Consider the following 48403-nt stretch of genomic DNA (forward strand, 5'->3'; position numbering starts at 1 on the left):
CAGGAGTTTCCCCGAAAATTCCGGTAAAATCTTTATAGTATAGTATGTTTCATAGGGTTAACATTTTCAATAAGTGGAAATCATAGTTTTTGAAAAAACGGGGAAACTCCTGATCATTATAACCTTGACATAATTGGCTTGCTAACCTAAAATGCCTTCAAAAAAAGGAGTAATGATTGGATAAACTATTTACATTATTATTATTGCCGGATGTAGTAGCCGGAAAGAGAATTACAGACCTTATAGTCGAATCATCGGTATTTGCGAAAATAGTATTATTAGTGCTTGTTCTATTTTCGATAATATCATGGGCTATTCTCATTTACAAATACTTTGAATACAAAGCGGTGTTTTCCGAATCCAAATCTTTTCTCAAGGAATTCAGGCGCCGCAAGAGCCTTGAAAAGAGCTTTTCGAGTTTGAGCCGAATGAAGAAATCACCAATGGCAGTCATGTATGGGGCTGCATTTATCGAATTGGAATCGCTTGCCGGAATAAAAAATAAAGACGGAAAAATACTTATTGATGATGATAGCTTAGACCAGTTAGCCGAAGCTATTGACCGAGCCGGAAACACTGAACTTATGCGGCTTGAAAAATACGTTATATTTTTGGCAACCACAGCTAATGCCTCGCCATTTTTAGGCCTTCTTGGGACGGTCTGGGGCATAATGGAGTCGTTTGCAAATATCGGGGTAAGCGGAACCGCAACGCTTGCCGTTGTTGCGCCCGGTATAGCGGAGGCGTTAATTGCCACTGTAGCCGGCTTAGCGGCGGCTATCCCTGCCCTAATCGCTTATAACTTTTTTGTTAATAAGCTAAGACGAGTTGCCGGCGAGGTCGATAATTTCAAGTCGGAGCTATTTTCTGCTATCAAAAAGGAGTTGAATACAGTTGCGTAAGTTTAAACGAGAATATAATGCAATGGCTGAGATTAATGTTACCAATCTCGTGGATGTCGTGCTGGTATTATTGATTATATTCATGATTACTGCGCCCATGATGCAGTCTGGTGTCGATATAAAACTGCCCAAGTCCAGCGAATCTCCCCGTGATGTATCAGCCAGCATCGTAGTTTCAATCTCCAAAGACCAGCAGATATATATCGATAATTATAAAATACCGATAAAGCAATTCGAAAAGCGGCTAAAGACAATTAGGGAAGTTAAAAAATTCAGACCGGTTTATATCCGCGCCGATGAAAGCGTGCCGTATGGTGTTGTCATGAAAATAATGAGTAAAATTAAAAAAATCGGCATCCAGAATGTAGGGCTTATAACCGAACCGGAGAGCAAACTTTGACCTATGCTATTGTAATCTCCGTGATTCTGCATCTGCTGGTATTTATATATATTATATTTGGCGGAAAAGCGATTCAGAAGGATGCTTACCCTCGCATAATGACTGTCGACCTTGTTTCGATGCCGCCTATCTCAAAAGGCAAACCGGCCGGCACAGAAACACCCGGCAAAACGGAAGCTAAAGCCATCAAGCCAAAAGCCGAAACAAAAGTTGAACAAAAACCCGATGCACCCCGTTTAGCTGAAATCGAAAAGAAGAAAAGACAGCCTCGAAAAAAACCAAAACAGAAACCCAAAACTCAGGCAGAGACATCTAAAAACAATACATCAAAAAATGCGGAAAAATCCGGTATTGATGAGGATAGACTGGGACTTCCGGAGGGCGTCGAATTTGGCAGTGAATTCGGCACGGTTCGACTTGAGGGGGCAAGTTTCGAGACGCCGACATATCTTAATATCCTGTTTGCCAAAATTAAATATAGATGGGATAATCCCTTTCAGGGAATGGATACGATATCCTGTTTTGTTTATTTTACAATCCTCCGCAATGGCGATCTTGCGGATGCCACTGTCGAAACATCCTCCGGCATTGCGGCTTTCGACCAATCGGCTTTGCGAGCCGTCTTGTCCTCCAAGCCGCCGCCATTACCACTTGAATATACCGGCAATCAGCTGGGCGTACATCTGCAATTCAAGTTTGTCCCCTGATTATATGCAATATTATGCATATTTATTAATCTGTAAATACTAATATCTTCCCTCACCATTTATAATAATTGCCTTTATCATAAAAGTATTTCTAATCCTATCTGTTCAATTGAAACCTATATTACAATATACTCACAATAACGCCAATGTTTCTGGCATCATGTTTGCGTTATTGGCATATCGAATGACATAAAAAACGCCGGTTTAATAGCCATGTAGTTATTAACTGTAGGTGTCTTAATAAATTAGATGATGAAAGATATTTCACACAAAGATTAAAAGAAGAAAAATAATGATAAGAAATACTAAAAGAAGAAGCAATAAAAACGATACGATAATTATGGTAGTCGCCCTGTTTGTCATGCTCTTAGCGGGCGGCATATCAATGTCTACAATAAACACCGATCAAAATGTGAAATCGATGCAAGTTGCAGCCATCGAGCCGCTTAATCCCCTGAATCTGGCAGAACAGGCGGCTATGGCGGGCATTAAGGCGGCTAAAGGTCATATTGAATGCCATAGTATAAAAAAACCGGGTAGTTTGCCTCGTCAGTTTTATGTCAATGGCGGCCGCTTTGAGGTGGAATGGGATGACATTAATATTGCCGATTCGACTGTTAATATAGTATCAACCGGCTATTATGAATCAGACAGTAAAAAAACATATACATCTCGGCTCGAATCGGTTATCGATCTCAGCTTTATGCCATCACATAACCAGCAAATATTATCAGATTATTATATGAGCCACCCCAAAAATCACGCAATCAAGCAAACAGGGAATTAACCGGGGATTCTGCAGTTGATTTTTTAGCAATATAAACCCAACTATATGTACATCAGCACGTAGGGACGTCTGCCTAAGGCGAACACTTCAAGCGGACAACATCCTGAGGCGACTGATTGCTTGAAAATTATCTACTGAATTGCCCTATAGAACCTGCTGTTCTTTAAGCTTTTCAACCAACTTATCGATAATCTCATCCTTTTCGCCGGTAAGAATCTCGCCGGAGGGACGGGCTGGCGGCTTAGTGACTGATTTTAGTTCTAAGGAACCGGTTAATTCAATGCCGAGGTCGGCGGGCGACCAAGCGGTAATTTTCGCTTTCTTGGCTTTCATCTTGCCCCTTAGCGATGGTAAGCGCGGTTCGTTAATCTCCTTGACCACCGAAAACACAGCCGGTAAAGGCGTTTCCACCTTATCATAGCCTTCATCGGTTGTTCTAAAACAGACTACTTTATCGGGGGCGACAGAATCGAATTTTTTAACAAAGCTGGTCTGCGGCCAATCGAGATGACCGGCAATAGAGGGTGCCATCAATGCCGAGTCGTCATCGGTAGCCTGTTTGCCGGTAAGAACCATCTGTATATCGCCGATTTTCTCAACCGCTTTAGCCAGCACTTTCGAAGCTTTCTGCGGGTCGAGATATGTATAACTGTCATCCGCGATAAGGTAGGCTTCATCAATACCTAAGGCCAACGCTGCGCGAAGGGCGGCTGCGGCATTTTCTGTTCCATAGGAAATAGCGATTGTTTTGCCGTCGTGAGCTTCTTTAATCCGCAATGCCTCCTCAAGAGCATACTCATCGAAAGGGTTGACAATAACTTCATCATCCGGCCACTCGGCTTTATCGACTACTTCAACCTCGGAAATCTGCGGTGTTTGTTTAATTAGAATTGCGATGTTCATTTATATCTACTCCTCTTCCGTTTTCCCCTTGTCGTTGCCTTTATCTTTATTCTTTTTTAAGCCTTTAAATTTATCCAATACGCTGGGGATAGCCTCGACCAACCCCTCGAACTTGCCTGGCTTAGTGGGTAAAAATGACACATTGTCGCCATCGATAACAATAAAACCAACCGGTTCGACTCGCGCGCCGCCTCCGCCGCCTCCGCCAAAGCCCTCACCCTGCTTTTCAGATGAACCCTCGCCGCCTCCTACGCCAAAACCTACCATTATGCGTGATACGGGAACAACTGTTTTCCCGCCTATGGTTACTTCCTTGCCGATAATCGTTTCGGTTGCGGCAATATGCTTAAGTTCAACCATTATTGATGACAGTAGTTCTTGAAGTTTGTTGGGCATTTCAGCCTCCTTTTCTTAGTTTTCTTATTATTCTTATTATCCCTAATTTGGGCAATTTCCAGGTAAAAATCAACATCTCTTTTATAAGGCAGCTAACTCTTGTTTCCATTCCGGCGATAATACTGGCGCTAAGCGAACCGCTCAAAAAATCCGGCTGATAGGCAATGGAAACCGATTCGCCAAGCATCGGCTTGATAGATTCTATCACGCCGTATGCTTCGCCGGTCATATCCGGCGAGCCTAAGCTGCCCTGCACCGATATATTCAAAAAATATCGGTCGGGAAATTTTAACAACCTGCCAATAAATTTACAAACTTCAAGCAGAACGTGCTTGATTATCTCAAATTCATTAATCGCTATCTGCAGGTATGATATTTTCTTTCGTCTTTTTATCGGTTTTGCAGTTTTTTCTCTTTGGGCAATCTCCTTTATTTCTTTTTTGGTTTCGGTTTTCTTCTTGCTGAAAACATACTTATATTCGAAAGGAGCAAATCTTACGGCAACGGCACCCGAGAATGTGTCCCGTATGATAAAATTAAATGATAATATTAAAGGATTAAACAGTAGATATAAGCAGATAATAAAAAGAAAAATTACTATGCCGATTATAATTGCCATTATTATTGTTTGTTGTTAATCGTTTTAAGCGCATGGCAAGCGGCATGTTGTTCAGCTTCCTTTTTGGATTTGCCTTGTCCTTCACCGTACGTGTCATTATTGATGATTACGCTTACTTTGAATATTTTATCGTGGTCAGGACCGATTTCATCTACCACTTTATAATAGGGCATGCTTTTCCCTCTTGCTTGAAGATATTCTAAGAGTTCGCCTTTATAGTTATGAAGTTTTTCATCATCGATGGTTTTCAGATAATCATTTAGAAGATACTTTTTTATAAGATTTTCAGCCGCTTTAATATCGCCATCAAGGAAAACCGCGCCAATCAGCGCCTCCATGGCATCCGCAGTTATCGAGAGTTTGGTTCTGCCGCCGGATTTATCTTCCTCGACGCTTAAATACAAATAATCACCAAGATTAAACGACAACGCCGCTCTCGATAGAATCACCTCATTGACAAGAGCGGCTTTCATGCGTGTTAGGTCGCCCTCATAAAGATTTCGATTTTTTTTATAAAGGAAGTTTGAGACTATCATACCCAATACGGCATCGCCTAAAAATTCAAGCCGTTCGTTTGAGACTAAGCCCGTATCTTTCAAGGAAGATCTATGTCTTAATGCCGTTTCTATCAACTCTCGATCCTTGAACCGGTAGCTTATCTCCTCCTCTAATTTACTTATAGAGTCAACTTTCTTACCAAATAATCGCTTTAGAAACCTCAAATTCAAATGCCATTAGCTATATTTTTTAATAAAAGCGATATGTTATGTCCTCCGAAGCCAAAGGAATTGGACAACATATATTCAATTTCATAGTCAATCGGACCATCATGAACAAAATACAAATCGCACTGCTCTTCCGGGTTTTCATGATTTGTAGTAGGATGCAGCTTCTTGTTTTTCATCTGAAGTAAGCTGGCAATTACCTCTACGGCTCCGGTAGCGCCCAGCAGATGGCCAGTCATAGACTTGGTTGAATTACACGGGATTTTTTTAGCTCTATCGCCAAAGACTTTTTGAATAGCCAGACATTCGGCAATATCGCCAAGTCCGGTGGATGTGCCATGTGTATTAATATAGTTAATATCATCTTTGCTGATACCGGCATCAGCAATAGCGGCCTGCATGCTTCTGGCGGCGCCGTCTCCATCAGGAGAGGGGGCTGTCATATGAAAAGCATCAGCGGACATACCCAAGCCTACCATTTCACCGTAGATTTTAGCGCCGCGCTTGCGGGCATGTTCCTCATTTTCGAGGACAATAATACCGGAGCCTTCGCTAATAATAAAACCATCTCTATCTTTATCGAATGGTCGCGAGGCTTTTTCGGGAGCGTCATTTCTTGTTGATAAAGCCTTAGCGTTGCAGAATCCGGCTATGGCGGTTACGGTAATTGCCGCCTCTGTGCCGCCAGTAATCATGATATCGGCGCTGCCGCGCTGAATAATCTGGAAAGCATCCCCGATTGCATTTGAACCGGAGGCGCAGGCGGATACTGCCGCATAATTTGGCCCTTTAAATCCAAGCCGAATCGATACCATTCCGGCTGACATGTCGGCAATCATCATAGGGATAAAAAATGGAGAAATCCTATTAGCTTTGCCTTCAACTACAAGTGAATGCTGGTTTTCAAATGTTATAATTCCCCCGATACCAGAACCAATAACAACGCCAGCGCGATTGGAATCATAATTGCCCTGACCTAATCCGGAATCATCATAAGCCATGTGCGCCGCGGCAATTGCGTACTGCTGCGACAAATCTACGCGTCGGCTTTCTTTCTTGGTCATGAAATCAAGCGGGTCGAATCCTTTGACCTCACCCGATATTTTGGAAGTCAGCTCAGAGCAATCGCACTTGGTGGTTAATCCTATTCCGGACTTGCCGTTTAAAAGGCTGTCCCGGAATTCATCAAGCGTATTGCCAATCGGAGACACCAACCCCATGCCGGTTATAACTACTTGGTTTCTCATAAGCTGTATCTTGCTTTAAATTAAAGATTTTTATTTAAATATTCGATAGCTTCGCCAACATTGGTAATCTTTGCCGCTTCATCCTCAGGAATCTGACAATCGAATTCCTCTTCGAGAGCCAAAATCAATTCAACCTGATCAAGTGAATCAGCATCAAGATCATCAACAAAACTGGCATTAGGGGTAACTTTCTCAGCGTCGACATTTAAACTATCAACAATAATATTCTTTACTCTTTCTTCGATAGAAGCCATTATTTCCTCCTTAACATATGTTCAAATTACTACAATTTACATAACCATTCCGCCATCGACATTTATCACCTGACCGGTAATATACGAGGCGGCATCCGAAATCAAAAATAAAACAAGACTGGCAATATCCTTAGGAACGCCGGGTTTCTTTAAGGGAATAACATTCAAGAAAGCGTCTTTAACATCTTGGGAGAGATTTTCGGTCATTTCGGTTTGAATATAACCCGGAGCGATTGCATTTACAGTGATGCCTCTGGCGCCCAACTCCTTGGCGGCAGATTTGGTCAGCGCTATCAAGCCTGCTTTCGAAGCGGCATAGTTAGCCTGACCGGCATTGCCAATCAGCCCAACAATCGATGAGATATTTACGATTCGCCCGTATCTTTTTTTCATCATTGCCCGCGCGGCGGCTTTAATGCATAAAAACGAGCCTTTCAAGTTAACATTCATCACCGAATCCCAGGCTTTCTCATCCAAACGAACAAGCAGATTATCGCGGGTAATCCCGGCATTATTGACAAGAATATCGATTCCGCCAAATGAGTCTGCTGCCGTTTTAAAAAGCCTGTTTACATCCTCAGGGTTTGAAATATCGCCGGCAACTGAAACGGCATTGATGCCCTGCTCTTTTAATTTGCTCGCCGCTTCATTTGCTTCCTGCTCCAAAATATCAGACACTATAATGTTTGCGCCGAGTTGTCCGATTCTTTCGGCTATAGCAAGCCCTATGCCTCTTGCCGAACCGGTAATCAAAGCGGTTTTGCCCGAAATTCCCTCAAAGCCTGTTAAATTACTCAACTTTTACTCCAGTAATATTTTCAAGATGCTTTATGCTATCAACGCCAATCCCTGTATATTGTTTCCCTTTTGATGATCTTTTTAGCAGCCCTAACAGAACTTTACCGGGACCAATCTCATAGAAATCTTCAACCCCCATATCATACATCTTCTCGATAGTAGGGTGCCATAATACCGGCGATGTTATTTGCTCGCACAGCAGTTGTTTCATTGTAGCGGGGTCATCTACAGGTTGGGCAGAAACATTAGCGATAACCGGGAAAGCAAACTTATTAAACTTAAGCGTTTCGATGAAATCGGTCATCTCGTCCTTTGCATGCTTCATCAAAGGCGAATGGTAAGCGCCGCCGACAGCCAGCATAATAGTCTTTTTAGCGCCGTTTTCTTTTAATCTGCCGCAAGCAGTCTCAACTGCCTTTTTTACGCCTGAAATAGCTGTCTGGGCGGGCGAATTGAAATTTGCCGGCACAACATCATCAATATCTTTTATTACTTCATTAACCTGATCTAATGTTAAGCCAATAATCGCCGCCATTGTGCCGGGGTTGTCATCACAGCATTTCTGCATCAAACGGGAACGCAAACCCACGGCTTTCAGCCCCTCCTCGAAAGAAAATACGCCGGCGGAAACCAAAGCCGAATATTCCCCAAGACTATGACCAGCGGCAATATCAGGTTTTATACCAGCCTTTTTCAGCAAAACGTCAATTATAACAGAATGCGTAAAAATTGCCGGTTGAGTATATTCTGTACGCACTAATTTTTCATCAGGCCCGTTAAAGCAGGCATTTTTGAGGTCGAGCTGAAGTATATCATCCGCTTTATCGAAATATTCTTGAGCTATAGGGAAATTATTGTATAAATCACTGCCCATTCCGACATACTGCGATGCCTGTCCGGGAAATAAAAACGATTTCATTTAAAGCTCCACAATAATCAATTCCCAAGTAAAGCTAATTTTGAAAAATATTGTCAATATTTCATCCTCAGAGTTATTAAATCGTATCTTTCATGATACTGTTTTTGGAATATCAGTATTAGTCTTATCTTTATTAAGATTATTAGCATTTAATTTTTCTTGAATAACATTATTAACATCTTTGCGCACTATATCCACTGCTACCAAGATAGCATTTTTTATCGCCTTGGGAGATGAATTGCCGTGGCCGATAATGCAAACGCCGTTTATTCCCAGAAGTACCGCCCCGCCATGGTCTGCCGAATCCAATGACTGCTTGAAGCTTCTGAAAGCGCCTTTCATTAAAAGCGCACCCAAAGCAGCAATCGGATTGCCGTGAATCTTCTGCTTGATTCGATTGCTCATGAAACTGCTGGTAGATTCGGCGAATTTCAGCACAACATTGCCGACAAAACCATCGCACACAACAACATCGGCGGTGCCTTTAAGGATATCGCGTCCCTCGACATTGCCGCAAAAATTCAAGCCTGAATTATCAAGCATTTTATGTGAAGCAATAGTCAATTCATTTCCTTTAGACTGTTCCTCTCCAATTGAAAGCAAACCGACTTTGGGGTTTTTTACTTTTAAAATGAATCTTGAATATAAACTGCCCATTATTCCAAACTGGTAAAGATGATGAGCCTTACAGTCCGAATTAGCGCCTACATCAAGGACTAAGACCACACCTTCCTCACTGGGGAATAAAGCTGCAATTGCCGGCCGGCTTACGCCCTTTAAACGTCCTAATGTAAACAGTGAGGCTGTCATCACTGCGCCGGTATTACCGGCAGAAACGAAAGCATCGACTTTACCTTCTTTTTGAAGAGTTAAGCCTACATTTATAGACGATTTCTTTTTATGTCTGACCGCATCAATCGGACTGTCGCTCATGTCGATAATCTCAGGGGCATCAACAATTTCAATTGGTAGTTTTTCGGATTTTAAGCTTTCGAGTTCGCGTTGAATCCTTTCGGCATTGCCAACCAATATCAAATGCACATGCGGCTGCAGCACACGATAACACATCACCACGCCAGCTACAATTGAAAAAGGGGCGTTGTCACCGCCCATGGCATCGATAGCTATCCTGATTTTAGAATCAGCTTTACCCATTTATCTATTCTTGAGTAACGGCAATAACTTCGCGGCCATTGTACCAGCCGCAGCTTGGGCAAATCTGGTGCGGCAGTTTTTTCTCATGGCAATGAGGACACTCCATTACATTAGGCGCAGTTAAAACCCAATTGGTTCGTCTTTTGGCGCCGCGCGCTTTTGAATGTCGTCTTTTTGGAAGGGGCATTTTATCTCCTTACAGTTAATAATTTCTATTCGAATTGATCGTCATAAAGATTCTTTAAAGTTTCCCATCGTTCATCTGTTTTGTCGGGCATGCAATTGCATTCTTCCTCATTTAGATTAATGCCGCACATGGGACACAAACCTTTGCAGTCCTCACTGCATAATGGTTTCATTGATATTTGTAAAACTATTGAATCACGCACTCTATCAGAAATATCAATAAAAGTCTGGGTTTTCGGAATCATCTCAAATTCATCATTATCCTCATCCGAATTCATTATCGGTGAATCTGTCATTTGAACTACAAATTGCAGTCTTTCCCGTACCGGGAGATCGAATATTTCAAGACATCGGCTGCATTCCACTTCAACATCAGTATGCACTTCTCCCTGACAGATTAACTCATCGCCGGAGAGAACAATGCTCAAGTCAACTTCTATCGGCATGGGGAACTTAACGCCTGTAACCGATATATCCATTTCCTCTGCCGATTCAGAGAAATGAAAATCATTTCCCTCGGGCGTAATTTCTCTAATTTCAATCTTCATCAGCATCGAAATAACTACAACTTCAAAGGCATGTCAAGAAAAATTTTTAACAGGAGTTCTCTCATCTATTTACGGAAACAGCAGGTTGTTCATACCATGTCGTTGACAAAACCCGACCCGACTGGAAAATCGGGGCTATTAAGTTTTGATTATTAATATAACCACTTAGTATAGTCGAGATTTTCCAGCCCCGACTATTCAGACTGTTAACAAAGAGTCAGGTTGAAATATGGCCAATAAAAAGGAAATTTTCAAAAATTAATATAATTTATAAGCCATTGGCAGGACAGGCATTTCTGTCTGTCTATGTCAGACAGAAATATCTGATCTACTAACCGCTCTTATCAAATTCTTTAATATTACCTTTTATCAACAATCCGTTTGGCATGCATTAAGATGTTCGCCTGAGGCGGACAAAAAGCCGGACAGCAGTGGAATCTTTTGAAAAAATACCTTGACTCACAACTGATTGAGACTTTATAATCATCAAATTGGGAAAGAGTTACAATTGTCAAATAACTGGTTTTTAATTAGTACACGGTTATTAGGCTTCAATCATTTAATAACTTAATCTTAGGGAGCGGACGAAAAAGTGAGAAAAGTATATATTATCCAAAATGTTTGCATTGTTGTTGCAATTTTAATGATTACAAGTTGTGGAGTTTTTATAAAGGGCAAAGACCCCGTCCTACAAATGAGTCCTTATGAGGATAATACCGCTTTTTACGGCAAAGTTGTTGATTTGTCGACTCAAGAGCCGCCTCGATATCCAATAAAAATCTCTTTGGAACCCGACGATCCCGGCAATCATTTAGTTGTTGACGGCCAATATTTTTATATTGAGGATAAAGGACTCGAACCGGACTACGATTACACATTGAATATTAGAGCTCAGTATTATATTGAACATGAAATGCCTTTAAAATATGAATCCGGCAAGAGCCAGAATCTTGGCATAATACAGTTGAAATATATTGAGGCCTGGTTAAACGGTCCTTTTGAGCTGGGACCTTTTGAGGGATTCAATCCGGGTTCCGGAATAATTGAAAAGCATGGCTGGAGCATATCCTCGTTTTTAAACCACTGGCGAACTAATTTCAGTGACCGTCCGTTTAAATTTGATGATGTTAAAAGCTATGTGCAAGAATCTCTTGGCGAAAATGCCTCGGATGTTAAAAAGGATGAAATAAAACAGGCGATAAAAAAATGGTTAGCTGAAAATCAAATAGAAAAATATGGCCGTCAATCATATAAACTTAAATAACTTAGAGCCTGAGGGCGATAATAATGCATACTTTTTGGAGATGAATCTATGTTTAATATGAAAAAGAAAAGAAAATTATCATTAAATAACACGCGCGGAGGCGTTTCGTTTACCGGAATCGTACTGGCTGTAATACTAATAGTTACGGTATTGGTGCTGTTTTTTCTTTTGAAAGAGGTTTTAAAAGAAGAAAAAGTTATCCTGACGATTCAAGCGCAGGATTCTGTCGGCGACCCGCTTGCGGGAGTTGAAATATTTATTGATGATATATTTGTTGCTTCCACAGATTCGCTTGGCGAATATCAATATATTTATTCTGCCAGCGATGAGGGCAAGACCATATCAATAAAAGCGACAATAGACGATTATCAGGAATTAGAAGTCAAACGTTTGCTGGGCATTAATCCGGTGATGGTTCCTCTCACGATGCTAAGACCCTTTGCCGATATAACATTCACTACAATTGACAGCATCTCCAACAAACCGGTTAAGGGGGTTGATATTTATGTGGCCGGCGAGAAAATCGGAACCACCGGTTCAGATGGCATCTTAGCTGTTCCATCCAATACGGTACGTCTGCATGATTTAGTTTATGTGCAATTGGAGGGAAAAAGATACAATCGAAAAACGGAAAGCGTTGATATAGCCAGTTTGGATTACAACAAAACCTTTGAAATAGTGAAAAAGAAGACGAGAGCAAGGCGTCCCCGCCCTAAAAAGAAACAACCTTTGCCGCCTGTGATATCTGTTATTGAAACTCCCGAGATGGAATTTAAATCTGACGCGCCTGTTCCTATCAAAGCAGTCGAGGAAAATTCGGATGATACGACTCATCTGATTATAAACAGCGCTTTCAATTTATATAAGGATAAAAACTACCGTTCGGCTTTAGATGACTACAATAAATTAACTAGCATGAGACGGTGGTCTGCTCGGGCTGATTTCTGGCTGTACAGCGCCGATTGCGCGATTCACCTTTCGGGTGATAAATATGGGCGATACAATCGGGCAATTCTTGACAGCGCGCTTACATTCTTAGAAAATGCCCAGCGTTACGAGGCTTATATCAAGGGTGATGTTTTCTCTGCCTTAGTAAAAATAAAAGTGGGAGAAACTTACGCTTATTTGTGCGAAACCCAGATAGGTGTAAATCATGAACGCGAGGCGGAATTCCGCAACAAGGCAGACCTTTATTTAAGCGAAGGGTTGACAATGCTTACAAACCAGAAACTCAACAATACGGATCTTTATAAATTTGCGCTTAGCTTGAGAGACGATGTTGGTCAATATTAGGCTGTTTAATATGCTAATCAGAAGATTGTCCGCCGCTTTTATAATTTGCGTTATTTTAGCGTCATGCGGGGAAAGAAAAGATAAGTCATCCGCCAAACAAGACCTGGCAAGTTTTGGCTCTTATTATGCCGGAAACATATCCCGCATACTCAATGCCGACAGCTTGACTGCTGTTGACAGCTTGAGGATTCTGGAAAACGGTTATTATCAAGCCTCGTTTAATGCTCAGCTGTTTAAATTTCAAAAGGCGCTGGCAAAATCTTATTTCGCTGCCTGTCATGAAAAATGTGAAACCAAGAAATGCTCGCCGGGCAATATAATTAACGCCGCCATTGCTCACTACTTCGATGGCTGCAGCGATTCTGTATTGTTCCTGTGTGATTTAATAGATAAAACAAATAAGGATATTCCCCCTGAAGTTAATGAAATTAAAACAACGCTGTTAACTGTTATGTCGGTTGATTGGCAAGGTAAGCTGGATGATTTAATAAAAACGGGCGATATTAAGACTCCAACGGGAAAGAGTTTTCTATCGATTGTCTCGATGGATAGAGCATATGACCCGAATTACTGGATTGATAACATATCAAAAAAATCGAAAGGGTTAGAGCAATTGCCATTAAGGTATGCCTACTCTTATGCGCTGGCGCTTTCGGGCGAGGTTGTCAAAGCTTGGGAGACTATTCCTGATTATGCCCCTTTTGATACAGCTTATCCGCCCCCTTCTTTCACCGAGAATCTCGTTATAGGCGATTCCACTTTAGCGCAAAAATTGTATCTGCCAATAAACTTATATATACGGAAACAAGTTGATGAAATGCTGCTAATCTATCTGCTTAATAGCGGCTATGCGGCAATAAATCCGCCAAGTGCCGTAGCTTTAAAGGCTTTATCGCAGATTAAAAAGCTAAGCGCGCCCGAAATCGATTCACCGTTTGAGGCATCTGAAACAGACAGTCTTCCCGGTTCTTTCGATAAAGAGCTGACATTCATTTTATCGCATATTGAAGACAATCAAAACACTTCTGATATTTTTAAACAGCTTCATAACCCGATTTCGAGGGCGGCTTTCCTGAAACTTTTATCAGATAAGCCTGAGAATGATTATTCTCCCGAAATGACAAAATTGATAAACGGTGAAATCAATGATGTTAGAAAAAACATTAACGATTTGCCGGAGATAATATATTGGCAGAGCAGTATTTTCCTTTCTGGGGCGATATATAATGTTGCCGGTCCGGTAGAATCTTTCAGCCAATTAAATAATATTGGCCGCGTTGACTTATCGGTGAGGAATAATTCTCCGGAATGGCTGGCGCTTTATGCCCGGGTGGGGCTGGAGGAAGGATCGCAGATTTCCATAGTTACCTTGGTATCGTTTAATATAACGCGTTATTATCCCTATGCGATAGGGCTTTATGAGACAATGCAGAACTATAAACTTCTATGCAAATATTTTTGAGGAGCGTATGAAATCAATGAAAGCAAACATCCAAATTTTGGCGGCAGCATTAATACTTTGTTTGATAGCCGGTTCCGTTATGGCTCAATTTGGAACGGAGATGGTTTATTATGAATTGAACAAACCGCAGCGCAATCTCAATCCGATTTCGGCTAACGACCTTCAAGTTTTCAGGATTGACGAATTAATCTTTGATGCTCTTTACAGCTGGGACCCTCAAGGCAATATCATTCCTCAAATGGCTCAAGGCTTGCCGAAAAGCATAGACGATGGCAAGGGGGCGCTGGTGATGTTGAAAAACAATCTGAAGTGGCCGGATTCCTCTGAGATAACCGTTGATGATGTAATATTAACATTCACCAAAAAATACACTGAAATAGACGACACTCGCCGGCGTCTTGAACTTATCAAGTCGGTAAATCCCGGTGAGGCTCCAAACAGCATTATCTTTAAATTTGAACGGAAAGTTGCGCATCCCGAGCGGCTATTAGCTAATATTTTTATTCTTCCCAGCAAAAAGCTGGATACATCTAAAAAATTCAGCTATTTTTGCGAACATCCAATGGGGGCAGGACCATATGGACTGGATAATATATCGATATCGCGTAATTCTTACTACTTCATTAAAAATCCAAACTATAGCACTATTGCGGCTGGCCGTCCGTTGATAGACCGAGTAAAACTAATGTACTGGTGGAGCAAAGCGGCTTGGATTCCCAATATCTTAGACGGCGTGGTGGATATACTTCCGGGCATGGAATTTAATCCCGAGTTAAGCTCAAAACCCCGTATTATCAGCAAACCGGTTAACACCAACACAGTCGCTATGATTTTGATTAATACAAATGATCCGGTGTTGAAAAATATCGACATAAGAAATGGGCTTCAGCACATTATTTCGAGAAATGATATCTATGATAAGAAATATTTCGGTGATTCGACTCTCGTATTGACAGGACCGTATTCTCCCGCCAGTCATTTTTTCAATTATAAAGTTCCCTCATGGGTCTACAGCCCCGAAAAAGCGCATTCTCTTTTCAGGAAGTCCGGTTTGCTAACGGTGAATAACGGCAAGGTTATGAATAAAAAGGACAACAAGCAATGGAAGCTTTCGCTGAAAACATTCATAACCGCCGCCGGCGAACGTGAAAATCTCAGGGATGCCCTTGAGGCCGTTAATTCCTATTTATATAGCGGCGGCATCAATTCCAAAATCGAATACCTGCCTATGGAGGGCTACGTTCGAGCTTTGGAGAAAGGCGATTTTCAGTTGATTTATATGGAAATCACTTTTGACGATAATTTTGATATCGAGCCGTATTTCTCATCAAGTGCTATCCGTCGAAACGGCGGACGCAACTATGGCGGTTATTCCAATTCTAAAGTTGACAAAGCATTTGCGCAATTGAGTAAGTCATCGGTGCCCCAGGAACAGCAGAATATCGGCAAAGAGATTCACCAGCTTCTGCATGATGACCCGCCTGCCTTATTTCTCTGGAATCTGTTGAAGTGGAGTTATGTCAGGATGGAGCTTGAAGATGTCAATATTATGCCGTTTTACTTTTTCAGCACTATCGACCAGTGGAAGAAAAAAGCTGAATAGTGTTTGGGATTGGCGTTAGAAAGTCTTTGCTGAACGCAGTTTGATAATCATTATTTATAGGAATTTCTTTTGTTAATGTCGAGCCATAAAAAAGCTCAGCGCATAGGGGCGTATTGCATACGCCCTCTGAATTACCAGGCGCGTTTGATAACTATAGTGAAACTTGGAAACACAGATGAATAATCTGCTTAAGAAATACTTTTTCATACTAATTAAAATTGCGGTTGTGCCGGCGGTTGTTACTATTGTTGTATGGCTGGCTTTCAAATTTGTTGGCGGCGAAATTATTGCTAATTACGAAGGGCCAGGGATACTCAGTTGGCTTAGCCGCTTGTATTTCAATTTTGATTTTGGCATTGCCGGCGGCTGGGCTTTAAGCAATCAGCCGGTGGCGCCATATCTCTGGGGAGCTATCGCCACTACCGGGACAATAACATTTATTGCAATAGCGGTTGTCATTGTGATAAGTCTGTTTTGGTCATACATCTTTTGGAGGTATCCATTCAGCATTTGGTCTAAATCCGGCTCTATGGTCATTCGGTTTTTCTCAAGCTGGCCTATATTAATCGGGGCGATAATATTAGCGGTTGTGTCAAAAGGACAGGCATTTTCATCAATACTATTGCCGGCGTTGGCGCTGGCGTTTTTCGATAACAACCTGAACGATTTTAAGGACAACCTGAATGACGAGATAAAAAACGTCCTGAATTCTGATTATGCCGCCGCCGTAGTCGGGCAGGGTAGGAATTTTTTTAAAAACCTCAGCCCTGAGATATTATGGAAAATATTATCATTTATAAGTTCTCGATTGCCGGCATTGGTATCTGGGATAATTATCCTTGAGCTGTATTTTAATATAAACGGTATTTATACATTCCTAAAGATGTTTTATGAGACTCGCGACTTGAACGCCATTTTGGGGATTACTTTTTTGGTATCATTTCTGCTGGCAATTTGGAGTTCGATTTTTACGGTTATTCATTCGCTAATCGATCCCAGGCAAAGGTAATAATAAATGACGCGCTCTAATACAGACAAAACCAAAATGAAAAAGTTTAGCCTGATGCTTTTTTATATTTATATTATTGTAGTGCTAACTGCCTTTATCTGGCCGTATTTTACAGAATCATCATCTGCCGGCAGTTTTTCGCTGCCGTCGCCGGAGGAAAAAATACCCAGCTTGTCTCACCCTTTTGGATTGGATGATTTAGGTCATGATGTTCTAAGCGTTGTCCTTTCCGGTTTCAAAACAAGCTTTGTAAGCGGTTTATTAGCGACTGCTTTATTTCTCGTTGTTGGTCTTGTGATGGGCATTTTTATTGGCTTCGAGGATAATCCTTTAGCCGGTTTTGCCGGCGGCATATCCAACAGCTTAAACTCGGTACCCAAGTTTTTCGCTTTGTTTATAGGCTTTATCATAATTGGTACCTACAAGCCGTTCTTGTTGATGGCCATGCTTGGCATATTATGCGCGCCGCGTTTAGCAGAGATACTCAGGTTTAAAATTTCGCACTATCGGAAAGAGGATTTTTACGATGCGGCAATCGCCTTAGGTCTTTCGCCATTCACTGTTATCTGGAAGCATATTATATGGTACAACACCAGAAAATCGATATTTTCCGAACTGGCTTATATGTTTGGTTATGCCATATTAAGCGAAGCTACCTTATCTTTTATATTGCTTGGTTCCCCCGGACGGGGATGGCATAGCTGGGGCACTATAATTAATAATGAACTATCAAGTTTTTCTGCATTCATTTACAACTTATTCAACCCCTCTGTGAGGGTCGATTTGATTACCGATAACCCGCTTAAATTTCTTATGCCATTTGCCGCCTTAGTCCTTACGGTTATGCTGTTTTCCGTTCTCTCCCGTAAATTCAGCGAGGAGGAGTAAGATGACGGAAGACTTCTTGATAAAGCTGACTAACCTGTCTGTCAGGCTGGCAGATTCAAACGCGCTGAAGTATTTAGTGAGGCATTCCGAACTGGAACTTCATAACGAGAAAGCAGTGGGCTTAGTGGGTGAATCAGGCAGCGGCAAGACGCTTACAGTAAGCTCAATTTTAGGGATAATTTCGTTTTTACCGGGCATCACCAGCGGCGAGCTGCAGCTGAATTATGACGGCAATAAAGCGAATATATGGAATGACGCTCCTTGGAGAAATCATCCTGAGGCTAAGCTGGAGGGGTTATCGGATGCTGACTTTAACCGCAAAGAGTATTTTTTATGGCAGAGGAAAATCGCCTCAAGGATGAAACGGTATAGAGGCAAAAAAATCAGCATTATTTTCCAGCGGGCTAAAACAAGTCTAAATCCGTTCTTAACAATCAAAAACCAAATATATGAATCATTGACCATAGCGGGCGAGGCAAAAGATTATGACCGCATGCTTGAATGGCTTGCCAATTGCGGGTTTACTTTAAATGAGGCAAAACGGATTGCCGGGATGTATCCGCATCAGCTTTCTGGCGGCCAGGCTCAGAGGGCTATGATGGCGGTTACTTTAAGCAGTCAGGCGACCACTATTATCGCCGATGAGCCAACCACCGGTTTGGATGCCAAACTTCAGGTAGAGACATTGGTATTTATAAAAAGGATGCTGGACCAGCATAAAAGGTCGGCGGTTATTGTATCTCATAATCTTTATTCGGTGTCAAAATTTACTGATGTATGCTATGTCATGTATAGAGGCTTAACAGTAGAGAAGGGACCGACATCGAAAATCCTCAAACCGGCCGGGGATAACCATCCCTATACTCGGAAGCTGAGAGAGGGTGTTGAGAAAAACAGGCAGATTGGCCGAATTGTAACCGGTGAGATAACGGGCTGTCCCTTTTATCCCAACTGCGATTTGTATAAGAAAATGGCATCCTCCGAGCAAGCCAAGTGCAGAGAGGAATTGCCGCCGAAGATTAATATTGACAGCAATCATTTTATAAGGTGCTGGGCGTTTGATGAGTAATAACGAAATAATATTGAACGGTACTGGGCTTTCCAAGAGCTTTGCCTCGAATGCTGGTTTTAGCCTGTTTTCGAAAAGTCAGGTTAAGGCTTTGCAGGATGTTGATATTACAATACATCGGGGTGAGAAAATCGGACTTATCGGCAGAAGCGGTTCGGGCAAGTCGACCTTGATTCGCTGTTTGGCAAAATTAATTACACCTGATAAAGGCCGGATATTTTTCATGGGAAAAGATGTAACATCTATGCCGCTCAAGCAATTTAAGAATATGAGAAAGTATATTCAAGTGATTTTCCAGAATAATTACTCAGCTTTGAATCCGGGTATGAAAATCAGAGAAATGCTTCATGAAACTGCCAAGCTAAGCGGCTATAACAACGGCATTGACCAGCTAATTGAGGGACAGATGGATAAGGTAAGCCTTTCGACGGCTCTGCTTGAAAGGTATCCGCGTGAGCTATCAGGCGGAGAATGCCGCCGTATCGGTATAGCCATGATCGACCTTATAAGCCCCGATTTATTATTAGCGGATGAGCCGGTTACTGCTTTGGATTATATCAACAAATGGGAAATCCTGTCGCTTTTTGAGAAGCTGAATAAAGAAAAAAACCTTGCCCTTTTAATAGCCACTCACGATTTGGAAGCGATGCTGGAAATTGTCAACCGGGTTATTGTTATGTATGGTGGAATAATAGTCGAGATGCTCCCAATTGAACAGCTCTGGGAATGCTGTCATCCTCATACGGTTGAATTGGTCAGGTATCACGGCTTTTTAAAAAATAAGTTGACAGTTGATGTTCTATCGTCATATAATTCTAAGACAAAGGACTTATCGGCTGAAAGTATCAAGACAGGCTGTGTATTTGTCAATAATTGTCAGAGGTATCAGATTTTAGGGAAACCGGAGATATGCAGGGAAAAACAACCTCCGCTGACTGATAATGGAAACGAGCACAAAACAGCTTGTTATTTTTATAATAAGGTAGAAGAGTAATGCTTATCAGAATTTTTACTTCAATTGTATTAACGGCGGTTATCTTCACGCTAAATATATCAGCTATAGCCGGAAGTGTCGCCGACAGCAAGATGAAAAACGGCAAAATTCTTATTAAAAAAGCGCTGCCTGCGGAAGGTGATAAGAAAGCTAATTATATCTATAAGGCCAAACGTGAATTCGAAAGGGCATCCTCTGCCGAACCGGATAACCATTTGCCGTATTACTGGCAAGCAGTTATCACGTTTTACCTTGAGGACGACTCTACAAAATCAGCCAAGCTTTATAATAAGGCCTTGAATCGAGGGGCTGAGGACTATCCCGAACCATGGCTGTATAAAACTGATAATCATTTGCTGTCAGCTTTTAAGGGCGATTTTTCCTGGGTAAAAGAGGCTGAAGAATTGCCGGTTGTCGAGGAAATTGCTGAAGTGATTCCTGTTGAAAAACCTGCTAACCCGGCGGCGATTCTTGAAGGACTAATAGCCTCTAATAATATCGTATCTGCGGAGTCGCTTTACAATGAGCTTATAGTTTTACCCGAACACAAATCGAATACCGAACTTATGTATCAGGGTTTGATGTTGAATCTTTATCAGGGACAAACCAGACAGGCATCCGATTTGCTTGAGCAAATTCGGGAAATGACCGGCAAGAAATCAAAAGTATACAAGAAAGCGGCAGCACTTTATGATACGGTGCTTGATTCGGTAATTATCAGCACCAAACAGCTTGAAAGGGATGGCGAAAGCACAAAAGCTTTAGCCGTTTTATCAAAATGGCAGCCGAATAGATTAGTTCCCAAAAGCCCGGCGCGCGCGCGGTTGATGATTAGGTATTCGTCAATACTTTTTGCCAACAATAACTTTACCGCTGTCGAATCGATGCTTCAGTTGTACAAAGAAAACGGATATAAAAAAACTAAACCATATAAGAAACTTAAAAAAGACTTAGAGGAAGCTTCAGAGCAACAAGCAAAAGATTTAGAAGTAGTTGAGCTTGTGGAAACTAAAACAAAGGAGCTGCCTGAAGGAACAGTAAATTATATAACCTTGTCGCCTCCCGGGGGAGATATTGTCAAAGTAGTCGTTGATAAAATCAATCCGACTACCGGCAAGGTTTTAGAATCGGAGATGTGGGAAACGTACAGCCCCAAAAAACTGTCGACTGGCGCTGCCTATAAATTAACGGTACATAAAAAAAGAGAACGAAAAGCGCCCAAATATATCGCTGTAGTAGGAATTATAACAACTTTATTGATAATGAGATAGAAGGTAAAATGAAAAAATTTACAGCAATAACAGTATGCCTGTTTGTCATGTGGGGAGCATCAGCCCTGGCAGCATCAAAAGATGACAACCGAATGGAAACCGCCGAACAAGCATTTAAAGAGAAAAGCTATACTGATGCTAAAGCGATTTTCAACAGTTTAAAGGATAAGCCAAAGTTTCGTGCAAAATGCTATTTGTATCTGGCTATGACATATTATGAAACAGGTTTTATAGAAAACACTATCGACTGCTTGAATAAATTTAAAAGCTATGTTACAGACAAAACCGATCTCACTTTGCTGACTGCAGCGGATAACCTAACAAATGAGATTGAAAGTAATTTCAGCGCTCTTGATATTGTTATATTCAGCCAAGAGGAACAAAAGGGAGTTGATCCCGGCTACTATAATTTGCTTTTTCTATCAGAAGGCGGGTTAAACCCGGCGCAGGAGGCAAGACTAAGTGTTATCAATAAAGTGGTAACTCAATCGCAGGGCATCTTAAACTGGCAGAGCGACGGCACATTCTTAAAAGGGACTGTTAATTATTTCCCTGTTAAAATGTTCGAGACAACTCCTTTGATTGCGGAAGTCAACGGTATTCCGGTTTATTTCAGGTACGATTTTCAGACATTACAGGGCTTATGGATTCCTTATGACATCCTCGAAACAAGCGAAGCGCCTGAACCATCGATAGCTTTTAGCGAAAGCTTCGACCGCGCTTATAGTCAGGATGATTCCTCGAAAAGCAATAAATCCAAATTTGTTGTTATTGGGACAGCTTTGGGGGCGGTTATCACCGCTATTGCTTTTGCGATATTTTAGCGGGAAGGATTATGTTTTTTAGAAGATTACAACTGCTGCTTTTATTGCTTGTTTTATGCCTGTGTATTGAAGCGGTGGGGCAGGGCAAAAAGTCTATCTGCGACGACCTGTTCCAGACAGGTCAACTGGAAACCGCCTTAGAATGTTATCAGGGAATTTACGAACTTAATTCTGATGATCCCCTTGTTAATTTAAGGCTGTGCAAGATTATTGAAGCGATTGGCGATGTGGAAAATATCGGTCCGTATATTGGCAAAATCGACAGTTCATCAACGGAGGCGTTAAGTTTCCTTGAGTATCTTAATTCCAATTACCAGACTTTGAAGGTTGAACTTACCGGAGAGATAAAGTGTCCTCTTTATTTTGCGGGTAAAACTTTAGCCGAGTTTACACCGCCCTCCGATCTAAGCCAGGCGAAAGCCGCTCGTCTCGCGACGATAAACTCTGTTTATAATCCCGGAATACTGATGTTTCATAAAACAGACCCAACTACCGGCATCTCTGAGATACGTTATTTCCCTGTTGTTACCGATGTGCCCCTTCCATACAATGTTAAATTATCAGACAGTTCATATAATTTGAATTTTAATTTCCTTAATAAGGAACCTTTACAAATAGACTGCAGCGATCTGGATTCAATGTATTGCCGGGTGCCGGAAAGTATCGCTGAGGTTCAGGTCGAGATTGATGATACCGATTTTGATGTATCGTTAAGGAAAGCTGTCTTAGCAGATTCGGCTGGTTTTAATTTTGTGAATACAAGATATTATATAAATCAGGGAGTGAAGCCCGTTTTACATTATCAGAAAAAAGGAATTCAACAAAAAGGCAAGAAGTATTTTGTAATGACATCTGCGATTTTAACTGTTGCGATGCTTCTTTTTCAAAGGTAAGGATATATGAAAATTCGTTTGTTAATAACATGGATGACAGTATTGTTGATTGCCGGTACGGCATTATCAGATGAGCTTATAGATTTTGTAGATAAGCCGCGCTTATTAAACACCGGCGAGGCGGGACAAGGAGAAAATCATTTCCGTCCCCGATGGAGCGGCGACGGCAGCTGGCTGTCTTTTGAGTTAATTGACGACAACTCCTTGCGAGTGTTTACAACGGTACCAGGTTCTGATTTCATATATGAATGCCGCAGCAAGCAGAAAGACAGCTATTCCGGCGCTTTAGATTTATTCGGCGGCGGCAACAGCGGCAAGCTTGCTATTACACGTTTATCGTGGGCTAAACAGCCATTTAATAATACGGCTATGTTTTGTTTTGTCGATAACGGCGTATTATATAAATCATTCGCTTTTATTTCGGGTGATAAACCGTCAGTAGCGCCTATCGGACAATTTATTTCAAGCGCAAAAATGACGGGAGTTGGCAAAAAGAACGGTTTGTTTATCCCCGAACTCGGCTATACTCCACTTAAGGGGCAGCCGCCGGTAGTTTTTACCGACAACGACACAGGCAAGCTTTTTGCAATAACCGAGATGCAGAATTTAGTGCAGATGACTTTTAGTAAACCGGATGAAGCGTTTTCTGATTACTGCGCCAAATTCAAACCGGTTGACAACGCCGCCATTGTTTTTATGCGGGCTTATGAGGGCAACTCGGAGCTTTACTTGATTGAGGATATTACTCATCCCGAAGAAAGTTTAAAATTACTTTTAAGCTGGAAAAAATCGGATGAAGTAGCGCCCAACTGGTCGCCGGATGGTAAAAAGATAGCTTTCTATTCTAATCGCCATAAAAATGGCAGCAGTAAAAAACAGTGGGACCTTTATTATATGGACCTGTCGGCCGGCGGTGAACCAACGCTGTTAGCATCGAATATCCGGCCTGATAATATAGACGAGAAAATTGCGCCCCCCTATATCGGGCCGCAATGGATGGGCGATGATGTGATAATATTTATCAGCGATGACAAACCCAACAAGGACCCTATGATGTATGTTCAATTGTCCACCGGCAGTATTGAGATTTTACCGGTGGGAACGATTCTTAATGATTGTCCTAATGTATATGATGCCGGCGATGGCACCTATCTTCTGGCATATACGACTTTTGGAAAGAAAACTACAGACCTGACGCAGCCGGATATAACAAATAAAATATACTATGCAAAAATGATATTCAGCGAGTGAGCTTGGAGGATATATGGTATTGATGAGAAAAATAATTTTTCTGATAATAATAATCTTTATGCTTGGCGCTTCGAAAGCTAACGCGGTCAATCTCAATATTACTTTTGAACCGGATGACACTCTTGAAATAGCCGAGGGAACTCTGGATTCTGTAACCGTAAGGTTTGTAGAACATACAGGAGGTCCCAGTGATCCGCATCCGCCTGTTTCGATTGTAGATCCGCCAAGTTTCATATCAACCTCTATAACATGGGATTTTGATGCTGGTGATCCGAGAACTAATGTAATCATTAGAGCAAATCCGGGTTATTCAGACGCAGGCAGTTGCAGCATAGACATAACAGCCAGCGACCTTAACGCAGATGATACAACAGTAACTCTTACGGTTATAATTAATAATAGCAACAGGGCGCCCGTTATAGAAAATCTGCCGACTACAATAGATATCAATGAGGGCGACAATACGGTTTTCGCGGTAGCCGCCACTGATCTTGATGGCGATATTGACAATTATTCTATGACTCCGAGCATTGATTGGGTAAGCATAAATACCTCTACCGGCGCTATTACTGTGAGCGCTGTGCCCGATTCTGTTGCCGATTGGAATAATGACACCGTTTTGAGAGTATTCAACGTTACTGTTGAAGACCTCGCTAATGATACGGATACTGAAAATTTCACGGTAAGGGTTCAGAATGTTAACCGGCCGCCGGTATTCCAGAAACCATCACAGGATACTGTAGTTGCAACATATCAGGCTGACACCAGTTCTATTATATTTTACGCGACTGATGAAGACACCCAGTACGAAAGCGATGATGTCAGTTATTCAAATTTGGATGATATAGTAACCGAGTTGGGCAATGCCGGCTGGTATGTTTCGATTGATGACTTAAATGATTCACTAAAATTGACAGTAAGTCCCCCGCACGATTTTGAGGGATTGTATGGCGCATCGTTCAGATTTGCGGCTTATGACTTGGCGTTTGATACTACTCTTGTTAGAATCAGTTTCATAGTAGTTGATAATATCCCGCCGGATACTATCACATCACTAAGCGGAAGCGTTTCGGGTATGGCATTCGGCAAGGTTGAGCTTGAATGGGATGCGCCGCATGAGGATATGAATATAAGCTCAAGCGGGGCAGTTAACGCTTATTATATAAAATATGCGACATCCGCGCCCGCCAATTCGAACGACTGGAATTGGTGGAACAGCACAGCGGAATATATTACCCAGAATCCCCCTTATCCGCCGGCGACACCTGGTAATACTGACAACGTTATAATTGATGGCTTAACAGAATATCAGAATTACTGGTTTGGCATCATGGCAAGGGATGCCGCTAATGAAACATCAATAGTATATATAAATACCGATTCTATCAAGGCCAAATCACAGGCTCCCGAAATAGCTATCGCCGAACTTGATTCGGTTTTGCCCGAAACGGAATTTACTATCAAGTGCGCTGTCTCTGATTCCGGCGGAACAATTGACAGCATATCCTTTTCGTTCGACAGCCTGACCTGGGCGGATATCGCCGCTGTCGATTCGGTATCCGATTCATCAGCCTCATTTATAAGAAAACATTTCCATATTGACACAACTATAAGCTCAAATTCAACTCTCTATGTTAAAGCTTATGATTCTCAAGTTTGGGGGTACGCCAGCAGACTTATATATATAGACAACACACCTCCCGCTGTGCCTATCGTAACTGATAGTACTGATGGTACATTAGTCAATGATCCCCTTTTCTATTTTGCCGGAACGAAAGAAACTGGCGCAACCGTATGGGCATTTGTGAAATTTGGCGGAAATCCCGGCAGCAGTATCCGGCTAACTGAAGAAGGCGACAACAGCACAACTTGGCAGGATACAATATCCGCCTACTATCAGGGACAGATTAGCTTCAGGTTTTATGCAACCGATGAGGCGGGCAATCCCAGCGACAGCACATCGGAGCATATTTATACATTAGATACGGAAGCGCCTTATATAGTCGGGTCGCCTATTGTAACGCAATATACCAACGAACAGCAAACTTCCTCAGCAGTGATGAATATTTTATTCAATGAAGCGTTAGATTCAAATACGGTTGGGCGGGATGATTTCACTATTGTCAATCAAGATACAGTTCTTACAATTGATTCTTTAACCGAGCTTGTCTTTCTGCAGTATTCGGTAAGAATTGATTTTTCGGATTCATTAACAACTGCATTATTAGAACTTATTTCTCAATCAACCGGAAATTATCCGGTATTATCAATAGATTCTGCTTCATTTACAGATATGGCCGGTAATTATAACAATGATATTTCAATAACTTTCCAATCAAATCTGAATGTTATTGACGATACAACGATTGTCTTTACAAATTCGACAAACATAAATCCCGACTCGGCTTCATTTACTATCGAGTTTACAACGAGCCAGATATCATATTTCACATTTTCCATATTAAATGAGCAGGGTAATATCGTTTACAGCATAATTGAAAATCCGCTCAGCGCCGGCGATCATTCATATACATGGGTGGATACAATAGACGGCAGTCCGGCTCCCGATGGCTGGTATAAAGCTCGTTTTTCCGCTCGTCCTTATCCGGTAAGTCCCTACGATTTGCCTATTGAGGTTGTGCTGATTCTGGATTCATATGCGCCCTACGAGGCGAGCTTCTTTCCCAATTCAGGTTCCGACAGCAATTCTGCCAGAGTGATAAACAGTCTGCCGCGATTTGAGCTTGTGGTGGGCGATACGGGAGCGGTAAGCGCCAATGCCCGGGCTGAAATAGTCAATCCATTCTTAGTCTATGGCGACTCTGATGCCGACACTTTATTCTTCTCGGAAAATGATTCAATACCCAACCTGTGGCTTACCGATTCGTTAGCGGCTCCGCTGACAGTGGGATTATATGAGATGACTTTGGTGATTGCCGATTCGGCAGGCAACTTAAGCAGCTATGCTAAATATTACGAGGTAACAGATGACAGCGGAGTTGCCGGTTTTTTGAATTATCCCAATCCATTCGCTCCATCCATAGAGCAAACAGCCATTGTATATAATCTCGGCGGTGATATTACCGAGCTGAAGCTTGAAATATATGATACCAGCGGCGATTTAGTATATCTTACGGATTTAACCGGCGATTACCTGACCGAAGGGTCGCATGAAATTCCCTGGAATGGGAAATCATCATGGGGGAAAACGCTTAATAATGGCGTTTATTTCGCCAGATTAACCGGCAGCATCAATTCGGAATTCTTAAAGATTGCAATCGCTGATAGATAACAAAGGAGATTCGATGATAAAACGGTTTTTAATTATAATATGCCTGGCGGTTCTGTCAATCCAGACAGTGCATGGCGGGGAAAGCGAATTTCCATTGTTCAAAGTTGGAGCCGGCGGCAGAGCGGCGGCAATGGGCGGCGCCTATACCGGTGTTGCCAATGATGCCAGCGCCGTATTCTGGAATCCTGCCGGGTTAGCTCAGATAGATAAAACGATATCGCTAATGTTTACCAACCGCATGCATTTTCAAAGCATGAAGCTATTGGAATTCTTCGGCACATACTCTGATATAAAGTTTGGAACTTTCGGCATCGGGATTTTATCAAACCAGGTTGATGACATTAACGCTTATGATTCCCAGATGAATTTTTTGGGGACTTTTGGTTCATACGAACGGATGTTTATAATTAGTTACGCTTATAATTTGACGCCTGTATATATTGGTTTCAGTTTAGCCAGCGTGCAGGAAGGGATGGATCCCTATCAAGGCGATTTAAGCGGTAATGGTATTTCTATAAATGTCGGCTTGATGACCAGAATTTCTAATAATTTCAAAATTGGTTCAACAATAAGGCCTGGTTTTTCAGTTAAATACGATGACAACAAGGACAACATTCCCGGTCAGACCAGTCTGGGAGCAGAATTCACTATGGGAATGGAGCTTGTTTCTCCTGATGATTCCCTGCGTCTTGTGGTCGATTTAAACCAGTCTAATCGCCTGCCTCTAAAAACCAATTTCGGAATCGAATTGGGTTTCATGAATGCTATTTATATAAGGGGCGGCATAAATTCTTTGATGATTGAAAGCAGAACCGATGACCTCGAACTATCGGATTATATGTCTGCTAATATGAAATACTGTTTTGGCGCCGGTTTGAGATTTTCAGTTTTGGATGGCAGTATTTTTCATCTCGATTTCGGATTGACCTCTGCCAACATGGGGAGTTCAACCGCTATCACGCTTAGCTGGATAAAATAAGATAATGCGATATTCTGTTAGAGTAATAGCATATATTTTAGCGGTAATAGTATTATTCAATACAGCGGCTTATTGCGATAAGATTAATGTAAGCGCCGGTCGCGAGATAAAAATTAAGTACAAATCAAAATTATCGACCGAGCTTGAGCAATCTAAAAAGCTCAGTGATATATTAGAAATTTCTCAAAATGTCGCTATTGGCGGTATCGATGTTTTCAAAGCTGGCGGTACGGTTTACGGCGAGATTATCAAATTTAAAAAACCCGGCCGATTGGGAAAACCTGCCGTTATTAAAGTAAGAATAGATTCGGTTCAGGCTATTGGCGGTAAAAACATTAGAGTAAAACCTGTATCTTTATCCGCTAAAGGAAAAAGCAAGAAATTGAAAGCATGCCTGCTTCTGCCGCTTCTTGGCTATGGCTATTTTTTTGTTAGAGGCGGCCATGCGTTGCTTGGCAGTGATGAGATAGAATTAACGGTAAAGACAGCGCGGTTCGCGGAAATTGCATTCTAATTATACATCAGCGCGCAGGGGCGTATGTAATTTAATATAAGCTGCATTATCTGAGATTATATCTTGATAGTGTTCCCTGAAAATTTAAACCTTAGTCTCGTTCTCTTTTATGCAAAAATTTCCAAAACCAGGCAAAACCTATCAGGTAACCCATCGCCGCAAGGTAAGCAATTCCTTTAGTGTGAGTCATGAACTCCTGCAGGGTTTGAATACTTTCAGTCATTCTATACTTGCTCCTGCTTAATGCGTTTCATTATAATCGGGATGCTCATAAAATATCGGCATCCGGGTAACGATGAACCGGAAAACAACCAACCCGACAGTTACCACAAAAACAGTAATGCCAATCTCCATCCAGTTCGGGAAATATCTCTGGTCGGAGGGCAAATTCCAGTTAAAGGCAATCAATGTTATGTTGAGCCGATTGAGGGCTATTCCTATCACTGTTAATAGCGCTGTGAAGCGTATCAGCTTTACGTTGCGGTCGCGCGAACCGACAGCAAACAAGAAACAGGGCAGAAGAACAAAGCCGAGCAATTCGACTAAGAACCAGAGGCCGTAATTCGTAAACAATAAATTCCAGTGGTTGCCCATAATAATTCCAAAAACTTTGATAGTAAAATAACCGGCTAACACCAATGGCGCCGCCTTGCCGAAACCAAGAGTGATAGTATCCCGCGACGCTTTATGTTCTTTATCCATTATGTCGCTGAAATATTTATGTGAAAGCGAGCCTTCGAAAATAACCATCGATAATCCTGCCGCTATGCTTGAGACGAAGAAAAATACAGGCAGATAGGGCGAATACCACAGCGGATGCAGTTTCGATGGAACGATTAGAAACATAGCTCCCAGCGATGATTGATGAAGAGTCGAAAGCATTACGCCAAGGATAGTCAGCGCTATTGTTATCTTAACGACCATTGCCCGAAGTTTTTTCAAGCCGAGCCATTCGAGCGCCGCCGGGGAGAATTCTAAAAAGAGCACGGTCAAATACAGCATAACGCAGGCGCCTACTTCAAACATAATTGAAGTTACTCCCGGGCTGATAGCAAACGGATATGGTAGACGCCAGGGACGGCCAACATCATATAAAAGAGCAAAAACAACCATCGAATAGCCGAGGAATCCTGTGAGGATAGCCGGCCGCACCGCCGCATGATATTTTTTCATGCCGAAAAGCTCGACAGCCGCGGCTGTTACATAACCGCCAGCAGCTAAGGCGACGCCGGTCAGTAAATCAAAGCCGATCCATATTCCCCAGGGATTGTTATTATCAAGATTGGTGATAGCGCCCAAGCCGCCGGTAAACCGCAGATAAGTTAGAGGAATACCGATCAAGATGATTATTCCGGTGATTATATTAAACGGACACAGCAAAGGTCTTTTAGCAGTGGTGATTTGGTCGGCCATTATGATTTCTCCTTACCGCTCTGTTTGGCGGCCTCGGCAAGCGCTTTTTTCACCGCTTTATCGATAGCCAGTTCTTTCTTCTCTTCAGCTTTTTTAGCGGCCGCTTTAATGTTTTCATTAGCTTCAGCCTGCGTTTTTGCTATCGCATTTTCAACAGCGGATGTTTTTTCCATGCGGGCGATTTTATCTCTGCGCTTGCTCATTATATATATGCCGCCCAGTAAAACCGGCCACATACCTATCACAATCGGCACTAATGCTAAGGCGCCGGAGGTAAGCTCAGGAGCAGGAGTAACGCCTAAGTCTGTGCGGAAGTCGAGTTCCTCGAACGGCGCGCCGGTGATATAGAGCCAGCTTGTTCCGCCTGCTTCGTGTTCGCCGTAAATATGATCGACATAGCGCTCGGGGTGCTTGCGTATCCGTTCACGGGCAATAGCGATTAGATCATCGCGCTTGCCGTAAGTTAGCGCTTCATTGGGGCAGGCCTCGACACAGCCGGGCAATTTCCCCTCGGCGGTTCTTGGCTGACAGAGATTGCATTTCATAACCCGCGGTGTTAATGCTTCATTATATTCATATGCCGGAATGCCAAAAGGACAGGCAATTATACAATACCGGCAGCCAACACAAACCGACTCGTCATATATTACCGCTCCTTCCGGCGATTTTGTGAATGCGCCGACAAAACAGGCAGAGGCGCAGGCCGGTTCAAGGCAATGATTACATTGAATTTTGCGAAATACCGGCGAAGCAGGATAGCCTTGTGGTTCATATTTATTTACAACCGTATACTTTGCTTCATCGGTGCGTCTTTTTTCATCAAGAACACTCATGTCATCAAACGGTTTTTCCGGTGCGGGCAAATCGTTAATTTCATTGCATGCCTTTTCGCATGACCGACATCCGATACAAAGCGTAGTATCATGAAGGACACCGTAGCTGTCGGGATATCCGGTAAAATGTTCATGAGCTTTAGCGCTTTTGGGTAAAGCCGCCGCGCCGGCTCCAGCGGTCATCCATTTAAGAAATTTTCTTCTTGATGTGCTCATTTATCGCTCCTTCGCCTATCCGAGTGGGGACTACTACCTTTGCGCCAATTTCTTGTTGGCGTGACACCCGTTACAACCAGAAGGTTCCTCTATTTTCATAGCTTTATGACAGCCAAGACACTGCTGGTGATATGCTCCCATAAGTCCCGGCTTGAACAAATCAGCCTCGTTAAAGGGCTTGCCGTGACAGCTCTCGCATAGCGGCGGCTTGACGCCAATCGGGCTGTGATGGTGGCACCCTTGGCAGACAACATCCTCATGACCGTGGAAATACTCAGCAATCTTACTGCCGTTTATATCACTCATCAAACGGTTAATAATACGCCGATGCGGGAAAACCGCCGGTTCATATTTTTCAGATAGAATTGCTATCGTTACATCTTCCGGTATATCCTTATCTTTGAATGTAAGCTTAACATCTTTAGCTTTCGGTTTAAATTGCGAAAGGGATGTATATCGATTTTTTACTCTAACTAAATTTTCCGGTTGAGGTCCGGTATGACAAATTTTGCAGGCGTGCTCTGATTGCCGCCCATGTTCCATCAACGAATGACAACCGGCGCATTCGATAGCGGCTTTCTTTGTTTCATGACAGCCGACGCAGCTATGATCGGAGTTTGTATTATGAAACGCCTGCTGAAGGGTTATGCCAGCGCTTTCGGGCGTTCCCTGCAAGGTATGGCAATCGGTACAGCTTTGCATGCTTTCATGATGGCAGACACGGCAAGTGTTGTTAAAGCTTTCATGGCCGACATGCGAAAAAGGAACGGTGTTTAATTTGCTCGATTCAAGTTCATGTTCCGATGCACTAACAAGTATAAAATCCGGTTGATTGCGTTTTAACCGCGCCGGTTTTTTAATTTGTTTAATAGCCAGTTGATTTTGTTTATCATGACAGCCGGCACAAACAACAGGACCTGCATTTTTCGTTTTTATATGGCAATCAAGGCATGATTGATGCGCCGCCATACTTAGCGATGGCACATTATCCGTTGCCTGTGATTTATGACAATAGCGGCATGAGCTTTCCTCGCCTTTAGCATAAAACAGTTCCTGCTTTTGTTCATTATATTGATGATGACACAGCTCGCATTTCTCATCGCTGGCTTTGGTATGCCGGTGATGAAGCGAATTATCGAAACCGATGGGTTCTCTTGTTGAGATAAAATTCGGTTCGCGCTGATGGCATTCGCCGCAGGTATTCGGCCCCGATTTTATGCCGGTTGCGGCTGTTTTATTATGACAGTTTATGCAGTTTTCATGGTAAATTAGCATGATGTCATCTTTACTGTCATCAGTTAATCTTAAAAATCTTTGTGATAATTTGCCATCTTCTCTATTGAGATGGCAGGTATTGCAGTCTTTATTTTGTTTGGCAAGGGCTGTAGTATGCAGGTCATGCGGGAAAGGAACGGGAGTTCGCTCCAGACTGCCAAACGTCGACATTGTTTTAATAAAGACTACATCCGATCGCTCATTTTTTATATTCGCCTGGCTCTTGCTGCAGCCGGATAAAATATACAAACATATCAAAACAAGGCTGGTTATCAACAATGCTGTAGTTTTACGATGATGAGCATAATCCATATTAATCACCCTGCTCCTCCTCAAGCTTTCAGATTATCGGGGATTTCCATAATCTCAACAAGGATTTCGCTTATAAACTTAACATGCATGCCAAGCTTGTAATAACCGATAATATCCTCAATTCCGCTATGGCAGTTGTGGCAAGGCGTACATATAATGCTTGCTCCGGTTGCCTCAAACTGTTCGGCTTTGACCCTATTGCTAACCATTCGTGATGGTTTCCAGGGCGGTCCGCAGTTGATTGTGCCGCCGCCAGCCATACAGCAATAATTATGTTCAAAACGCGGGTCTACATCGCGAAAATCCTCACACATAGCATTCATTAAATAACGCAATTTATTGCCAAGTCCTCTACCGCGCACCGTATTGCAGGGGTCCTGAACAGTGATAGGCTCTTTATATTTCTCTCTGATTTTAATCCTGCCGCTGGAAATCAAATCATAATAAAATTCGATAGCATGAATCATCGGTATCGGCGGATACTGCCAGCCAAGCCACCTGGGACCATCATAAACAGCGCCTCGGAAAGCATGACCGCACTCGCCCATAACAATCTTTTTTACTTTCAATCTGGCGGCGGTTTCCCAGTGAATCTTTTCAACTCGCGCCATTACCTCGAAATCGCCGGAATACATCGCCATGTTGCTGTTGTCCCAACCATCGGTTGCCGGCATGGTCCAATCAATACCAGCCACTGTCATAATCTGAGACATGTTGCCAAGCAGTTGGGCAAGAATTTTTGGTTCGGGAGCTATTACCGAATACATAACATCAGCGCCCTCTTTCTCCAAAGGAATCCGCGCCTTGGGAATCTCAAACTGTGCTTCTTCCTCCTGCCACTGAAGAGTATCTATCCATTCATCCTGATGTACCCACATCTGGTTAAAAGTAGATGCATGACTGTTAGTTGTATCCTGAAGGTATTGCGGCACTACTCCCAAAAGGCTGCAGATTCGCCTTCCTACTAGCAGCAAGTAGGCGATATCAATACCGAATGGGCAATACATGCTGCAGCGCCGGCAAACAGCGCACTCGGTGAATACGATTCGCGCCATATTGCGGATGAATTCGCCATCGACTTTGCCTTTGCGCTTTACAAGTTCCCAGATAGTGTTTTTAACTTTTCCTACCGGCGAAAAATTAGGGTCGCCATCGCGCGAAAGATAGGTATGACAAGCCTCGGCGCATAAACCGCAGTGAACACAGGTATCAATATATGCTTTCAGGCGAGCCGCATTCTCTTTGGTAAAAACATGCTTAACAACTTTTTCAATCTGTTCCGGCGTTAGTTTTTTAGAAGTTTCATCCAGTCCGGGATCGATAACCCTGCTTTCAGGCGTATCTTCCATTCTTAGTTTTCCTCCTGAATTACATTCATACCTGCTACCAGTCTTTAGAGTTTCGGACAAGGCCAAATTCACAACCCATGTATGCCCGAGTGAATGGGAAATATATCATATGAACTATACGAGTAAACGGTATAACCATAAGCCAAATTGCGCCCGACCATATATGAATCGTAATTATGGTTTTATAATCGAATACCTGGTAATAAGCTAATATGCCGGTAGCGAAAGGAGCCGCCACAATAAACAGAAAAAGATAATCACTGTATGAAGTAACAAACCTTACTGTTGGGTCGGCAATTCGTCTAAGGGCAAATATGATAATCGACAGCACAACTATAATGCTCATTAAATTGCTCAATCCCTCCGGAATATTCCACCAGCTTATGCCCCATGATTCATTCCAAAGAACAATATGTCCGAGAACGAATATCGGCGCAGCTAATAGGCAGATATGAAACAGGTAAGAAACTATGGTAAACAACGGCTTCATTCTCATATTACGGCTGCCAAAAGGAATCAACCAGTGGAATAGAGAACGCAAACCGAATTTCCAATTCATATAAGGGTGAACGACTTTATCTTTTTTGGAAGCGAAAATTATCCAGAAAATCCGATATAAACTGCCTAAGAAAAAGGTTAGAAATGCTATCCAGACTAAAGGACCGCGGGCAAATTCATACATTTCTCATTTCCTTCCTCAATATTAAACTAAAATTGCCTTAGCAAATTATCTCATTTACCAGCACTACTTGCCTATAGTACTTGCCGTTTTTGAGATATTTAAGTAAAACGTTTTTCCCATCCGGGCTAAAGACGGGTTCCCACAGACCTTCATAAGCAGGTCCTACAATTTTGTTATTGCAGACAATATAAAACTTGCCATCTCTTTCAGCTTTAGCCGCAATATGTTTGCTGTCGGGACTGAAAACCGGATTCCATATCATCTCAAAATTTTCGCTCCAGACTACCCCGTCAACAGCAATTGTCCAGCGGTTATTTTCCTTAACAATAGCGGCAACACGCTTGCTGTCAGGCGAGAAAATAGGCTCTAAAACCATATTGCTGAAAATTACCGGCCACGGGTCATCATCAACAGCTATTGTCCAACGTCCAAATTTCGGGGAAACTACAGCGGCGATTCTCAAACCATCATGGCTGAATCGAGGACTCCAGAGCATGTTATAGTGTTTGCTCCAAATTAGCTTGCCATCCTCAGCTAATGTCCAGGCACCGTCATCGCGTACCGGAGCGACAACCTTGCGGCTTTGCGGTCTGAATACAGGCGCCCAGACACAACCGAATTTCTCCGGCCAGCCGCCGGCATTAACCGCTACGGAATATTCACAAATATCAGTTCGTATCTCTGCGGCAACCGAATTGCTGTCGGAACTGAAAATAGGGTTCCAAGCATTGATAAATTTCTTGTCCCACTGCTTGCCGTTTACCGCAACCGACCAGACACCCTTGAAAAATCCGAAAACATCAGCCTCTTTGAGCGATTCTACTTGAACAGTAGCCGCAGATTGCTTGCCATCCGGGCTTATACAAAAATCCCGGATGGCGGCGAAACTGTTATCCCAAGGTTTGCCGTCAACTGCAACGCCATACATATTTTCACGCTTATAAAGATAACCAATTGTCTCGCCATTTTCGCTGAATCTGGGATTCCAGGCATATTCATAGCGTTCTTCGCCCGGTACGCCGTCAATAGCCAGTGTCCATTGGTCATCTATCCGAACAAGAGCAATCAGTTTGCCATTAGGTCCAAAACGCAAATACCATAACAGTTCGAATTGTTCAGGCCAAACTTTGCCATTAACACAAGTTGTAAAAGAACCATCATCGGAAACAACCGGTGCAGCGATTTTTTCACCATCAAAACCAACAACAAACTCATCAACTCTTTTAAATTGCGCCCTTATTTTGACTAAATCAGCCAGAGTTTTTACCCCGACTTGCCAGTCCCAGTTCTCAATATCTTTCATCCAGCCTCTCTTGTTCAGTAATTAGCTGCCGTTTGAGCTTGAGAAATTTTTAACAAGCTTAGTTTTTTAATAAAAACTATTTAGATACATTTGTCAAGAAGTATTCAAACCTAAGGTCTTATGATACCGATATCTAATTGTATTTATATCGTATAATTTTCGTAATATAAATATATTAAGTTACTTGCAAAATAATCCAAACTTGTGATTTTCCTTAAAAGCCAATAAGAAGTCATTGCGGTACGCCCCAGTCGGATCCCCGCTCTCTTTTTCTATTATTCCCCTCTTGAGAGGAGCCAAGGGTGTGTTCTTAACGCTAAGTGTTCAACACAATTCCGAATTAAATTTTTGATTTATTTGAAGTTCTACTGTAAAATCAGGGTTGAAAAGCTTTATTTCTGATAATAATTGCGAATAATACAGATTAAATTTTAAGGGAAATAGAAAAAGCGGGAGACGAGGCTTGAACTCGCGACAACTACCTTGGCAAGGTAGAGCTCTACCACTGAGCTACTCCCGCATGGAAACATTAATATAATTATGCGTTTATCCATGTCAAGTTAATTTTCATGCGGATGTCATAATTTGTAATACTGACATCAAATAATATTAAACTATCATTGAAAAAAATTGTCTATTATTTTAATGGCAATTGTGTGTCATATATGTTAATTTTAGGCAGATTATTTAAGGATGGATGAAGATGAAAAAAATCATTATCATAATATTAGCAGTGATAATTGTCATAGTCTTAGCAATAATAAACCCACTAAAAAATGCCAACAGCATTCAAAATAACTCCGTTCATACATCAACAGCAGTCGTAAACCGCGGCAATTTAATCATCGCTATCAACTCAACTGGCATAGTTGAACCAATACTGACGGTTGAATTAAAATCAAAAGCCTCTGGTGAAATCATCGAGCTGGCTATTGAAGAGGGCGATTTAGTCAATAAAGGACAGTTAATCGCTCGTTTGGATGCCGCTGCCGCAGTGAACGATTATAATCAGGCAGAGGCTGACTATGAGGTGGCGAAAGCATCGCTTTCTCAGGCAAAAAAACAGCGGGATCGTCAGGAAAAACTGTATTTGCAGGGACTGATTTCCGAAATCGATTTCGAAAGCGCCGAACTTGCCCAAGAGCAGGCAAACTCAAATTTGGTTAGGGCAAAAACCGCCCTTGAATATGCCCGCGAACGCTTATCCGATACGGTAATCGAATCGCCAATCAATGGCATAATACTGAAAAAATTCGTGGAAAAAGGCCAGATAATAGCCTCGGGCATCTCGACCGTGTCGGGCGGCACCGCTATCGCCACTGTCGCCGATATGTCGAAAGTATATATTAGGACATCGGTGGATGAAATCGATATCGGTCAAATCGCCGCCGGCCAGAAAGCCTCTATTAATGCCGAAAGTTATCCCGACCACGAGTTTTATGGCGAGGTATTGCGCATCCATCCGCAGGCGAAAATCGAACAAAATGTTACAACCTTTGATGTTACCATCGAGGTTGACAACGCCGAGGGATTATTGATGGCCGGGATGAACGCCAGCGTCGAGATTATCGCCAGTTATAAGGAAAATGTGCTGTTGATTCCGCGTGAAGCCTTAACCGATGTTAGAACCATTGCTAAAATGATTGGCGCAATCCCGGATGCCGCCCGCAAACGTCCCAATATGGAAAAAAGAAAAAGCTCATCCGGTCAACAGGGAAAACAGCATGCTAAAGAAGCAAAACAATCCAACCCAATTAGAATGGTGATTGCTGTTGTTGATGGCAAACAAGAGCCGCGGCAGGTTGAAATAGGCATGTCGAATTTTGAACAAGCTGAGGTTATTTCGGGACTGGCGGAAGGTGAAACTGTACTGACCTCAGTAAATTCCAAAGCGCTTAAAGACCGCGAAGCATTTTTGGATAGAATGAAATCATGGAACCAGATTCCGGGTATGGGGAAAAGCAAATAATGAAATGGACTGAATTAAACTTATGCGTCAGGATGGAGTCCGCCTAAGCGGACGACATCCTGACGCCGGAAGAGATTGAAATGAAGTGGAGTGAATTTTTAATCATCAGCCTGGCTTCGCTTCAGGCAAATAAAATCAGAACTTTCCTCACCATGCTGGGAATTATTATCGGAGTCGCCGCGGTAATCACTATGATATCCCTTGGACAGGGCGCCAAAAAAGCGGTTGCCGATAGAATGGAAGCAATGGGCACAAACCTGATTTATATAATATCAGGTCAGCCGCATATGCGGGGGAGAGTCAGGTCAGCTGCCGGTTCCACACAAAAACTCGATGCGAAAGACCTAAAAAGGCTGCAAACAGCTTGCACAACAACCGACCTTATAGCGCCTGAACTTCGCGGTTCAAAACAGATTGTTTATGGCAATCAAAACTGTAACACTACTGTCATAGGCACGAGCCCCGAGTATATCGAGCTTAGGGATTTCCGGATTGATGAGGGCGAGATGTTCAGCCAACGGGATGTCAATTCCATTAAACGAGTAGCGGTAATCGGACCGGTGGTAGCCGAAAACCTATTCGGCAAAAGCTATCCGATTGGAAAAACCATCAGAATAGGACGGCTAAGATTCGAGGTAATCGGCGTAACCAAAACCAAAGGCGTATCGGGCGGCTGGCTCGATTTCGATGATATTATCCTTGTGCCTTATACAACCGCCCAAAAACGGATTTTCGGCATAGATCATTTAAGCCGTCTGATAGCGCATCTCAAGGATGAAAAGATGCTCTCGGCGGCATATCTTGAAATCGAGAAGATACTCAGAAAATCGCACCGTCTGCGCCCCGACTATGACAACGACTTCTTCATCCAGTCGCAATCGGATTTCATCTCCGCTCGCCAGGAAACCACTCAAACGCTCTCCTACCTTCTCGCAGGTGTGGCATTGGTCTCATTGTTAGTCGGCGGCATCGGCATTATGAATATCATGCTGGTATCGGTTACCGAACGAACGCGTGAAATCGGTGTCCGGATGGCTATCGGTGCGCGGCGGTCTGATATACTGATGCAATTCATGATGGAATCGATTAGCCTGTCGTTATTCGGCGGTATTATCGGGATATTAACCGGTATCGGCGGCTCGTATGTTATGTCGGAACTTTTCGGTTGGAATACGCTGATTGCGCCGGAGGCAGTGGTGTTATCGTTTATATTCGCCTCGGCGGTTGGTCTGTTTTTCGGCATCTACCCGGCCCGCAAGGCATCCCGACTTGACCCGATTGAGGCGCTGCGGTATGAGTAGTAGTCAAGATGTAGGGTTTTTCCCTCCGGTCAGAAACTGATCTGCTATTGCTTAGCATAGAAATATTGATTGATTATTAACTGTAAATGAACTATAATTACATATAATGCTTAATAAAGAGAATGTATGTGAAGGGGTTAAAAGCCGCTACCCATCATTAATTCCTTTGATGGAAGAAATAGAAGGAATTCCTGCGCAGATTTATATTTCAGGCGCATCATTGGTTAATCAAGATAATAAATTGTTATTTGAAATTGATCTTGTTCTTTTGGTAGTTTTAAGTCGTACAGCTAAGTAGGGCAGGAGTCCCCGACTCCTGCCTATTTTTAGGTTCCCCTCATGACGTTGCTCGCCGCGGCGTTCACCTCAGATAAACATCCTGAAGATAAAAATATATTGACTCCAAATACATCAATGCCGGTGCCCCATCCCCGCTGCTGCGGGGTGGGTTAAGTGCAATATTTATAAATATCGGGTATAACTTTTACTTTGCTTATGCCAACTTGCTGGTGCACGAATGATAATGAGGTAACCCACTCCCGCTTTGGGAGGGAGTGGGGCACCTTAGGATATCCGCCTTAGGCGGATGTCATAGCGAGCAGTATCCTAAGGGCAATAATTATCTACTCTACTTTTCTAATCGATCAAACCTCAATCGTTTTGCCGCCGCCAGCCCTGTCAATCTGCTTGTCCGATTTAACCGTTTCTTTTCCCATAAAAAAGGCAACTATATCATCAAGGATACTATAAACAACCGGCACAACTACCAGCGTTAATATAGTAGAAGATATCAAGCCGCCAATAACAGCCTGCGCCATCGGCGCTTTAAACTCGGCGCCGCTGCCCAGACTTAAGGCAATCGGCAGCATACCAAATATCATAGCAAAAGTCGTCATCAAAATCGGCCGTAATCTGATAGGCCCGGCTTTTAACAAAGCCTCATCACGCGACAACCCTTTTTGTCTCAGCTGTTTCGTGAAATCAATTAACAGAATGGCGTTTTTCGTTACTAACCCCATAAGCAAAACAATCCCGATAAGCGAGGTGATGCTTAAAGAAGAACGCCAGATAAAAAGACCTAAAATTGCGCCCACGATAGCTAAGGGCAATGACAGCATAATAGCGAAAGGATCGATAAATGATTCAAACTGTGAGGCTAATAGCAGGTAGATAAATATCACCGCCAAGGCTAAGGCCATGAAAATATTGGCAAATGATTCCTCCTGTATATTAGCCGCGCCTGTAGTTTCCACCTTAAAACCTGCGGGTATATTAAATTCGGGTATTTTTTCATACACATGATTGACAACATCGCTCATCACATAGCCTTCATCTAAATTACAGCCCACCTTGATTTCTTTTTGACGGTTATAGCGTCTTATCTCAGTGGGGCTTGAGGCTGATGTCAGAGATGCTACTGTCCCCAGTTCAACCAACATGTCTTTACCGCCTACTTTTTTTCTCGATGGTATTTTCAACCGCGCGATATCATCAAGTCTGTTTCTGAATTCCGGCGCCAATTGAACCCTGATATCATATTCCTCATCCTTGTCCTTAAGCCTTGAGACCACAAAGCCGTCAACTAATTTCCGCACGGTCATAGCCGCGCCGCCGATAGATATTCCCAAATCGCTGGCAAGGTCGCGGTCGATATTAATCTGTATTTCCGGTCGGGCTAATTTTTCGCTGTTTTCGAAATCGACACCGCCCGGCGCTTCACGCATAGCATTTTCAACTTTTTCAGCGAGTTCCTTGACAATTTCAAAGTCGGGACCTCTTACAGAAAATTCCACCTGCTGATTACCACCGCCGCCCTCTCCTTTTTCTGGCAATACTTGTATCGTAAGACCGGCGATATTAGCCAAATCATGTCTTGCCTGAGCGGTTAATTCGCCGGCGCTTTTATCGCGCTCTTCTATAGGCACAAGTTTTACAAATACATTGCCCTCATTAGCTGGTGTCTGCTCGCCGCCGATTTTAGTCAGTAAAAATTCAATTTCGGAATAGGTCTTTAATCGTTTTTCAATTTTTTTAGCGAGTTCGCCCGTTCTTTCCAAAGAGGCGTCAGGACCGGCTTTAAAACTTACGAAAAACTGGCTCCGGTCTGATTGGGGGAAAAACTCGCTGCCAAGAAAACTGCCCAATATTAAAGATATTATAAATATAACAGCTGCTGCGGCAAGGGTTAAAAAGCGATGATGCAAGACCCAGCGAAGAACGTTTTTATAACGGTCATTAAGTCTGTTGAAAAAGCCGTTCCACTTACCGGTAACCCATTTAACAGGATTGAACGACTTGCTGCCTTCCGATGGTTCTTTTTTCTTAAGCCAGCGGGATGATAACATCGGCGTTAGCGTAAATGCTACAAACAGCGAGATGATGACCGCACCCGCAACGGTAATCCCGAATTGATAGAAGAATTTGCCAATAATGCCCGACATAAACGCCACCGGCAAAAACACGACTACAATAGAAAAAGTTGTTGCCATAACTGCCAAACCAATTTCAGCAGTAGCGTTGCGCGCCGCCTGAAATGGTGATTCGCCCTCATCTAAATGCCGGTAAATATTCTCGATGACTACAATGGCGTCATCGATTAACAGACCAACCGCCAGAGAAAGCCCTAAAAGGGTCATCATGTTTACTGTAAATCCAAACAGCTTCATCATGAAAAACGAGGCGATAATAGAGGTTGGAATTGCCAGCGCTGAGATAAAAGTCGAACGCCAATTAGCCAGAAATAAAAATATCACGAGCACCGCTAAGATGCCGCCGTATATCATATCGAAAACAACATGATGAATCGAATCTCTGATGAATACAGAATTGTCCTCAGCGACAACAATATTGATATCCGAAGGAATTTCACTTTTTAATTCGTCTAACCGCTTCAGGATACCATCTGCAGTTTCGACAATATTGGCGCCCGATTGCTTGATAATCTCTAATGAAACGGTTTCCTGGCCATCCAATCGCGAAAGGCTTTCTTTTTCTTTGATGCCGTCTATGACCTGCGCAATATCATCAAGACGGATAACTTTGCCTTCCGAATTCTTGACTATTATCCGGGCAAGGTCGTCAACTGAGACGGCTCTGCCCATAACCCTAATCATCAAATCGTTGTTGCCTTGACTTAGTTTCCCGCCGGGGATTTCCATATTTGAGGAAGCTATTGCTCCGGCGATTTGATCAGGGACAATATTTAAAGCGTTTATTTTATCTAAATCCAAGAGAACCTGAATTTCCCGTTCTGCGCCGCCGATAATTTGAGCCGAACCAACACCGGCTACTGTTTCCAGCCGGCGTTTCAGGAAATTCTTTACAAAACCGGTAATTTCCTTTAATGACCGCTCGCTTGAAACTGCCAAAGTTATTACCGGCAAGGCGGCAAAATCAAACTTCTGAATAACCGGCGCTTCAATATCAGTAGGCAATTCGGCAATAATACCGGCAATCTTATCTCGAACATCCTGAGCCGCTATATTGACATCGGTTTCGAGCGTAAATTCAATAAAAACCAAACCATAAGATTCTCGCGAGAATGATTGTATCCGCTTGATGCCGGAAATAGTATTTACGGCATCCTCGATATTTTTAGTAACATCACTTTCAACGGCATCCGGGTTGGCTCCGGGATATACAGTTGAAATGATTACAAAAGGCAATTCCACATCGGGAAATAATTCCGTGCTCATCTGAAGGTATGACGATACTCCCATAACAACCAAAGCGGCTATTATCATTACTGTGAATACCGGTCTTTTTATTGCAGTATTAGCCAGATACATTTTCGGTATCCTTGTTAGAAATTATAACCGGTGCGGCATCACGCAAAGAGCTTTTTCCAACAACAACCACTTGTTGACCTTTCGATAGACCAGAAATGACCTGCGTCTTTTTGCCATCGGAAGCGCCAATAACAATCGTTTTAACATAAGCAGTATCGTTCTTGATTAAGTAAACTTTGCTGATACCCTCCTCGGAAAATATTGCCCGGTTGCTTATTGTGAGCGCGTCTTTGATATTATCTACAATCACTAAAGCTTTGGCATACATGCCGGGCTTAAGAACATTAGCAGGATTATCCATCTGTAGTTCAACTCTGAATAATCTGGTTTGAGGGTCAGCCGATTGAGAAATCTCAGCAACAACGGCGGAAATAGAGTCGCTCGAATCAAATAATATCTTGGCTGACTGACCGACCTTTAGCTTTTCTACCTCACGAAGACCTGTAAATATTGTCAACCTCATTTTGTTCGTTCTGGCGATAGTGGCAATCGGGATGCCCATCGGCGCTTGCTGGCCAAGATTAACCGCTATTTCCGTAACGATACCATTGATTGGAGATGATAGCTCAACAGTAGCTTTAGCGGCAATGAAATTTGCCTTAGCAACCTCATAAGCTGTTTTTACACCTTTAAAATTTACCTCAGAAATTGCCTTTTGCTCATACAGATTCTGCATCTTCTCATAGTTATCTTTCGCATTCTGATAAACAGCATAAGCTTGATTGTATTGAGAAGTTGCACCATTCTTATCTAAGATAATTACAGGACTGCCTTTTTTAATACAACTCCCCTCTGATACCGGAATATCAACGACAGTTTCAGGAATAAGGGCATATATTTTTGATTGCTCGGCTCCTTCAAGCGTGCCCGAATATGTTTTTATTACAGTTATATCGCCTGTTTCAACAACATCAACCTCGACAGCGACCTTTTGCACAGAATCAACTTTTTGTTCATTAGAACCGCATCCGGCAATAATTAGCAGCAATATTAAGCCGGTCATTACATATCGATTAATCATTATAATTTCTCCATCATTTAAGTAGATTATCTTCACCAAGAGCTTTTTGTAAAGCCGCATAACCGGTTGCCAAATTATAAAATGCTTTTATGCGATTAATTTCGGCTATCGACAGAGCAACTTCAGACTCAAAATATTCCAATTGAGTGCCAACACCGTTTTCATACCGTACCCGCGCAATCTCCAATCCCCGCTTAGACATTTCTACAGCTTGTCCCCCAGCGGCTAAACTTTCACGCGCTTTCTGGTAGTTCCACCAGCTTTGCTCTATTTCAAGTTTAATATTTTCCTCGTATTCTTTTTCAGTTAGTTTCGATTGAGCCAGTTCTAATTTAGCCTGCTTAACTTTGGATGGCGTTCGCCATGAATCGAATAGCGGAACTGAAATCATCAGCCCCGAAAATGAGCTCCTCCTCCAATCATCGCTGCCGGGCCATCTGTTGTTATCATATTGCGCCTGGTATTGAAGCGTCGTTAAAAAGTTTATCGATGGTCTATAGCCTGCTTTAGCGACTGATACCGCTTTTTTCAACATTTTGGTTTGAAGTCTCATCATATCAATTTCCGGTCTTTTTTCTATGCAGGCAGTTTTCGCCGAATCAATATCAATATCAGGCATCAAATAAAGAACGCTGTCCATGCTGAATATTAGCTTGTTGTTTTCATTTTCCGGCAAACCAATAAGATTATTTAAGGCTTTATGGGAAATTTTCGAGTTAGCTTCTGCTTCAATAAACCCGGGCTTGATATTAGCTGCTCTGACTTTAGCCATTAAAACATCATAGTCGGATACAATCCCCTGGGCGGCCATTTTTTCCACAACATCCAGTCCATCCTCGGCAAGCTCTACGGATTGTCTGGTTACCCTTAAAAGCTCATCCGCCATAACTGCTAACCAGAAGGATCTAATGACATTAAGTTTTAACGACCTTTTTTTCATTTCCAGCTGCCGGGATGAGAATTTTTTATACATCTTGGCGATGCCCCAGGCTGTGAATACCCGCCCGCCGTTGTAAATCGGCTGGGTAACAGTCAAATCAGCTCTAAAGCTATTGACCGTACCCATTGGAAATTCCTGCTGCTGGCCATTAAAATCAATGATGAAAGAAGGTAGCTCCCAATTATGTATAACATTCAGACCGGCATTTAATTGAGGGAAAGCTGAGGCTTTTACCTCCGTAACCCTATTCTTAGCTTTTTCAAGGTCTTTTTCAGCCTTAAGGTAGGATTCATTGTTTTGCAAAGCTAATTCTATCGCCTCATTTATAGTAAGCTCTGATTGGGCAAACAATGATGAAGATGCAAAAAGTATAATTAATATCAGTAAGCCAAGTGTTTTAAGATTCACTCAATATCCTTTCACAAAAAATTATTTTATTCAACATTGTAATCAACGTTATGTTCCAAAAAAAGTTTCACGCTTATTCTTCTGAGGATAATCAGTTTGATATATATCAAATTAATTCACTAACAGCCGAGCGAAACTGTTCCATATCGAACCCCGATGGTTCAAAGGCTTGTTTATAACGAACAGAGCCGTCATTGCCAATAACAAATACAAATGGATGGTATGATGGTTGAGCTTGGGATGAATCTATTATGCTAAACTGTTTGCCAACCCTCAGATCTCTGTCGCAGTATAAATTGTCGCCGAGACCTTCATCATCTTTAAACCTCTTTGCTAATTTTAGCTTAATAGGCACAATAGCGGAAAGCCCGATTTTGAATCCGCTGGCTGTATCCGGCAGATTATTTTCCAGCTTATTGATTAATTCGGCTCCGTTTTTATCAGGGTTGACAAAAACAAGACAGGTAAACTTATCGCCCGACCTGTCAATAGGATCATGCATCCCGCCATTGATATCCGAAATCTTAAACTCCGAAATGTTAAAACCGTCTCTAATTACATTTATATTATCCATAATTCCTCCGTTATTTCAATCTATTCCACTGATGTTATATCTCAGATAAAATAACGCCTTTTCTTTGGTTTTCTAATTATAGCCAATCTTTTATTTTAAAAATAAAAAAGGTTATACCTATCACTATAAGCATCAAAAGCAGAGTGAAATAATAGCCAAGCTCCCATTCTAACTCCGGCATGTTTTTAAAATTCATTCCGTAAATTCCCGTAATAACCGAAAGCGGAAGCAATATGGCGGTAAACAGAGTTAGAGTTTTCATAATGCGGTTGGTTTTGTCCGATGAGACTGAAAAATAAGCTTCCATAACAGAGGTTAAAAGGTCGCGAAAATGGTCAGCCATATCATTCACATGTGAAAGATGGTCGTAAATGTCCCTGAAATAAATCAGTAAATCAGAGCTTGTTAGCTTGTATTCACCGCGCGAGAAACGCCACATAATATCGCGCTGAGCTAAGGCATTGCGTTTCAAGGTGGCTATATCTTCTTTAAGTTCGAATATCTTTTTCAATAGTTCCCTATCGGGATTGCCGCTAAACACCTCAGCCTCGTAAACATCTATTGTCTTAGCAATCAATTTCAATGTATTAACATAATTATCTACCAGATTATCAACCAGAGAATGAAATATATAATCCGCTCCCCGCGATAATATCCTGTCATCATGCAGGCACTTTTTCGCTAAAATATCTAAAGATGGAAATTTTTCTTTATGATAGCTGACGATATAATTTTTTCCTAAAAAGAAATCAATCTCCCTCGAACCGAGTTCGTCCTCGGTTATGTAATCCGTTGTCCTGAAAACCATAAACAAATAGTCTTTAAATACTTCTAGCTTGGGATAAGAAACATCAATGGCGTCTTCAATAATTAACGGGTGAAATTTGAAATCCGAGTACAATATATATGATTCATCCTCATCGGGAGCATCGAAATCTATCCAGAATGTACTATCCTTAGCGCTGATTAAATCATTGAAAGGCAAAATGCCCTCATGAACATGACAGCCTGTTTCGGTGTTGAATTGAAGCGTCCGAATCAAACCGCAGCCCTCCTTTTCCGCCTTAGGCTAATATTATAGCCGCATGATTGCGCTAAGAAACAAGCCTCACATAAAGGCTTTCTAGCTCGGCAGATTTGCCTTCCATGCTGAATAAGATTCAGATGAAATTGATATAATTTAACCGTTCCTCGATAATTAAGAAAGTAGCTGTGAGCCTCACAGGCAGATAAATCCGGCGGCAAAATGCCAAGCCTTTCGGAAACACGGCGAACATGCGTATCCACCGGCATAACATCCCGGCCAAGAGAAAATGCCAAGACGCAGGCGACGGTTTTTGGACCTACCCCATCAATGTTTTGCAGGTAATCATTTACCTGTTCATCAGTCTGATTATATAAAAAATCGAGATTCAATCTTCCTTGTGATTTTTTAATATCATTAAGCATCTTTAATATCCATGTCGCCTTGGTTTTGGCTAACCCGCCTGTTTTTATAGCCGACATCAGTTCTGCATGTGAAGCATTGGCTGTATCATCCCATGTTGGGAATTCCCTTTTTAGCGATTTATAAGCCCTATCTCTGTTTGTATCGTTTGTATTCTGTGATAGTATAGTAAAAACTAATTCAGTCAACGGGTCCTTGCTGTTTTTAAATACTTTTTCCCCATATTTTAAAGCCAGATTTTTATCGATTCTGACAACTCTTTCTTTCATTAGCGCACTCATAATAAACTTGCTATTTTAATTCCTTATCATCAAAAAGTCAATACTTTTGACGAAGGAGTTTCCCCGTTTTTTTCTTATTCAATTGTAGTAACTATGTTACAAAAAACAGTTGAGCCTCACATCCGTGAATGGTATTTTG

46 protein-coding genes and 1 tRNA gene are annotated in these 48403 nt (G+C 42.2%); 22 read left to right on the forward strand and 25 right to left on the reverse strand.

Going from position 1 to position 48403, the window contains the following annotated elements:
* Positions 1 to 176 precede the first annotated feature (176 nt).
* The 4 genes from J7K40_03665 to J7K40_03680 all read left to right on the forward strand — a co-directional run bounded on the left by J7K40_03665 (position 177) and on the right by J7K40_03680 (position 2796).
* Positions 177 to 902 (forward strand): MotA/TolQ/ExbB proton channel family protein, encoded by a 726-nt coding sequence (locus J7K40_03665; GenBank protein ID MCD6161496.1) that lies wholly within the window; start codon positions 177 to 179, stop codon positions 900 to 902.
* The gene (locus J7K40_03670) at positions 895 to 1302 is read left to right on the forward strand and encodes a biopolymer transporter ExbD (protein MCD6161497.1); all 408 of its coding nucleotides are present in this window, start codon (positions 895 to 897) and stop codon (positions 1300 to 1302) included. Before J7K40_03665 ends, J7K40_03670 begins: the two co-directional genes overlap by 8 nt.
* Positions 1299 to 2009: a cell envelope integrity protein TolA gene (locus J7K40_03675; GenBank protein ID MCD6161498.1), complete on the forward strand. Its 711-nt coding sequence runs from the start codon at positions 1299 to 1301 to the stop codon at positions 2007 to 2009. Before J7K40_03670 ends, J7K40_03675 begins: the two co-directional genes overlap by 4 nt.
* Positions 2010 to 2301: 292 nt before the next feature.
* Positions 2302 to 2796 carry a hypothetical protein gene (locus J7K40_03680; protein ID MCD6161499.1) on the forward strand — a complete coding sequence of 165 codons (495 nt, stop codon included), beginning with the start codon at positions 2302 to 2304 and terminating at the stop codon, positions 2794 to 2796.
* Positions 2797 to 2940: 144 nt separating this feature from the next.
* Here J7K40_03680 and J7K40_03685 read toward each other — a convergent pair whose 3' ends face one another.
* The 11 genes from J7K40_03685 to J7K40_03735 form a co-directional block, all read right to left on the reverse strand.
* Entirely contained in the window at positions 2941 to 3699 is a 759-nt protein-coding gene (locus J7K40_03685) for an electron transfer flavoprotein subunit beta/FixA family protein (GenBank protein ID MCD6161500.1), read from the reverse strand.
* A gap of 6 nt (positions 3700 to 3705) precedes the next feature.
* Entirely contained in the window at positions 3706 to 4095 is a 390-nt protein-coding gene (locus J7K40_03690) for a sporulation protein (protein MCD6161501.1), read from the reverse strand.
* Position 4096: 1 nt separating this feature from the next.
* Positions 4097 to 4714 (reverse strand): hypothetical protein, encoded by a 618-nt coding sequence (locus tag J7K40_03695; GenBank protein MCD6161502.1) that lies wholly within the window; start codon positions 4712 to 4714, stop codon positions 4097 to 4099.
* A 2-nt stretch (positions 4715 to 4716) separates the two neighbouring features.
* Positions 4717 to 5436: a ribonuclease III gene (rnc, locus tag J7K40_03700; GenBank protein ID MCD6161503.1), complete on the reverse strand. Its 720-nt coding sequence runs from the start codon at positions 5434 to 5436 to the stop codon at positions 4717 to 4719.
* Between the two features lie 2 nt (positions 5437 to 5438).
* The gene (gene fabF, locus J7K40_03705; protein ID MCD6161504.1) at positions 5439 to 6686 is read right to left on the reverse strand and encodes a beta-ketoacyl-ACP synthase II; all 1248 of its coding nucleotides are present in this window, start codon (positions 6684 to 6686) and stop codon (positions 5439 to 5441) included.
* A 20-nt stretch (positions 6687 to 6706) separates the two neighbouring features.
* On the reverse strand, positions 6707 to 6940 hold the full coding sequence (locus tag J7K40_03710) for an acyl carrier protein (GenBank protein MCD6161505.1): 234 nt from the start codon (positions 6938 to 6940) through the stop codon (positions 6707 to 6709).
* A gap of 36 nt (positions 6941 to 6976) precedes the next feature.
* Positions 6977 to 7711 (reverse strand): 3-oxoacyl-[acyl-carrier-protein] reductase, encoded by a 735-nt coding sequence (gene fabG, locus J7K40_03715; GenBank protein MCD6161506.1) that lies wholly within the window; start codon positions 7709 to 7711, stop codon positions 6977 to 6979.
* A gap of 19 nt (positions 7712 to 7730) precedes the next feature.
* Positions 7731 to 8657 carry an ACP S-malonyltransferase gene (fabD, locus tag J7K40_03720; GenBank protein MCD6161507.1) on the reverse strand — a complete coding sequence of 309 codons (927 nt, stop codon included), beginning with the start codon at positions 8655 to 8657 and terminating at the stop codon, positions 7731 to 7733.
* Between the two features lie 90 nt (positions 8658 to 8747).
* The gene (gene plsX, locus J7K40_03725; GenBank protein ID MCD6161508.1) at positions 8748 to 9791 is read right to left on the reverse strand and encodes a phosphate acyltransferase PlsX; all 1044 of its coding nucleotides are present in this window, start codon (positions 9789 to 9791) and stop codon (positions 8748 to 8750) included.
* Between the two features lie 25 nt (positions 9792 to 9816).
* Entirely contained in the window at positions 9817 to 9999 is a 183-nt protein-coding gene (gene rpmF, locus J7K40_03730; protein MCD6161509.1) for a 50S ribosomal protein L32, read from the reverse strand.
* Between the two features lie 25 nt (positions 10000 to 10024).
* Positions 10025 to 10546: a DUF177 domain-containing protein gene (locus J7K40_03735; protein ID MCD6161510.1), complete on the reverse strand. Its 522-nt coding sequence runs from the start codon at positions 10544 to 10546 to the stop codon at positions 10025 to 10027.
* A 694-nt stretch (positions 10547 to 11240) separates the two neighbouring features.
* On the opposite strand from J7K40_03735, the gene J7K40_03740 reads away from it, so the two are divergent.
* From J7K40_03740 to J7K40_03810, 15 genes are all read left to right on the forward strand, one after another.
* Positions 11241 to 11810, forward strand: a complete 570-nt coding sequence (locus tag J7K40_03740) for a hypothetical protein (GenBank protein ID MCD6161511.1) — start codon at positions 11241 to 11243, stop codon at positions 11808 to 11810.
* Between the two features lie 48 nt (positions 11811 to 11858).
* The gene (locus J7K40_03745) at positions 11859 to 13103 is read left to right on the forward strand and encodes a hypothetical protein (protein MCD6161512.1); all 1245 of its coding nucleotides are present in this window, start codon (positions 11859 to 11861) and stop codon (positions 13101 to 13103) included.
* A 10-nt stretch (positions 13104 to 13113) separates the two neighbouring features.
* On the forward strand, positions 13114 to 14565 hold the full coding sequence (locus J7K40_03750; protein ID MCD6161513.1) for a hypothetical protein: 1452 nt from the start codon (positions 13114 to 13116) through the stop codon (positions 14563 to 14565).
* A 16-nt stretch (positions 14566 to 14581) separates the two neighbouring features.
* Complete coding sequence (locus tag J7K40_03755) at positions 14582 to 16168, forward strand: ABC transporter substrate-binding protein (GenBank protein MCD6161514.1); 1587 nt, start codon at positions 14582 to 14584, stop codon at positions 16166 to 16168.
* Positions 16169 to 16343: 175 nt separating this feature from the next.
* A complete protein-coding gene (locus tag J7K40_03760; protein ID MCD6161515.1) occupies positions 16344 to 17177 on the forward strand; it encodes an ABC transporter permease subunit in 834 nt (277 codons plus the stop codon).
* Between the two features lie 6 nt (positions 17178 to 17183).
* On the forward strand, positions 17184 to 18065 hold the full coding sequence (locus tag J7K40_03765) for an ABC transporter permease subunit (GenBank protein MCD6161516.1): 882 nt from the start codon (positions 17184 to 17186) through the stop codon (positions 18063 to 18065).
* A gap of 1 nt (position 18066) precedes the next feature.
* Complete coding sequence (locus tag J7K40_03770) at positions 18067 to 19134, forward strand: ABC transporter ATP-binding protein (GenBank protein MCD6161517.1); 1068 nt, start codon at positions 18067 to 18069, stop codon at positions 19132 to 19134.
* On the forward strand, positions 19127 to 20128 hold the full coding sequence (locus J7K40_03775) for an ABC transporter ATP-binding protein (protein MCD6161518.1): 1002 nt from the start codon (positions 19127 to 19129) through the stop codon (positions 20126 to 20128). The genes J7K40_03770 and J7K40_03775 overlap by 8 nt, the downstream gene beginning before the upstream one ends.
* Complete coding sequence (locus J7K40_03780; protein ID MCD6161519.1) at positions 20128 to 21399, forward strand: hypothetical protein; 1272 nt, start codon at positions 20128 to 20130, stop codon at positions 21397 to 21399. Before J7K40_03775 ends, J7K40_03780 begins: the two co-directional genes overlap by 1 nt.
* A gap of 8 nt (positions 21400 to 21407) precedes the next feature.
* The gene (locus J7K40_03785) at positions 21408 to 22223 is read left to right on the forward strand and encodes a hypothetical protein (protein ID MCD6161520.1); all 816 of its coding nucleotides are present in this window, start codon (positions 21408 to 21410) and stop codon (positions 22221 to 22223) included.
* An 11-nt stretch (positions 22224 to 22234) separates the two neighbouring features.
* Positions 22235 to 23116 carry a hypothetical protein gene (locus tag J7K40_03790; protein ID MCD6161521.1) on the forward strand — a complete coding sequence of 294 codons (882 nt, stop codon included), beginning with the start codon at positions 22235 to 22237 and terminating at the stop codon, positions 23114 to 23116.
* Between the two features lie 6 nt (positions 23117 to 23122).
* Entirely contained in the window at positions 23123 to 24367 is a 1245-nt protein-coding gene (locus tag J7K40_03795; GenBank protein MCD6161522.1) for a PD40 domain-containing protein, read from the forward strand.
* Positions 24368 to 24389: 22 nt separating this feature from the next.
* The gene (locus J7K40_03800) at positions 24390 to 27659 is read left to right on the forward strand and encodes a hypothetical protein (GenBank protein MCD6161523.1); all 3270 of its coding nucleotides are present in this window, start codon (positions 24390 to 24392) and stop codon (positions 27657 to 27659) included.
* Between the two features lie 13 nt (positions 27660 to 27672).
* Positions 27673 to 28638 carry a PorV/PorQ family protein gene (locus J7K40_03805; protein ID MCD6161524.1) on the forward strand — a complete coding sequence of 322 codons (966 nt, stop codon included), beginning with the start codon at positions 27673 to 27675 and terminating at the stop codon, positions 28636 to 28638.
* A gap of 4 nt (positions 28639 to 28642) precedes the next feature.
* Complete coding sequence (locus J7K40_03810) at positions 28643 to 29152, forward strand: hypothetical protein (protein ID MCD6161525.1); 510 nt, start codon at positions 28643 to 28645, stop codon at positions 29150 to 29152.
* Positions 29153 to 29243: 91 nt separating this feature from the next.
* On the opposite strand, the gene J7K40_03815 is transcribed toward J7K40_03810, so the two are convergent.
* The 8 genes from J7K40_03815 to J7K40_03850 form a co-directional block, all read right to left on the reverse strand.
* On the reverse strand, positions 29244 to 29375 hold the full coding sequence (locus J7K40_03815; protein MCD6161526.1) for a hmc operon protein 4: 132 nt from the start codon (positions 29373 to 29375) through the stop codon (positions 29244 to 29246).
* Between the two features lie 17 nt (positions 29376 to 29392).
* Entirely contained in the window at positions 29393 to 30565 is a 1173-nt protein-coding gene (gene hybB, locus J7K40_03820) for a Ni/Fe-hydrogenase cytochrome b subunit (GenBank protein ID MCD6161527.1), read from the reverse strand.
* Positions 30565 to 31614, reverse strand: coding sequence for a 4Fe-4S dicluster domain-containing protein (locus J7K40_03825; protein MCD6161528.1), 1050 nt, complete (start codon positions 31612 to 31614; stop codon positions 30565 to 30567). The genes hybB and J7K40_03825 overlap by 1 nt, the downstream gene beginning before the upstream one ends.
* 33 nt (positions 31615 to 31647) lie before the next feature.
* The gene (locus J7K40_03830) at positions 31648 to 33210 is read right to left on the reverse strand and encodes a cytochrome C (protein ID MCD6161529.1); all 1563 of its coding nucleotides are present in this window, start codon (positions 33208 to 33210) and stop codon (positions 31648 to 31650) included.
* An 11-nt stretch (positions 33211 to 33221) separates the two neighbouring features.
* Positions 33222 to 34550, reverse strand: a complete 1329-nt coding sequence (locus tag J7K40_03835) for a (Fe-S)-binding protein (protein MCD6161530.1) — start codon at positions 34548 to 34550, stop codon at positions 33222 to 33224.
* Between the two features lie 34 nt (positions 34551 to 34584).
* Complete coding sequence (locus tag J7K40_03840; GenBank protein MCD6161531.1) at positions 34585 to 35232, reverse strand: nitrate reductase; 648 nt, start codon at positions 35230 to 35232, stop codon at positions 34585 to 34587.
* Positions 35233 to 35269: 37 nt separating this feature from the next.
* Positions 35270 to 36535, reverse strand: a complete 1266-nt coding sequence (locus J7K40_03845; GenBank protein ID MCD6161532.1) for a WD40 repeat domain-containing protein — start codon at positions 36533 to 36535, stop codon at positions 35270 to 35272.
* Positions 36536 to 36983: 448 nt separating this feature from the next.
* Positions 36984 to 37055, reverse strand: a tRNA-Gly gene (locus J7K40_03850).
* A gap of 183 nt (positions 37056 to 37238) precedes the next feature.
* On the opposite strand from J7K40_03850, the gene J7K40_03855 reads away from it, so the two are divergent.
* The 3 genes from J7K40_03855 to J7K40_03865 all read left to right on the forward strand — a co-directional run bounded on the left by J7K40_03855 (position 37239) and on the right by J7K40_03865 (position 40103).
* The gene (locus tag J7K40_03855) at positions 37239 to 38504 is read left to right on the forward strand and encodes an efflux RND transporter periplasmic adaptor subunit (protein ID MCD6161533.1); all 1266 of its coding nucleotides are present in this window, start codon (positions 37239 to 37241) and stop codon (positions 38502 to 38504) included.
* An 80-nt stretch (positions 38505 to 38584) separates the two neighbouring features.
* Entirely contained in the window at positions 38585 to 39805 is a 1221-nt protein-coding gene (locus J7K40_03860) for an ABC transporter permease (protein MCD6161534.1), read from the forward strand.
* Positions 39806 to 39911: 106 nt separating this feature from the next.
* On the forward strand, positions 39912 to 40103 hold the full coding sequence (locus tag J7K40_03865) for a hypothetical protein (protein MCD6161535.1): 192 nt from the start codon (positions 39912 to 39914) through the stop codon (positions 40101 to 40103).
* A gap of 346 nt (positions 40104 to 40449) precedes the next feature.
* Here the strand turns inward: J7K40_03865 and J7K40_03870 are convergent, their stop codons facing one another.
* The 6 genes from J7K40_03870 to J7K40_03895 form a co-directional block, all read right to left on the reverse strand.
* Positions 40450 to 43593, reverse strand: coding sequence for an efflux RND transporter permease subunit (locus tag J7K40_03870; protein ID MCD6161536.1), 3144 nt, complete (start codon positions 43591 to 43593; stop codon positions 40450 to 40452).
* A complete protein-coding gene (locus J7K40_03875; GenBank protein ID MCD6161537.1) occupies positions 43580 to 44614 on the reverse strand; it encodes an efflux RND transporter periplasmic adaptor subunit in 1035 nt (344 codons plus the stop codon). The genes J7K40_03870 and J7K40_03875 overlap by 14 nt, the downstream gene beginning before the upstream one ends.
* 13 nt (positions 44615 to 44627) lie before the next feature.
* The gene (locus tag J7K40_03880) at positions 44628 to 45962 is read right to left on the reverse strand and encodes a TolC family protein (GenBank protein ID MCD6161538.1); all 1335 of its coding nucleotides are present in this window, start codon (positions 45960 to 45962) and stop codon (positions 44628 to 44630) included.
* A gap of 106 nt (positions 45963 to 46068) precedes the next feature.
* Complete coding sequence (locus J7K40_03885; GenBank protein MCD6161539.1) at positions 46069 to 46536, reverse strand: hypothetical protein; 468 nt, start codon at positions 46534 to 46536, stop codon at positions 46069 to 46071.
* A gap of 76 nt (positions 46537 to 46612) precedes the next feature.
* The gene (gene corA / locus J7K40_03890) at positions 46613 to 47578 is read right to left on the reverse strand and encodes a magnesium/cobalt transporter CorA (GenBank protein ID MCD6161540.1); all 966 of its coding nucleotides are present in this window, start codon (positions 47576 to 47578) and stop codon (positions 46613 to 46615) included.
* Entirely contained in the window at positions 47575 to 48252 is a 678-nt protein-coding gene (locus tag J7K40_03895; protein MCD6161541.1) for an endonuclease III, read from the reverse strand. Before J7K40_03895 ends, corA begins: the two co-directional genes overlap by 4 nt.
* Positions 48253 to 48403: the final 151 nt, after the last annotated feature.

The sequence above is a fragment of the Candidatus Zixiibacteriota bacterium genome, from assembly GCA_021159005.1.
Taxonomy (GTDB): Bacteria; Zixibacteria; MSB-5A5; order UBA10806; family 4484-95; genus JAGGSN01.

Bases quoted from the DNA above. Each gene is read 5' to 3' on its own strand.
- J7K40_03680 (MCD6161499.1), top strand. From the start codon at position 2,302: ATGATAAGAAATACTAAAAGAAGAAGCAATAAAAACGATACGATAATT.
- J7K40_03685 (MCD6161500.1), bottom strand. From the start codon at position 3,699: ATGAACATCGCAATTCTAATTAAACAAACACCGCAGATTTCCGAGGTT.
- J7K40_03690 (MCD6161501.1), bottom strand. From the start codon at position 4,095: ATGCCCAACAAACTTCAAGAACTACTGTCATCAATAATGGTTGAACTT.
- J7K40_03695 (MCD6161502.1), bottom strand. From the start codon at position 4,714: ATGGCAATTATAATCGGCATAGTAATTTTTCTTTTTATTATCTGCTTA.
- fabF (MCD6161504.1), bottom strand. From the start codon at position 6,686: ATGAGAAACCAAGTAGTTATAACCGGCATGGGGTTGGTGTCTCCGATT.
- J7K40_03710 (MCD6161505.1), bottom strand. From the start codon at position 6,940: ATGGCTTCTATCGAAGAAAGAGTAAAGAATATTATTGTTGATAGTTTA.
- fabD (MCD6161507.1), bottom strand. From the start codon at position 8,657: ATGAAATCGTTTTTATTTCCCGGACAGGCATCGCAGTATGTCGGAATG.
- rpmF (MCD6161509.1), bottom strand. From the start codon at position 9,999: ATGCCCCTTCCAAAAAGACGACATTCAAAAGCGCGCGGCGCCAAAAGA.
- J7K40_03735 (MCD6161510.1), bottom strand. From the start codon at position 10,546: ATGAAGATTGAAATTAGAGAAATTACGCCCGAGGGAAATGATTTTCAT.
- J7K40_03740 (MCD6161511.1), top strand. From the start codon at position 11,241: ATGAGTCCTTATGAGGATAATACCGCTTTTTACGGCAAAGTTGTTGAT.
- J7K40_03745 (MCD6161512.1), top strand. From the start codon at position 11,859: ATGTTTAATATGAAAAAGAAAAGAAAATTATCATTAAATAACACGCGC.
- J7K40_03750 (MCD6161513.1), top strand. From the start codon at position 13,114: ATGCTAATCAGAAGATTGTCCGCCGCTTTTATAATTTGCGTTATTTTA.
- J7K40_03755 (MCD6161514.1), top strand. From the start codon at position 14,582: ATGAAAGCAAACATCCAAATTTTGGCGGCAGCATTAATACTTTGTTTG.
- J7K40_03760 (MCD6161515.1), top strand. From the start codon at position 16,344: ATGAATAATCTGCTTAAGAAATACTTTTTCATACTAATTAAAATTGCG.
- J7K40_03765 (MCD6161516.1), top strand. From the start codon at position 17,184: ATGACGCGCTCTAATACAGACAAAACCAAAATGAAAAAGTTTAGCCTG.
- J7K40_03770 (MCD6161517.1), top strand. From the start codon at position 18,067: ATGACGGAAGACTTCTTGATAAAGCTGACTAACCTGTCTGTCAGGCTG.
- J7K40_03775 (MCD6161518.1), top strand. From the start codon at position 19,127: ATGAGTAATAACGAAATAATATTGAACGGTACTGGGCTTTCCAAGAGC.
- J7K40_03780 (MCD6161519.1), top strand. From the start codon at position 20,128: ATGCTTATCAGAATTTTTACTTCAATTGTATTAACGGCGGTTATCTTC.
- J7K40_03785 (MCD6161520.1), top strand. From the start codon at position 21,408: ATGAAAAAATTTACAGCAATAACAGTATGCCTGTTTGTCATGTGGGGA.
- J7K40_03790 (MCD6161521.1), top strand. From the start codon at position 22,235: ATGTTTTTTAGAAGATTACAACTGCTGCTTTTATTGCTTGTTTTATGC.
- J7K40_03795 (MCD6161522.1), top strand. From the start codon at position 23,123: ATGAAAATTCGTTTGTTAATAACATGGATGACAGTATTGTTGATTGCC.
- J7K40_03800 (MCD6161523.1), top strand. From the start codon at position 24,390: ATGAGAAAAATAATTTTTCTGATAATAATAATCTTTATGCTTGGCGCT.
- J7K40_03805 (MCD6161524.1), top strand. From the start codon at position 27,673: ATGATAAAACGGTTTTTAATTATAATATGCCTGGCGGTTCTGTCAATC.
- J7K40_03810 (MCD6161525.1), top strand. From the start codon at position 28,643: ATGCGATATTCTGTTAGAGTAATAGCATATATTTTAGCGGTAATAGTA.
- J7K40_03815 (MCD6161526.1), bottom strand. From the start codon at position 29,375: ATGACTGAAAGTATTCAAACCCTGCAGGAGTTCATGACTCACACTAAA.
- hybB (MCD6161527.1), bottom strand. From the start codon at position 30,565: ATGGCCGACCAAATCACCACTGCTAAAAGACCTTTGCTGTGTCCGTTT.
- J7K40_03825 (MCD6161528.1), bottom strand. From the start codon at position 31,614: ATGAGCACATCAAGAAGAAAATTTCTTAAATGGATGACCGCTGGAGCC.
- J7K40_03835 (MCD6161530.1), bottom strand. From the start codon at position 34,550: ATGGAAGATACGCCTGAAAGCAGGGTTATCGATCCCGGACTGGATGAA.
- J7K40_03840 (MCD6161531.1), bottom strand. From the start codon at position 35,232: ATGTATGAATTTGCCCGCGGTCCTTTAGTCTGGATAGCATTTCTAACC.
- J7K40_03845 (MCD6161532.1), bottom strand. From the start codon at position 36,535: ATGAAAGATATTGAGAACTGGGACTGGCAAGTCGGGGTAAAAACTCTG.
- J7K40_03855 (MCD6161533.1), top strand. From the start codon at position 37,239: ATGAAAAAAATCATTATCATAATATTAGCAGTGATAATTGTCATAGTC.
- J7K40_03860 (MCD6161534.1), top strand. From the start codon at position 38,585: ATGAAGTGGAGTGAATTTTTAATCATCAGCCTGGCTTCGCTTCAGGCA.
- J7K40_03865 (MCD6161535.1), top strand. From the start codon at position 39,912: ATGCTTAATAAAGAGAATGTATGTGAAGGGGTTAAAAGCCGCTACCCA.
- J7K40_03870 (MCD6161536.1), bottom strand. From the start codon at position 43,593: ATGTATCTGGCTAATACTGCAATAAAAAGACCGGTATTCACAGTAATG.
- J7K40_03875 (MCD6161537.1), bottom strand. From the start codon at position 44,614: ATGATTAATCGATATGTAATGACCGGCTTAATATTGCTGCTAATTATT.
- J7K40_03885 (MCD6161539.1), bottom strand. From the start codon at position 46,536: ATGGATAATATAAATGTAATTAGAGACGGTTTTAACATTTCGGAGTTT.
- J7K40_03895 (MCD6161541.1), bottom strand. From the start codon at position 48,252: ATGAAAGAAAGAGTTGTCAGAATCGATAAAAATCTGGCTTTAAAATAT.